Here is a 43,949-nt window from a genome sequence, read left to right on the forward strand (position 1 = left end):
GCGGCACTGGAAGCGGTTGGCATCATCGCCTGGGTCGTCAACGCCCGCCATGTCAAGGCGGTGCCGGGGCGCAAGACCGATGTGGCCGATGCGCAGTGGCTGGCCTCGCTGGCGCGCGCGGGCCTATTGCGGGCCTCCTTCATCGCAGTAGCCGACCTGCGCAGCCTGCGTCACATTGCGCGCCATCGGCAAAAGCTCGGCGGCATGCTCGCCAGCGAGAAGAACCGGCTGCACAAACTCCTCACCGATGCGGGCATCCGTTTGGGCGTGGTGGTGTCGGACTTGCACGGCCAGTCGGCACGCGCCATGGTCAAGGCGCTGATCGAGGGCAAGAGCGTCCCTGAGGTGCTGAACTTGGCCAGCAATCGTCTGCGTGCCAGCCGGGAAGACATCTTTGAGGCGCTGCAGGCCGAGGAAATCACGCCCGCGCATCGTTTTGTTCTGGCCGAGATCATGGCGCATATCGAAGAGCTCGAGGGCCGTATCGCCCGCTTTGACGCGGAGTTGCTGCGCTCCTTGCGGGACGCGGGTTATGGAGTGTCCTTGCGACTGCTGCAAACCTTGCCCGGCATTGACCTGATGGGTGCGGCCATGTTGCTGGTGGAGATTGGCTCGGACATGAGCGTGTTTGGCAGCGCCCAGCGACTGGCCTCTTGGGTAGGCATGTGTCCTGGCAACAACGAATCAGCGGGCAAGCGCAAAAGTGGACGCATCAGCAAGGGCAACGCCTGGGTGCGACGCCTGCTATGCGAGTTTGCGCAGGCCGCCGCGCGCAGCCGCTGCGCCCTTAAAGACAAGTTCCAGGCACTCAACGTGCGCAAGGGGCACAAACGATCCATCGTGGCGCTGGGGCACAAGATGCTGCGCACGATCTACGCCATGTTGAGCAAAAACACCCACTACGTGGATAAAACCGTGGACTACGAGGCCTTGATGGTGGCGCGCAATGCGCCTCGCTGGCTGCAGATGCTGGTCAAGCACGGTTTCGTGCCGAAGCCCGCCTGAGTCACTGACCCATCGCGACTGCCTATTGTGCGCGTGGCCTTGCAGGGGTCAGGAGTCCGTTCGTCTGGAGGTTGGGTTCTTTCACGTTAAATCTGCAGGCAGACAAAAGCTCCAGGCGCAGGGGCGTCGCGCGGCCACTGGCTGGCCGCGCGCAGGGGCGCGCCGCGCGCTGCCAACAGGTATTGCACGGCGCGGATCACGCCGGCGTGTGTAATCCAGACCGCCTGCTGAAGCTGGCCCGATTGCAGCTCCGCCAACGCGGCGCCGACGCGGTCTATCACCTGTTGCGCGCTCTCGACGCCCCCAAAGCGGTGCTGACCGAAATCGGCCAGCCAATCGTCCAGCGCCGCGCGCGGTATCGCACTCCAGGCTTGCAGCTCCCAGCAGCCAAAATTCATTTCATTGAGTCGCGTATCGGCGCGCGGCAAGCCCAAATCGGGGCGCAATCGTTGGATCTCACGCGCCAGTTGCCGCGTTCGCGCCAGACCCGAGACCCAGACCGGCGCCTGCGCTGGCAGCAACTGCGCCAGCGCCTGCGCGGCCCGCCGCGTGTCAAGCGCGTTGGCCGGCAGGTCGCTGGCGCCGTAGCACAAACCATCGGGGCACTCGAGGCGGGCGTGACGCAGCAGCCACAGCTTCATGCGATGCGCAGCCTCAGGACGCCACAGCAGGCAAGGCCAGTGCCAGCCCGAGATAAAACGCCAGCTCGCTGACCTGTTGTGCCGCACCCAGTCCGTCACCGGTAAAACCTTGCAAACGGCGGCGCAGCAAACGCCACGCCCAGAGCAGACCGAGCAACGCACCCAGCACAGCCTGCGGCCAGGGCGCCGCCGGCAGCAGCCACATCACCAGCGCCAACGCCAGCGCCCCCCACAGCAAGGCAACCAGCAAAGCGGCGTTGCCGATGCTGTGCGCCAGCGGCTTGGACTTGGACTGCGGTGTGTCCCCCACGTGCGCCAGCGTGCGAACGATCAACAGCGGCAGCAGGCGCGAAATGACGTGGGCCGCAAACAAGGCCGCCGCAGCCAGCAAGGCACCGGCCTGCGCCAGCAAGGCCAGCAAAGCCACCTTGAGCAGCAGCGCCAGCACCAGCGCCAGCGCGCCAAAGCTGCCGATGCGAGAGTCTTTCATGATCTCCAGCGCGCGTTCGCGCTCGAGCGCGCCGCCCAGGCCGTCGGCCAGGTCGGCCAGACCGTCCTCATGGAAAGCGCCCGTCAGCAGCACACTGAAAACCGTGCTCAGACTGGCCGCCACCCAGGGCGCGGCCGGCAAATCGGGCAGCACCAGCAGCAATGCGTAAAACAGGGCGGCCGTCAAAGCCCCCACCAGCCAGCCCACAGCCGGGAAATGCGCCGCACTGGCGCGCAGCAAGGCCGGGCTAAAGCCCACCCAGCACGCCAGCCGCCCGGTGATCGGAATGCGGGTGAAAAACTGAACCGCGAGCAGAAAATGGCGCACGAAGCGCAGCAGAAAAAACATCTGGTCTGGTCTGCGAAGGGGGTAGGAGACAAGTTTGCCGGGGCAGCGCGTGCGGGTTCAGCTCAGGCCAGACCGCTGCTGAGCCAGCGCGCCCAGTCAGCCGCCCCGTTGCGCTGCGCCTGGGCGGCGGCGGCCTGCCAGTCGTAGGACACGGCAAGCAGCGCCAACGTCCAGCCGCCGGCCGGGTCTGATTCGCACAGCGCGTAGCGCGCGTGCGGACTACCGCTTTGGTGGACGTGATACGCCAGGTGATCGTCGTCGAACGCCGGCAGGCCGACACTGCCGGGGTTGACGCACAAGGTGCGTGCAGCCGTCGGCAGTTGCAGCACGCGCGGCAGGTGGCTGTGGCCACACAGCAACAGCGCAGCACCCTGCCCCGGCGTGCCTGCCAGACGCTGCGCCACTTCGGCGGCACTGGCCGGACGCGAACCGCCGGAATCGACGGTCTCGAGCAGGTATTCGCAGTCCTTGTCGGGTCGGCCATGGCAAACGTACACCTGCTCGTCCAGCCAGAGCTGCGTTGGCAGCGCAGCCAGCCAGGCACGCTGGGCTGCGCTGGTGTGGGCAAAAGCATAGCCGTCGCCGCTGCTGTCAGCGTCGCGGCTGGCGCAACTGAGCAACTGACGCTCGTGGTTGCCGGCCACGGTCGGCAGATCGAGCGCCATCAGCCGCTCGGCGGTTTCAGCGGGCCACAGCGGGCCGCTCAGAATATCGCCGCAGTTGACCACCATGTCGGCCCCGCGCCGGGCAATGTCGGCCCATACGGCATCGAGCGCGGGCAGGTTGCCATGAATGTCGGAGATGACAGCAATACGCATGGCCTTGACCCGGGACGCGGATGTGAACGAATCGATGTGGCCGATTGTAGGCAGCGGGGAAGTATTTTCAACCCCGGCACAAGCGCGTCACAAACGGCAACTAAACTGCTGGAGCAAAATCACTGGTTGGCGCTTGCAGTGACATAAACCGGCGTAAAAACTCGCTTCATGTCACTGAATTTGTTACACCTTCATTCCTACTCCGCCACGGCTGCCCACCGCCGAAGAAAAACCCCAATCGCCATGAACCGACTCGAAGGAAAAGTCTGCATCATCACCGGTGCCGCCCAGGGCATTGGCTTGGCCAGCGCGCTCAAATTTGCCCGCGAGGGCGCAATCGTCGTCGTCTGCGACATCAAAGCAGACGCCGTTGCAGCGGTCGTGCAACAGTGCCAGGCCGTTGGTGCCTCTGCCGTCGGCTTCGATCTGGACGTGACGCAGCGCAGCGCAGTCGACGCCGTGGTGGCGCAGGTCAAGGCGCGTTTTGGCCGCATCGACGTATTGGTCAACAACGCCGGCATCACCCAAGACGCGCGCTTGCAAAAAATGACAGTCGAGCAGTTCGACCGGGTGATAGACGTCAACCTGCGTGGCGCTTTCCATTGCGCGCAGGCGGTGGCCGACACCATGGTCGAACAAGGCAGCGGTGTGATCCTGAATTCGAGTTCGGTGGTTGGCATTTACGGCAACTTCGGCCAGACCAACTATGCCGCCAGCAAATTCGGCGTGATCGGTTTCACCAAGACCTGGAGCCGCGAACTCGGCCCCAAAGGGGTGCGCGTCAACGCGGTGGCGCCGGGCTTCATCGCCACACCGATACTGGCGAGTATTCCAGAAAAAGTGCTGACCGACATGCAGCACCGGGTGCCGCTGCGCCGTCTGGGCCAGCCGGAAGAAGTCGCCAACGTCTACGCCTTTCTCGCCAGCGACGAAGCCAGCTACATCAACGGCGCAGTCATCGAGGTTGCAGGCGGACTGTCTTTGTAGCATCCACTGTTACGCCAACGCTCCCATCGTCAGCTTGGCCCTGGGCTCGGAGTGCGTGGCCGAGCAGCGGGTGCGCGCTCACTCAGCTCAGCGTCGTGCTCGCCTCGGCGCCGGTCATGATCCGCAGAACCGGTTTTGACCGCCTCAACTGCGCTGGCGCAGCGCTTCGTACAGACACACGCCGCTGGCGACCGAGACGTTAAGGCTTTCGACCGCACCGCGCATAGGGATGCGCAGCAGCTCGTCGCAGGTCTTGCGCGTGAGTTGGCGCATGCCGTCACCCTCGGCGCCCAACACCAGCGCGAGCGGGCCTTTGAGGTCCGTCTGGTAGAGCGTCTGGGGTGCGTCGTCGCTGGCGCCCAGCACCCGGATGTGGCGCTCTTTGAGTTCGCCCAGGGTGCGCGCGAGGTTGGTGACCATGAAGTAAGGCATGGTCTCGGCGGCACCGCTGGCGACCTTGGCCACGGTGGCGTTGACGCCGGCGGCGTGATCCTTGGGAGCGATCACGGCATGCGCACCAGCGCCGTCGGCCACGCGCAAACAAGCCCCGAGGTTGTGCGGATCGGTAATGCCGTCTAGCACCAGCAGCAGCGGCGCCGTGCCGGCGGCTTCGATCTGTTCGAGCAGATCGTCGAGCGAATGCAGCGCCGGCAGCGCCTGCACCCGCGCCGCCAGGCCCTGGTGGCCGTGGCTGCCCGCCAACTTGGCGATGCGCAAAGCGTCGGCCTCGATCAGCCGCACCTGGGCCTCCTGGGCCCGCGCCACAAACTGACGCATGCGCGCGTCGCGCCGGCTGGCATCGAAGTAGATTTCGACGATCGATTGCGGCGCGGTTTTCAGACGCACGCCCACGGCGTGAAAGCCGAACAGCACTTTGGAACCAGACATGGCCGCATTATCCGGGATCGCCCGCTGCGGCAGCGCGCCTCAGGCAAGCGCGCCGTCCCACACCGGATCGGGGACGATCTGGCCGGCTTCGATCACGATGCGGCGCTCGCAGCGCCGGGCAATTTCGTCGTCGTGCGTCACCAGCACCAGCGTGGTGCCCAGTTCCCGGTTGAGCTCGAACATCAGCTCCATGACCTTGCCGCCGGTGACAAAATCCAGGCTGCCGGTAGGCTCGTCGGCCAGCAAGACGGCCGGCCTGACGACGAAGGCGCGCGCCAGCGCCACGCGCTGTTGCTCGCCGCCCGACAGCAGCCTGGGATAGTGCGCCAGCCGCTCGCCCAGACCGACGCGGCGCAGCATCTGGGTGGCGCAGGCGCGCGCGTCGCGCCGACCGGCCAGCTCCAGCGGCAGCATCACGTTCTCCAGCGCGCTCAGGTTGCCCAGCAACTGAAAACTCTGAAACACGAAGCCCAGCTTCTGCGCCCGCAGGGCGGCGCGCTGATCTTCGTCGAGGGCGAACAGATCGACGCCGTCGATGCGAACCGTACCGCTGCTGGGCGTATCCAATCCCGCCACGATAGACAGCAGCGTGCTCTTGCCCGAGCCCGAGGCACCGACGATGGCGGTGGTTTGACCCCGTTTCAGGGTGAAATCGACATCGCGCAAAATGCACAGTTCGCCGCTGGAGTCGGCAACCGATTTGCACACCTGCGAAACGACAATCATGGCAATCGTTGCATCGGACATGAAAGGGCTTTGATTTGAAACGACGCGACTTTACCGCACTGGCGCTGCTGGGTCCGGCCGTGGTTCACTCCAAGCCCGTTCCGCCCGGCCCCGAGCGCGTGCTGCTGGTGTTGGGCGACTCGCTGAGCGCCGAATACGGCCTGCGCCGCGGCAGCGGCTGGGTGGCCCTGCTGCAAGAGCGGCTGGCCCGGGACAATCTGGCCGCGCGCGTGGTGAACGCCAGCATCAGCGGCGACACCAGCTCGGGTGGGCGCTCGCGTCTGCCCGCGCTGCTGCGCCGGCACCAGCCCGCCGTGCTGCTGCTGCAACTCGGCAGCAACGACGCCCTGCGCGGCCTGCCGCTGAACATGACGCGCGACAACCTGAGCTTCATGGCGCGCTTGGCCCGCGCGGGCGGCGCGCGCGTGCTGCTGCTGGGCATGGACATGCCGCCCAACTACGGCAGCGCCTTGCGGCAGCAGTTTCGTGCCGTGTTCAGCCAGGTGGCGCAGGCCGAACAGGCCGCGCTGGTGCCGTTCCTGCTCAGTGGCGTGGCGGACCGGGCCGACCCGACCGAACTGTTTCAGGCCGACCGCATTCACCCCAACGAAGCCGCGCAAGCGCTCATGCTGGCCAACGTCTGGCCGGTGCTGCGCGGCTTGCTGCCGCGCTGAGGCCCAGCAAGCAGCGCAACCCCATGCCGATTCATACCCTGAACGCGACCCAAGCCCTGTTGCGGCTGGCTGATTTCGACTGCGTAATCGATGCCCGCAGCGAAGACGAATACGCGCTCGACCACCTGTTTGGCGCCCTCAACTGGCCCACGCTGCACAACGCCGAGCGCGCGCACATAGGCACCCTCTACAAACAGGTCAGCGCGTTTGAAGCCAGGAAGCACGGAGCGGTTGTAGCGGCGCGCAATATTGCCGCCCACATCGAACGTGAAATCATCGGCAAGCCCAAACACTGGCGCGCGCTGCTGTATTGCTGGCGCGGTGGTCAGCGCAGCGGCGCGCTGGCCACCGTACTGGGCGCGATCGGGTTTCAGATCACGCTGATCGAAGGCGGCTACAAAGCCTGGCGCGCCGCCCTGCTGGCCGACCTGCCAGCGCAAGCCGCGCGCCTGCGCTACCGTGTGCTCTGCGGCCCCACCGGCAGCGGCAAAACCCGCTTGCTGCAAGCGCTGGCCGCGCAGGGCGCGCAGGTACTTGACCTGGAAGCCTTGGCCTGCCACCGCAGCTCGGTGCTGGGCCATGTGCCCGGTCGGCCGCAGCCGAGCCAGAAAGCCTTTGACTCGCACATCTGGCACGCCTTGCGCCACTTTGACCCGGCACGGCCGGTTTTTCTGGAGAGCGAAAGCAAGAAAGTCGGCAACCTGCACCTGCCAGACGCCCTGGTCGAGGCGATGCGTGCCAGCCCCTGCACCGACCTGCAATTGGCCACGGCCGAGCGCGTCGAGCTGCTGCTGCAAGACTACGATTATTTCGTGCAGGACCCGGCGTTCTTTTGTCGGCGCCTGCACGCCCTGACGCAAGCCTGCGGCAAGAGCGTGGTCGAGCACTGGATCGAGCTGGTGCAGCGCGGGCAGACGGCAGCGGTGGTGGAGCAATTGCTGCGCCGGCATTACGACCCGCTATACGCGCAATCGATGGCGCGCCACTTCAGCCGGTTCGCACAAACGCGCGACTGCGTCGTGCTGCACGACCGCTCGGCCGCGTCGCTGCAAGCCGCCGCCCGGCGCTTGCTGGAGCAAGCCTGAGCCAGCGCTGAGCCCTGAGCGCTGAGCCCTGAGCGCTGGCGCGCAGCGTCAGCTCGCGCGCAGCGCCTTGACCACGGCGTCACCCATCTCGCGCGTGCCGACCCGGGTGCTACCGGGGCTGAAAATGTCGGCGGTGCGCAAACCCTGGGCCAACACGGCTTGCACCGCGGCCTCGATGCGCTGCGCCGCCGCCGGCTGGTTCAGGCTAAAGCGCAGCATCATGGCCGCGCTCAGAATGGTCGCCAGCGGATTGGCCACGCCCTGGCCGGCAATATCGGGTGCGCTGCCGTGGCTGGGCTCGAACAAACCCTGGTTGCGGGCGTTGAGCGAGGCCGAAGGCAGCATGCCGATAGAGCCCGTCAGCATGGCTGCTTCGTCGCTCAAAATGTCGCCAAACAGGTTGCCGGTGACGATGACGTCAAACTTCTTCGGCGCGCGCACCAGTTGCATGGCGGCGTTGTCTACATACATGTGTTCGAGTTCGACGTCTGGGTACTGCTGGTGCACCTCGGTCAGCACGTCGCGCCAGAACTGAAACGTCTCCAGCACGTTGGCCTTGTCGACGCTGGTGACTTTTTTCTGCCGCTTGCGCGCCGCCTGGAACGCCACATGGGCAATGCGCTCGATCTCGGGCTTGCTGTAGCGCATGGTATCGAAGGCTTCTTCGGCACCGGGAAAGTGGCCATCAGTGGCCACACGGCGTCCGCGTGGTTGACCAAAGTAAATGTCGCCGGTCAGCTCGCGGATGATGAGGATGTCCAGGCCGGCGATCAGCTCGGGCTTGAGACTGGAGGCGGCAACCAGTTGCTGGTAGCAAATGGCGGGGCGCAGGTTGGCAAACAGCTTCAGGTGTTTGCGCAGGCCCAAAATTGCCTGTTCGGGGCGCAAGCTGCGCTCGAGCCGGTCGTATTTCCAGTCGCCCACGGCGCCGAACAAGACCGCGTCGGCCGCCTGGGCCAGACGCAGCGTCGAATCGGGCAGTGGGTGGCCGTGCGCCTCGTAGGCGGCACCGCCGACCAGGGCGTGTTCCAGCTCCAGGCTCAGATCGAGCGCTTGCAACACCTTGAGTGCTTCGGCGACGATTTCGGTGCCTATGCCGTCACCAGGGAGAACTGCGATTTTCATGTTTTGGGTGTGTGAAGGGGAGCCGGCGGCGGCGCAGCTACAGGGTGTTGGCCAGCCAGGGTTTGCTGGCCAGGCGTTGCGCCTCGAAGGCGGCGATCTTGTCCTTGTGGCGCAGGGTCAGGCCAATGTCGTCGAGTCCGTTGAGCAGGCAGTATTTGCGAAATGGCTGCACCTCGAACGCGATTTCCTCGCCCTGCGGCTTGATCACGAGCTGGCGCTCCAGGTCGATCAGCAACTGATAGCCTGGGAAGGCGTGTACCTCGTCGAACAACTGCGCCACCGTCTGCGCCGGCAACGGGATCGGCAGCAGGCCGTTCTTGAAACAGTTGTTGAAAAAAATGTCGGCGAAGCTGGGCGCGATGATGGCACGAAAACCGTACTGCTCAATCGCCCACGGCGCGTGTTCGCGGCTGGAGCCGCAACCAAAATTCTTGCGCGCCAGCAACACGCTGGCGCCGGCGTAACGCGGCTGGTTGAGCACAAAGTCTGGGTTGGGCTGGCGAGATGCCGGGTCTTGGCCCGGTTCGCCTTTGTCCAGGTAGCGCCATTCGTCAAACAGATTCGGGCCAAAGCCGGTCTTGCGGATCGACTTGAGGAACTGCTTGGGGATGATGGCGTCGGTATCGACGTTTTCGCGGTCCATCGGGGCCACCAGGCCCCGATGCAGAGTAAATTTTTTCATGGGCTCAGCGTCTGGCGGCGTCTTGCAGCACCTGGCCGCCGCGTTGCACGTCTTGGCCAATGCCTTGCACCGTGTTGCAGCCCGCCAGCGCCAGCAACAGACTGGCAAGAAACAGGGTAGTGACGAGTTTCATGGGTTTTCCTCTCGGTAAAAACACGCGCTCGAACCGACGCTCAGGCCAGTTGCCGCACGTCAACGAAATGGCCGTGCACGGCCGCTGCTGCCGCCATCGCGGGCGAGACCAGGTGGGTGCGCCCGCCCGCGCCCTGACGGCCTTCGAAGTTGCGGTTGCTGGTGGAGGCGCAGCGTTCGCCTGGCTCCAGCCGGTCGGCGTTCATGGCCAGACACATCGAACAGCCGGGTTCACGCCACTCAAAACCAGCCGCCTTGAAGATATGGTGCAAGCCCTCGCGCTCGGCTTGCTCCTTGACCAGCCCGGAGCCTGGCACCACCAGCGCCTGCTTGATGTTTTTGGCCACTTTTTGCCCTATCCTTTGCACCACCGCAGCGGCTTCGCGCAGGTCTTCGATGCGGCTGTTGGTACATGAACCGATGAACACCTTGTCGACAAAAATATCGTTCATGGGCTTGCCCGGCGTCAGCGCCATGTAGCCGAGCGCGCGCTCGATGGCGGCGCGCTTGTTGGCGTCTTTCTCCTGCTCGGGGTCGGGCACCCGGGCGTCGATGCCGAGCACCATCTCGGGCGATGTGCCCCAACTGACCTGCGGCACGATGCGGCCGGCATCGAGTTCGACCACGGCGTCAAAATGGGCGTCGGCGTCTGAATGCAGGCCGCGCCAATATGCCAGCGCCTGTTCCCACAGCGGGCCGCCGACAAAACGACCGCTTGGGCGGTCAAGACCCGGCGCCAGCGCCCGGCCCTGCAAGTAGGCGATGGTTTTCTCGTCCACCGCCACCAGACCGGCGCGCGCGCCGCCCTCGATGGCCATGTTGCAGACTGTCATGCGGCCCTCGATCGACAGCGCCCGAATCGCACTGCCGGCAAATTCAATCGTGTAGCCGGTGCCGCCGGCGGTGCCGATGTGGCCGATGATGGCCAGCACCATGTCCTTGGCGCTGCAACCGGGCGCCAGCTCGCCGTCGACCCGCACCAGCATGTTTTTGGCTTTTTTGGCCAGCAGGGTCTGCGTCGCCATGACGTGCTCGACCTCGCTGGTGCCAATGCCGTGCGCCAGCGCGCCAAATGCGCCGTGGGTCGAGGTGTGGCTATCGCCGCAGACCACCGTCATGCCCGGCAAGGTGGCGCCGTTTTCCGGCCCGATCACGTGCACGATGCCCTGACGCCGGGACATGAAAGGGAAATACGCGGCCGCGCCAAATTCGGCGATATTGCTATCGAGCGTGCGAATCTGCTCTTTGCTGACCGCGTCGGTGATGCCGTCGTAGCCCAGCTCCCAGCCGGTGGTCGGCGTATTGTGGTCGGCCGTGGCCACCACCGAACTGATGCGCCAGAGCTTGCGGCCGGCCTGACGCAAACCCTCAAAGGCCTGCGGGCTGGTGACTTCGTGCACCAGGTGCCGGTCGATGTAGAGCACGGCGGTGCCGTCGTCCTCGGTGTGGACGACGTGTTCGTCCCATATCTTGTCGTAGAGCGTGCGTCCCATGAAAATCCTTTGGCGCCTGGTTGAACCCGATTTTATTCTTTGCGCCGTCTGTCAGCACGCCCTGCCCTTTGCACGCCATCAGAGTAATTTACCGAGTTGTCGGCAAGGTCGCCGAAATTCCGCGCGTGAAACATGCAGCGCAGAAATGGCCTTGAGAGACTTCAAAGGCTGCGCAGCGCAGCCGCCAGCGCCGGGACGATGCTGACGGAGTTGCTCGGGTGGGCGATGCAATCGGTGCTCCAGATCGCGCCGACACCGGCGGCGCGCACGCGGTCTTCGGCGCCCGGGGCAAACAGCGCATGCGTCAGCGCCACATCGACCGAAGCCACCCCGGCGGCACGCAGCAGCTCGCAGGCGCGCGCCAGCGTGTGCCCTGAGCTGACCACATCGTCGATCAGCACCACCGCCCGCCCGGCCAACGGCAGCGCCGGCAGCTCGATCTCGACCTGATGGTCACCGTGCCGCAGCTTGCGGCAGACGGCATAGTCCCAGCCATGGCCTTGCGCCGCCCGCGCAACCCACTGCAAAGCCTCCTCGTCGGGCCCGAGCAGCAGCACCTCGGCGCGCTGGCGGGCAATGTGATCGGCCAGCAGCGGCGCAGCACTCAGCGCCAGCGCCTGCACCTGCGGCAGCACCTCGGACAGCGAGGCCACGCGGTGCAGGTGCGGATCGACGGTGATGACGGCGTCGAACAAGCCAGCCAGAAAATCGCCGACGATGCGCTGGCTGACCGCCTCGCCCGGATGGAACGCCGTATCCTGCCGCATATAGGCCAGGTAGGGCGCGACCAGGGTCAGGTGGCGCGCGCCCAGCGTGCGGGCGCTGCGCGCGCACAGCAATAATTCGAGCAGCTTTTCGTTCGGCTGCTGCAGGCTGCGCCAGATCACCACGCGCGCGGGCAGTGCCGATGGCAGGCGCAGCCGCAATTCACCATCGGGAAAGCGGTGGCGCTCGACCTGCGCCCAGACAAGCCCGGCGGCATCGGCCGCGGCCTTTGCGATGCCCTGTTCGTCGTCGAAGCACAGCAGGCAGCCTCCTGCGGCGGCAATCGGATCAGCCATCAGAACTCCACGAACACGTGCGGCACCTGCGCCGCGCTGCCGATGCGGTAGCCGCTGGCCTGGGCGCTGGCCTGGCGGGCAAATTCCAGATCGGCCGAGTAACTGGCATAGACGCGGTACAGCAGATCGCCCGCCGCCACCGTCTCGCCCAGTTTGACATTCAGATCGACTCCGGCGCCCTTGACTTTGGGGGCGCCGGCCAGCCGCGCCACGCGCGCGATCTGGCGGTTGTCGATGTCGATCACCGCGCCAGCCTCGGTGGCACGCACCTCCAAGGTCAGCGCACCCAGCGGCGGGTGCTGGTGGTCGAAGTCGCGCGCACCCTGGGCTGCGATGATGGCACGCATCTGCGCTAGGGCGCGGCCCGAGTCGAGAATGTCGCGGGCCAGTTTGTAACCGTCGCCGCCGCGCACATCGGGGCTGCATTCGATGATGCGCCCGGCCAGCCGCAGCGACTTTTGGCGCAGATCATCCGGCGCGCGTGGATCGTTTTCCAGCACCTGCATGACGTCGCGCGCCTCCAGCACCGGCCCGACGCCGCAGCCCACCGGCTGGCGGCCGTCGGTGATGACGACCTCGAGCGAGAGCTGCAGGCGCTGCGCGACGTACTCGAACAAACGGCGCAGACGCTGCGCTTCGGGCATGGAGCGCACCTTGGCGCTGGGGCCAATCGGAATATCGAGCACCAAATGGGTGGCGCCAGCGGCTATTTTTTTCGACAGGATGGAGGCCACCATCTGCCCGGGCGAGTCGATCGACAGCGGCCGCTCGACCGAAATCAGCACGTCGTCGGCCGGCGACAAATCAGCCGTACCGCCCCAGGCCAGACAAGCCCGGTGTTTGCGCACCAAGCCGGTGAGCTGCTCGAACGGCAGTTCGACGTTGGCCAGCACTTCCATGGTGTCGGCAGTACCGGCGGGCGAAGTGATGGCGCGCGACGAGGTCTTGGGAAACACCAGCCCGTAGGCGGAAACGATGGGCACCACCAACATGGAAGTGCGGTTGCCTGGAATGCCGCCGATGCAGTGCTTGTCGACCACCAGCGAGGCGTGCCAGTCGAGCCGACGTCCGCTGGCGACCATTGCATCGCACAGGAAATACACCTCTTCGCGGTCGAGTTCGCTGCGGTTGCAGGCCACCACAAAGGCGGTCAGCTCGATCTTGGAGTAGCGCAGCGCGGCGATGTCGCGCACGATGGCGCCAAAGTCGGCGCGGCTCAGGCGCTCGCCGTTGATTTTGCGAAACAGTGCCGGAATCGATTCGGGCGGCTCGGCCTGCGACACCGCCACCGGGTGGCCGTCGGCCGCCTTGAGCTGGGCAAACGCGTCGCGCGACAAACCCAGCTCCTGGCAGCCAACGATGCTGGCGTCATCGACCACGTTGAGCGTGGCCAGAATGCATTTGCCGTTGGCGCGGATTTCCACTTTCGAGAGGGCCTGAAAACCCTCGGCACGATAGACCGCGCAGTCGCGATGCAAATAGGCCACGTTCTCGTGGTAAGTGTCGATGGCGACGCGGCGCAGCGTCAGACCATGGGCGTGCCATTCGTGGGCTACAGGTTCATGGGCGGCTTGCATGCCCGAACGATACACCGATACCGCTGCCGGCAGGCGGCGCGTTGATGAGACGGCGACCGATCTGGTTTTCCCCCTACACTTTGCGCCATGCAGCGCAGCCCGATCCAACATTGCAAACAATGCGGCAACCGCGTCGTCTACCGCATCCCGGACGACGGCGACACCCGCGCGCGCGCGGTCTGCCCGGCCTGCGGCACCATTCACTATGAAAACCCGCTCAACGTCGTCGGCACCGTGGCGGTGTGGGGCGAGTCGGGCGAGTACGTGCTGCTGTGCCAGCGCAACATCGAGCCGCGCCGCGGCAAGTGGACTTTGCCGGCCGGCTTTTTGGAGCTGGGCGAGACCACCGCCGAAGGCGCGGCGCGCGAAACCACCGAGGAAGCTGGCGCGCAGTTTGAAATCGGCGCCATTTTCACGCTGATGAACGTGGCGCGCGTCGGCCAGGTACACCTGTACTACCGGGCGCGCCTGCTCAACACCCACTTCCAGCCCGGCAGCGAAACGATTCAAGCGCGCCTGTTCAGCGAGGCCGAGATTCCCTGGGACGAGATCGCCTTTCGCACCGTGAAGGAAACGCTGGACTGTTATTTTTCTGACCGCCGCCGCGGCCGCTTCGAGTTTCACACCCGCGACATCGTCTGAGCGGGTCTGTTGCCTATTCGACAATTTTCACTCAATGCCGCGTTTATGAGTCTTAGACGCATCGTTTTGCGCGACTTCGTCATCGTGCAGGAACTCGAGCTGGAGTTGCGCGCGTGCTTTTGCGTGCTGACCGGCGAAACCGGGGCCGGCAAGTCGATCCTGATCGACGCCTTGCAGCTCGCGCTGGGCGCGCGCGCCGATAGCGGCGTGGTGCGCGAAGGCGCTGCGCGCTGCGAGGTCGCGGTCGAATTCGATCTACCCGGCACGCTGCTGCCCTGGCTGGCAGAACAGGGTTTGAGCGCCGAAGACAACAACCTGCTGCTGCGCCGCACGGTCGACGCCGACGGCCGCAGCCGCGCCTGGATCAACGGCAGCGCCGCCACCCTGAACCAACTCAGGGCGCTGGCCGGCGAACTGGTGGACATTCACGGCCAGCACGCCTGGCAAAGCCTGACGCGCCCGGACGCGGTGCGCCAACTGCTCGACGGCTTCGCCGCCCTCGACACAGCAGCCGCGCAGCGCTGCTGGACCCACTGGCGCGTGCAGCGCAAAGCACTGCAGGGCGCGCGCGAGCGCCAGCACAGCCTGCAGCAAGAGCGTGAGCGCCTGAGCTGGCAGATTGGCGAGATCGACCAACTCGCGCCGCAGCCCGGCGAATGGCAGGATCTGAATCAACAACACAGCCGCCTGGCCCATGCGCAGGCGCTGTTGAGCGCAGCACAAACCGCCACCGCCGCACTGGCTGAGGACGACAGCAACGCAACCCGCCTGTTGCACCGCGCCTGCAACGCCTTGGCCGCGCAGGCCCACATCGAACCACGCCTGGGCGCTGCTGCCGAACAACTGCAAGCCGCCCTGGCGCAGGTGGACGACAGCGTGCACAGCCTGCGCCAGTACGCCCGCTCGATCGACCTGGACCCGGCCAGCCTGGACAGCCTGGATCAGCGCTTGGCGCAGTGGATTGCGCTGGCACGCCGGCAGCGCTGCGCGCCCGAAGACCTGGCCACGCTGCACGTGCAGCGCAAAGCCGAACTATCGGCCCTGGAGCAAGCGCTCGACCTGGACGCGCTGCTGCTGGCCGAACGCCAGGCCTGGGACGTGCTGCAGGCTGAAATGCAGGACTTGTCAAACCAGCGCCAGCAAGCCGCACCCCGGCTGGCGCAGGCCGTGACCCAGACCATGCAGACGCTGGGCCTGCAAGGAGGCTGCTTCGAGGTCGAGCTGCTTCGGCTGGATGAGCCGCAGCCGCACGGCTGGGATCAGGTCGAATTCCTGGTCGCCGGCCACAGCGGCGTGACGGCGCGCCCGATCGGAAAAGTCGCCTCGGGGGGCGAGCTCGCGCGCATCGCGCTGGCCATTTCGGTCGTCACCAGCCGCTTGGGACAGGCACCCACGCTGATCTTCGACGAAGTTGACGCCGGCATTGGCGGCATGGTGGGGCACACTGTGGGGCAACTGCTGCGCCAACTCGGCGCCGAGCGCCAGGTGCTGGCCGTGACCCACTTGGCGCAGGTGGCGGCCTGCGCCCAGCAACACCTGCTGGTGAACAAACAGCAAAGCGGCGGGCAAACCGTCAGTACGGTGCAGGAAATCGAGCAGTCGGCACGCGTGCGCGAGCTCGCGCGCATGCTCGGTGGCGGCGAAAGTTCACAAGCCTCGCTGGCGCACGCACGCGAAATGCTCGCCCAACCACAAGACAGACCATGATCTTGCTGCCCACACCTGGTGTGCATCTGATACTCATCACCGGCATGTCCGGCTCGGGCAAGTCGGTCGCGCTCACGGCGCTGGAAGACGTAGGCTTCTACTGTGTCGACAACCTGCCACCCGAGTTGCTGACGGCTTTCATCGAACTCGATCAAAGCCACCGCGCCAACAAGGTTGCGATAGCCATTGACGTGCGCAGCGCCGCTTCTCTGCCGGGACTGCCGCAACGTCTGGCCGAGCTGCCGCACCACCCCGAACGCCCGGTGCAATTGACGACGCTGTTTCTCGACGCCACCACCGACACCTTGGTGCGGCGCTTTTCCGAAACGCGCCGCCTGCACCCGCTCTCGCTCCAGTCCACCCCGCAGGGCAAGCAACAGCACTGCGACCTGAGCGACGCCATCGAGCACGAACGCGAATTGCTCAGCGAGTTGCGCGAACAAGCCCTGGTGCTCGACACCAGCCTGATGCTGCCGGCCCAGTTGCGCAGCCAGATCAAGAGCCTGCTGGGACCGGTGCAAGCGCCGCTGACGCTGGTGTTCGAGTCGTTTGCCTTCAAACGCGGCCTGCCGATGGACGCCAACTTCGTGTTTGACGTGCGCATGCTGCCCAACCCGCATTACGAAGCCGCGCTCAAGGCCATGAACGGACGCGATGCGCCGGTGGCGGCGTTTCTGGCGGCGCAAGCCGAGGTGGTTCAAATGCAACAGCAGATCACGCAATTTCTGCGCCTGTGGCTGCCGCAGATGTTGCGCGACCACCGCAGCTACGTCACGGTGGCGATTGGCTGCACCGGCGGCCAGCACCGATCGGTCTATCTGGTCGAGCAGTTGGCCATGACTTTTTCCAGCGACTGGGCCACACGCGTACGCCACCGCGAAATCGACGGCTGGCCGACGCGGCCAGCGCGGCCGATCGGTGGCGATTTTGCATAGCCAACGGGCATGACTTTGAAAGCCACCCCGGAAAATGAAAGTCATGCCCGTTCTCCCTCACCCCCAACCCCTCTCCCGCACGCGGGAGAGGGGAGCGAAGTGAGTCGCAGCCCGACTTTCACGTTAAGGGCGGCCCGTTCGGCCAAAAGCCTCTCAGCCCAGCACGTGGGCCAACATGCGCCGCACCGGCGCGGGCAGCCCATGGGCCGACAAGGCTGGCGCGCCGACCCATTGGCCGGCGCCGGTCGGCGGCGCACAGGCAGACGCGCCGAGATCGAGCAGCACCGGGTGCAAGGTCAGTTCACGATGGGTCAGGCTGTGCGCCCGTGGCTCGAGCGGGTGCAGACCGTGGTGTAAAACCGGCGCCAGCGCGGCCCGCAGCGCGGCCTCGGAGCCGAACACCGGCGGGCAATACAGGCCGGCCCAGATGCCGGGAGCGGCACGGCGCTCGAGCCAGATGCAAGTCGCCGTCGCCGAGCGCAGGCGCAGCAGCAACAACCACCAGTGTTCGTATCGACGCGGGCGCGGCGCTGCCTTGACCGGATAGCTGGCGGCGTTGCCGTCTGCCTGGGCGCGGCAGCCGTCTTGCACCGGACAAAGCGAACACAGCGGGCGCCGGCGCAGGCAGACGGTAGCGCCCAAGTCCATCAGTCCCTGCGTGTAGGCGATCATGTCGTCGTGCGTCGGCTGCTCGGGCAGCAAGGCCTGCACCAGTTGCCCCAGCAGGCGCTGGTTTGCGGCCTGCGCCAAGTTGGCGTCGAACGCCAGTTGCCGCGCAGCCACGCGGCGCACATTGCCGTCCAGAATGGAAACCCGCTCGCCGTAGCAAAAAGCCGCAATCGCCGCTGCGCTGGACGGCCCTATGCCTGGCAAGGTTTGCAATTGCTGCGCGCTGCGCGGAAACACCCCGCCGTGCTGCGCCAGCACCTGCTGCGCGCAGAGCAGCAGGTGCCGCGCCCGACTGTAGTAACCCAGGCCGCTCCAGAGCGCCAGCACCTCGTCAACACTGGCCTGCGCCAGGGCCTGCAGGCTGGGAAAACGCTGCACAAAGCGCGGGTAGTACGACAGCACGGTGGCGACCTGGGTTTGCTGCAGCATCACCTCGGACAACCAGACCCGGTACGGATCGCGCTCGAGCTGCCAAGGCAGGCCGCGGCGGCCGCAGCGGCGCTGCCAGTCGATCAGTCGACGGGCAAAGTCCGCTGGCCCTGCAAGCGGCGCGGCTGACGCGTCTTCTTTGCTCAAGCCAGCGCAGCGTCGGCCGGCGCCTCTTGCGCGTCGGACATCAGTTGCTCGGTCAATTCGGTCAATTGGGCATCGACCAGATGGAGTTCGGCTTGGTGTTGCTCGAGCTCGCGGATGCGACCGTCGAGGTCACCGGCGGCGTGTTGAATCCGCGCCACCGCCTCGATGCGGCGGCTGAAATGGCGCCGCCGCTCACGCAACTGGGCGTCGATCTGGCTTGATGCCGACTTGTTCCAGATGTCAAGCTCGTTCAGTGCCGTGTCATACACCACCCGCAAGCGGCTCATGAGCGCGCGCGTGAGCCGCTCGGTAAAGTCGGTCCGGGCCAGCCGCAGCGTGTTGCCCAGTCCGAGGTAGTGCACGTGACTGGTTTCGATTTTCTGCAAATCGTGCTGGTATTGCATCAGTTGCGGCGGCGTGGGCACCTGCAACGAAAACCCGTACTCGGCATTGAGCCCCTTGAAACTGCCTTCGAGCATGGACTGAATTTCAATGGCCAGTTCGTTGGCGCGCACCAAGCCTGCGCCCAGGCGCTCGAAGGTTTCAGCGTAGGCGCGTTTGACACCGAACTTGATGCCGGGCTGACGCAGCGCCACAACCAGCTTTTGCGCCTCGGTCTTGAGGTGGGTGGCGCCGAGCAAGACCAGCAACTCATTGAGCAGCCTCAGATGAACCGAGCGCAGCGCCTGTATCTTGGCCGCGCTGGCGTCGAAGTGCGCCTGCTCTTGCTCGATGCGCAAGCGCATCTGCCGGATGGCGCTGGTGTTTTTGCCGCGCAGGCTCTCGAGTTCTTGCACCTGCTCGATCAGGTCGCGGGCCCGGATATGCACCAGACGGCTGATTTCACGCCGCAGCGCATCAATCCCAAGCGCCGTCGAGGAGCGCAAAATTTCTCGCCTATGGCTCAGCAGCCCGACGCCGAGTGCGGCTTCGAGCTCCAGCAAGTGACTGGCAGCGAGCAGCTCGGGGTCATGATTGATCTTGGCCAGCAGACCTTTTTGCGCCGAGACCGCCAACACCTGTGGCGCCGACACGCCCAGCACGGCGGCAACGTCGCTGCGCTGCGCGGCAATCTGCGCCTGCACCTGCGCGGGCGTGCGCAAGTCGTCCCACAAGGTATCGATCTTGTTGAGCACCACCAGCCGCGACTCCCGCACCTGATCTGGCGCCACCAGATGCTGGCGCCAGACCGTCAGGTCGGACTTGGTGACGCCGGTATCGGCGGCCAGGATGAACACCACCGCCTGCGCCTGCGGCAGCAAGCTGATGGTCAGCTCCGGTTCGGCACCAATCGCGTTCAAGCCCGGCGTATCCAGAATCACCAAGCCCTGCTTGAGCAGCGGATGCGCGATGTTGATGAGCGCATGGCGCCACTTGGGCACCTCGATCAGACCGTCCGGACCGGGCAGCGGGTTGTCTTCTGGCTGCTCCTCGTGCCAAAAACCCAGCGCAGCGGCCTGCTGCTGGCTGACCCTGCGCACCTCGGCCACTTTTTGAATGGCCAGCGCCAGTTGCTCGGGGTCATGCACGTCCAGCGTCACCTGCTCCCACTTCTGCGGCACCTGACGCCAGTCCAGCAGCGACTGCGCTTGCAGGCGTGACTCGATCGGCAACAGCCGCAGGCAAGGGGGCTCCTGCGGCTCATAAGCGATCTCGGTCGGGCACATGGTGGTGCGCCCGACGCTGGCAGGCATGATGCGGCGGCCGTAATCGGCAAAAAACATGGCGTTGATCAGCTCAGACTTGCCGCGCGAGAACTCGGCCACGAAGGCCACCATGATCTTGTCGTTCTTGAGTTGGGCTCGCAAGTGGTCGAGCCGCTCGCGCACGCCCACGCCCAGCAGATCGCGGCCGCTCAACCACTCGGCCAGGTTTTGCAAGCGCGCTGCAAAGTCCTTGCGCCAAACGCCATGCCGGTCCAGTTCTTGATTGAAGCTCATACAAACGGGGCTCACTTGTGTTCGGTTCAATATAGCACTGCACCCGGCCGCCAGCGTGCGCTGGCCGACCCAAGCAGGCGGCTTCGCCTCAAAATGTCTGGCACTGCGGGCAAAAAAAACTCGAACGCTGCCCCTGGCGGATCGACTTGATCGTGCGGGTGCATGTGCGGCACGGCAGGCCGGTGCGGCCGTACACCATGGCTTCGAGCTGAAAATAACCTGGTTCGCCCTGCGCGCTGGCAAAGTCGCGCAGCGTGCTCCCACCCAGGCTCAGGGCACGCTGCAACACCGCCACCACCGCCGCGTGCAGGCGCGCAACGCGCGCACGGCTCAGACGCTGGGCGCGCAGCGTCGGCCTGATGCCGGCCAGGAACAAAGCCTCGCAGGCGTAAATGTTGCCCACCCCCACCACCACATCTCCAGCCAGCAAGACCTGTTTGATGGCGGCGCGACGCCCACGCAAGGCCTGGTAAAAGCGCTCGGGCTCAAAGCCAGCGTCCAAGGGCTCGACGCCCAGGCCAGCCAGCAAGCGCTGCGCGCGCGCATCGTCCAGCGACGGCACGTACACCACGGCGCCAAAACGGCGCGGGTCGTGCAGGCGCAAGCAACCGCGGTCGGTTTGCAAATCAAAATGGTCGTGCCGCCCAGGTGGCGCCAGTTCAGAGCCAAAACGCAGACTGCCCGACATGCCCAGGTGCAGCAGCAAGCAGCCGCGATCGAGTTGCAGCAGCAGATACTTGCCGCGCCGCGTCAGGCCCAGCACGCGACGCCCGACCAAGTCGGCCGCCGCACAGCCCAACGGCCAGCGCAGCGGCAGGCCCAGACGCAGCGCGCCGACTTGTGCGCCCATGATCTGATCGGCAAAACTGCGGCGGGTGATTTCGACTTCAGGAAGTTCGGGCATCGCAGGGCAACACGGGTGGGCAGCGCCAATGGGCGCCAGGCTGATAATCCGATTCTCTACCAAGGCCGGTCCAAGCCGCGCGGAACCGAGCGGCTACAGCTCGAAACAGAGCTTGCATCGGCCCCGGCAAAACCCTGCGAAAATGTGCCCCTATGTTTACAGGCATCATCACCGGCATGGGGCGCATCGTCGCCGTCCACGCGCTGGGTCGTTCTCTACAGCACGGCCAGCGCTTACAAATAGAAGCGCCGCCCGGCTACCTAGACGATGTCGGACTGGGCGACAGCATCGCGCTCAACGGCGCGTGCATGACGGTGGCGGCGCTGGACGTGCCCAGGCGGCAGTTCAGCGTAGACGTCTCGGCCGAATCGCTCGCGTGCACCAGCGGGCTGACGCAAGCAGGCGAGCGCATCAATCTGGAAAAAGCCCTGCGCGCCAGCGACCGGCTGGGCGGACACATCGTCTCGGGCCACGTAGACGGCGTCGGCAGCGTCAGCCACTTCGACCGCGTCGGCGAGAGCTGGGAACTGCGCGTGTGCGCTGCGCCCGAACTGGCCAAGTTCCTGGCCGTCAAGGGCTCGGTCAGCGTCAACGGCGTGAGCCTGACCGTCAACCAGCTGCAAGACAGCGCCAGCGGCTGTGAATTCAGCATCAACTTGATTCCGCATACGGTCGAACACACCGCGCTGGGCCAGTTGCACGCAGGCAGCCGCGTCAACCTGGAGATCGACACGGTTGCACGCTACGTGGAGCGCATGCTGGCCTGCGCCCGCCTGCCCACCAGGAACGCCGCATGAACGCCACCCCGACCCCGATTTCACCCGTGGCCGACATCGTGGCCGAGCTGCGCGCTGGGCGCATGGTGATTCTGGTGGACGAAGAAGACCGCGAGAACGAGGGCGACCTGGTGCTGGCGGCCGACCACGTGACGCCGCAGGCCATCAACTTCATGGCACGCTTTGGCCGCGGCCTGATCTGCCTGACGCTGACGCGCCAGCACTGTGAACACCTGCAACTGCCGCCCATGGTGACGCGCAACGGCGACAAAAAAGGCACGGCATTCACGGTATCGATAGAGGCGGCGCAGGGTGTGAGCACCGGCATTTCGGCGGCCGACCGCGCGCGCACGGTGCAAGCTGCCGTCGCCCCGGGCGCACGGCCGCACGATCTGGTGCAGCCCGGCCACATTTTCCCGCTGCAGGCAGTAGACGGCGGCGTGCTGATGCGCGCGGGTCACACTGAAGCCGGCTGCGACCTCGCCGCCATGGCCGGCTGCTCGCCCGCCGCCGTGATCTGCGAGATCATGAACGACGACGGCAGCATGGCCAGGCTGCCCGACCTGCAACGGTTCGCCGTCGAACACGGCCTGAAAATCGGCACCATTGCCGACCTGATCGAGCACCGCAGCCGGGTCGAGAGCCTGGTGCAAAAAATCGGCAGCCGCACACTCAACACCGCTGCGGGCGAATTTCACGTCAGCGCTTTTCGCGACCGACCCAATGGCGCGCTGCACCTGGCGCTGGTCAAGGGCCAGTGGTCGCCCGAACACAGCGTGGCGGTGCGGGTGCACGAGCCGCTGTCGCTGCTCGACGCCCTAGAAGTCGGCCGTGCCATGCACTCCTGGAGCCTGGAGGCCAGTCTGCGCCACATCAGCGAGACCGGTTGCGGCGTCGCCGTGCTGCTCAACTGCGGTGAATCGGCCGAGCAACTGCTGGCGCAGTTCGATGGCACGGCGCGCTCGGCGCAGGCACCCGAGCGTGGCCGCATGGACTTGCGCACCTACGGCGTGGGCGCGCAGATTCTGCGCGAATGTGGCGTACACAAAATGCAGCTCATGGGCACGCCGCGGCGCATGCCCAGCATGGCCGGCTACGGGCTTGAAATCACCGGTTATCTCAACCCTAACGGGCATGACTTTGAAAGCCACCCCAAAAAATGAAAGTCCTGCCCGTTCTCCCTCACCCCCAACCCCTCTCCCGCACGCGGGAGAGGGGAGCGAAGTGAGTCGCAGCCCGACTTTCACGTTAAGGCCACTGGCAGCTCACTTTAAACAGGAAACGGAACTCTTCATGTTCGGCACAGACAAAGGCAGCAGCCCCTTGCTCGACGGCAGCAAGCTCAGCATAGGCATCGTGCAGGCACGCTTCAACGAAGGCGTCACCGACGCGCTCTACCAAGCTTGCCACGCCGAGCTGCTGGCGCTGGGCGTACCAGCCCAACAGATCCGTCACGTCAAGGTGCCGGGTGCGCTGGAAGTGCCACTGGCCTTGCAGGCGATGGCCGAGCACGAGGACTGCGACGCCCTGATCGCGCTGGGCTGCATCATCCGCGGCGAAACCTACCACTTCGAGCTGGTGGCCAACGAGTCGGCTGCGGGCATCACGCGGGTCGCACTCGATTACGAGACGCCGGTCGTCAACGCCGTTTTGACGACCGAAAACCTGCCACAGGCGCAGGCCCGCCAGCTCGAAAAGGGCCGCGACGCGGCGCGCGTGGCGATCGAGATGGCGCAGCTGCTGCAACAGATCGGTCATTCATGAGCACTGCATCGCACAGCGCCCAAAAGCCGCGCAAAGCCACCGACAAATCGGCGCGCACGCGCGCGCGTGAATTCGCGCTGCAAGCGCTCTACCAGCACCTGGTGGGCCGCCATGCGGCCGTCGATATCGACGCCTTCACGCGCGACCTGGCCGGTTTTCACAAGGCTGACGAAGCACACTTCAAGGCCTTGCTGCACGGTTGCGTCGAGCAGGCCGGCGCACTCGATGCACTCATCACACCGCTGCTGGACCGACCGCTGACAGAAATAGCGCCGATCGAGCGCGGCGTGCTGTGGATTGGCGCCTATGAATTTCAACACTGCCCTGACGTGCCCTGGCGCGTGGTGCTCAACGAATGCATAGAACTGGCCAAATCGTTCGGCGGCACCGACGGCCACAAATACGTCAACGGCGTGCTGCACCAGCTCGCCGTGCGCCTGCGCGCGGCCGAGGTGGACGCCGCGCCGGCGCGCGCCGGCGCGCGTTCATCCACCAAGGTGGCGCAACCCGGGTCATGAAAATCACCCAACGCGCCCGGCGCGTCGAACCGTTCTACGTGATGGAACTGGCCAAGGCGGCGCACGAGCTGGCGCAGCACGCACCCCCTGGCGCGCGGCCCATGATCCATCTCAACATCGGAGAGCCCGACTTCACCGCGCCGGCGCTGGTGCAAGCCGCCGCCGAGCGCGCCATTCGCGACGGTCGCAGCCAGTACACGCCGGCCACCGGCCTGCCCGCGCTGCGTGAGGCCATCAGCGGCTGGTACGCCGGGCGCTTCGGACTGGCGATCGAACCGGAGCGCATCGTCGTCACCGCCGGTGCTTCGGCCGCGCTGCAACTGGCCTGCCTGACGCTGATCGAGGCCGGCGACGAGGTGCTGATGCCCGACCCCTGCTACCCCTGCAACCGGCAGTTCGTGCAGGCTGCCGAAGGCCGCGCGGTGCTGATTCCCTGCGGCCCCGAGCAACGCTTCCAGCTCAGCGCGGCGCAGGTGCAAGCAGCCTGGGGTCCGGCCACGCGCGGTGTGCTGCTGGCTTCGCCGTCCAACCCCACCGGCACCAGCATCGCGCCCGAGGTGCTGGCGCAGATCGCGCGCTGGGTGCGCGAGCGCGGCGGCTTCACGCTGGTGGACGAAATTTATCTGGGTCTGAGTTTCGATCGGCGCTACGGCCACAGCGCGCTCGGACTGCGCGACGCCGCCGGCGCGGCACTGGGCGATGAAATCATCAGCATCAACAGCTTTTCCAAATACTTCAGCATGACCGGCTGGCGCCTGGGCTGGCTGGTCTTGCCCCGCGCGCTGGTGCCAGCGGTCGAGCGGCTGGCACAAAACCTCTACATCTGCGCCAGCAGCATTGCGCAGCACGCTGCGCTGGCCTGCTTCGAGCCCGACAGCCTGGCCGAATACGAACACCGCCGCGCCGCCTTCAAGGCGCGGCGCGACGTTTTCATTCCCGCACTCGAACGCCTGGGCCTGAGCGTGCCGGTGTGGCCCGACGGCGCGTTCTACGCCTGGGCCGACGTGCGCCACTGGTGTCGGCGCTGGGGCATAGCGCCAACGGCACAGGGCGACCAGGGAGGCAGTTGGGCGCTGGCGCACGAGCTGCTGCGACGCTGCCAGCTCGTCACCACGCCCGGGCGCGACTTTGGTGTGGCCGAACCGGGGCACTACCTGCGCTTTTCCACCGCCCGCTCGATGGATCAGTTGCAACAAGCCGTGGCCCGGCTGGAGCAAGCGCAGTGAACACCGCCCCACCCCTGCCTTCAGCGTTCGCCTGGCCGGTGCGCATCTACTGGGAGGACACCGATGCCGGCGGCATTGTGTTCTACGCCAACTACCTGAAATTTTTTGAACGTGCGCGCACCGAGTGGCTGCGCCACCTGGGTGTGGAGCAGCAACGCCTGCGCGAACAGGTCGGCGGCATGTTCGTCGTCACCGGCACCCAGTTGCGCTACCTGCGTCCAGCCCGGCTGGATGACGTGCTGCTGGTGAGTGCCCGGGTACAGGAGGCGGGCCGCGCCTCGCTGATGATCGAACAAAGCGCGCGCTTACAAGCTGCCGCGCCCGGCGTCCAGGCGCCGCTGCTGTGCGAAGGCAGCATACGCATAGGCTGGGTAGACGCCACCAGCCTGCGGCCGCAGCGCATTCCGGCCGCCATCTTAGACGCCCTCACCGCCCTGGGCTGAACGGCCAGCGGCGCTTTTTTGCAACCATTTTTCATCCCGCTGCTCCGAAGGCCATGGCACCAGAACTCTCCATCACTCATTTGATGCTCAACGCGACCTGGGTGGTTCAGGCCGTGGTGGCGCTGCTGCTGACGGTTTCCATCCTGAGTTGGGCGGCAATTTTTCGCAAAGTGTTCACCCTCAAGCGGGTGCGCGCCCACAACGACGCCTTCGAACGCGAATTCTGGTCGGGCGCCAACCTCAATGACCTGTACGCCGCCGCCGCCCAGAGCTCGCGCCACGGCGGACCGATGGAGCGCATTTTTGCCAGCGGCATGCGCGAATACCGCAAGCTGTGCGAACGCCAGATCAGCGACAGCACCGCCTTGCTCGACGGCGCCCGGCGCGCCATGCGCGCGAGCTTTCAGCGCGAACTCGACGTGCTGGAAGTCAATCTGTCGTTTCTGGGCACGGTCGGTTCGGTCACGCCCTACGTCGGCCTGTTTGGCACCGTCTGGGGCATCATGCACGCTTTCACCGGCCTGGCCTCGCTGGCGCAGGTCACGCTGGCCTCGGTCGCGCCCGGCATCGCAGAGGCGCTCGTGGCCACCGCTATCAGCCTGTTTGCCGCCATTCCGGCTGTAGTGGCCTACAACCGCTTCGCGCACGACATCGACCGCGTGGCCAACAGCATGGAGACCTTCATGGAAGAGTTTTCCAACATCCTGCACCGCAACCTGGGCACCAAGTCGGCTGCCCTTTAATTGGAATCTGACCCCGTTTTTTGACTAACGAATCCCATGCCCAGCGTTTCTTCTCGCGGCCGCGGCCGACGCACCATGAGCGAGATCAACATGGTGCCGTTCATCGACGTCATGCTGGTGCTGCTGATCATCTTCATGGTCACTGCGCCGCTGATCACACCCAGCCAGATCGAGCTGCCCACGGTTGGCCAGGCGGCGCGCCAGCCGGAGCGCTTCGTCCAGGTGCTGATTGACCGCCAGGGGCAGTTGCAGGTGCGCGAAGGCGCTGCCCATGCGGCTGCAATCAGCGTTGCGCTGGAGCAACTGCCAGCCCGGGTGCGCGAGTTGCAAGGCCCACCGGTCGCGGCCGACGCAGCTCCGGTGCCGGTGATCATCAGCGCCGACCGCGAGGTCAAGTACGAAAGCGTTCTGCAGGTGATGGATGCACTGCAAGGTGCCGGCATTGCGCGCGTGGGTCTGTCGGTGCAGGCGTCGCGCTAAGGCCCTCAACCCGGACTCCAGGGCCGTGCAAAGCAGCGCCGACCACCTCGAACTGGCACCACCCACTGGCGGCCGCTGGCTGGGCCCAGTGATGTTGGCGCTGCTGGCGCATGCCCTGCTGGTGACAGCGCTGACCTGGGGCGTCAACTGGCGGCATGAGCCCGCTCCCGTGGTGTTCGAGGCTGAGCTGTGGTCCAGTTTGCCGCAGACGGCAGCGCCACGTGCGGTCGAACCCGCACCTGTACCCGCACCTGTACCCGCACCAGCACCAGCAACGCCACCAGCGCCTGAGCCTGCAACGCAGCCGGCTGATCTTGCGATCCAGCACGCACGCGCCGAGCAACGGCGCCAACAAGCAGCGGCCGAGCGCCTCGCCCGTGAAGAACAGGCCAGCGCCGAGCGGCAACGCGAACAAGAACGGCAGCGCAGCTTGCAAGAGCAGCGCCAGACCGAGCTGGCAGCTCAGGTGCGGCGCGACGAGCAGATGCGCCGCATCATGGGCCAGGCCGACGCCAGCGGTGCGGCGCAAGCCAGCGGCAGCGCGTTGCGCGCTGGCGGCCCATCGCTGGCCTACGCCGCCCGGGTAGCGGCCAGCATCAAGCCCAACGTAGTCTTCACCGACCCGGTGGCCGGCAACCCACGCGCCGAAGTCGAGGTGCGCACCCTGCCCGACGGCACCATCACCGCCCGTCGGCTACTCAAGAGCAGCGGCAACCCGGCCTGGGACGAGGCGGTGCTGCGCGCCATCGACCGCACCGCCACCCTGCCGCGCGACGTCGACGGGCGCGTACCGTCGGCTCTCATCATCGGCTTGCGTCCGCTGGACTGAACCTGAACACCGCCAACCCAGCTTCAGGTCACCGCCCCTCGCATGTGCAGCACCCGCTGCGGATAGGGTATTTCGATATTGTTCTCGCGCAATGCCTGCAAGATGGCGCAGTTGATCTGCGAGCGCAAATTGAGCTGACCGTTTTCCGGGTCAACCATCCAGTAGCCCACCGTGAACTCCAGCCCGTCGGGACCGAAGGCCGACAGCGCCACCGCCGGCGCCGGGTCTCTGAGCACGCGAGGCTGCGCCAGCGCAGCCTCGCTGAGCAGGCGCATCACCAGATCGACATCACTTTCATAGCCGACCGTCACCACCGTGGACTGCCAGAGCTGGGCGTCGGCCAGCGAGAGGTTTTCGACCCGGTTGATGAGCAGAATTTCATTCGGAACGATCGATTCACGCCCGGCGAGCGAACGAATCACGGTGTAACGGGCGTTGATTTGGGTGATGCGGCCGTCGAAATTGTCCACCCGCACATTGTCGCCAATGCGCATGCTGCGTTCGGCCAAAATGACGAAACCGCTGACGTAATTGGATGCCAACCTTTGCAAGCCAAAGCCAATGCCCACACCAATGGCGCCACCCAGCACCGACAGCGCAGTCAGATCAATGCCGACTGCCGACAGCGCGACCAGCAGACCCACCAAAACCAACAGGGCGCGGGTGGCGTTGCTGACCGCTTTGCGCAGCGACAAATCACCCCCGCTGGCCGAGCGCAACAGCCGCGACTCGATGGCTGACGAAACCCACAGCGCCAAAATCAGCACCACGGCGGCGGTGATGATGCCTTCCAGCAAGGTGCGCAGCGAAAGCTCAGACGCGCCAATGGTCCACTTGATTTGATCCAGCTCGTGCAGCACCAGTGGCAACAGGCCACTGAGCCAGAGCACCACAGCAAACCAGGCCAACCACGAAATGCTGCGCTCCAGAGTGCGCACCCAGGGGGTTTGCACCAACGCGACTTGCAGCACCTTGACGCCAATGCGAATCACCACCAGCGCCAGCAGCACCACAATGACATGCGAGAAGATGGTAACCGGCATCAGCTCGAGCAGCACCGCGCGCGCGCTATAAGCCAGCGTCAACAGCAGCAAGGGAAACAGCACGCCGTCGATCAGGCGTCGGCCAAACAGCACCGAGCTGCGGTTTTCCTGCATGCCCAGTGTCTGGCGCAGCAAGGCGCTCAGGCCCCAGGCCAAGGCGACGCACACCAGCAGCACCCCAAGCTCGATCCAGAGCGCGGGCTGCAAGAAGGCAGCGAACCATTGCTGCAAACCCGCTGGCGCTTGCGTTGCGCTGGCGCTGGCAGCAGGCGCAGCATCGATGGGGATGGCGCTGGGGATGGCGCTGGCACTTTCGCTGGTGACGGTGGCGGTGGCGGTGGTCATGATCCGTAGCGGTTGTTTCAGCACGCGGCGCCTGAACTCAGGCGTCCCAATTCGGAGCGCGTTTGTCGATGAAGGCCTGCACACCTTCTTGCGCCACTTCATGCACCATGTTGCAGGCCATGGTCTGAACGGCGAGCTGGTAAGCCGCTTCGATACCGGTCTCGAGCTGGCGATAAAACAAACCCTTGCCGACCGCAACGGCGTGGCGCGGCTTGGCCAGAATGCGCTCCAGCATGTGTTCGAGCTCGGCGTCGAGCGCCTCATCGGCCACGACGCGATTGACCAGGCCACGCGCCAGCGCCTGCTCGGCCGTGATGAAGTCGCCGGTGAACAGCATCTCGAACGCCTGTTTGGGCAATACGTTGCGCGACAGGGCCACGCTGGGCGTCGAACAAAACAAGCCCAGGTCGATGCCGTTGACACCAAAGCGGGCCGCTTGCGCGGCCAGCGCCAAATCACACTGCGCCACCAACTGACAACCGGCGGCGGTGGCCAACCCCTGCACGCGTGCGATCACTGGCAGCTCCAACTGGCGTATGCCCAGCATCAACCGCGAGCAGCGCGCAAACAGGGCCTGGTAGTAGGCCAGGTCGGGGTTGGCGCGCATTTCCCTGAGATCATGACCGGCACAAAAAGCCCTGCCGTTGGCGGCGATCACCAGCGCGCGCGCGCGCTCGTCGCCGGCCACCGCATCGAGCGCGCGCTGCAGCGCATCCAGCATGGCGGACGACAGCGCGTTGAAGTTGCGCGGCGTATTCAGCGTGAGCGTGTGCACGCCGCGCACGTCGCTCTGATGCAGCAAGACAGCATCGGTTGGGTCGGTACTCATCGCAGGCGTCCCGCTTGACTGGTTGAACTTCGGTCGATTGTCCGATTTTTTTCTGCCTCGTTCGCGCGCCTGGACACAGGCACAATGGCGCGCATGAATATCGTGATTCTTGACGACTATCAGGATGCGGTTCGCAAACTGCGCTGCGCCGAAAAAATCGAACCCTACCAGGCCAAGGTCTTCACCAACACCGTCAAAGGCGTGGGCCAGCTCGCGCTGCGGCTGCGTGAGGCCGACATTCTGGTGCTGATCCGCGAGCGCAGTCACATTTCACGCCCCTTGATCGACAAGCTGCCGCGTCTCAAACTGATCGCGCAGACCGGCCGCGTCGGCGCTCACATCGATCTGGCCGCCTGCACCGAGCGCGGCATCGCCGTTGCCGAAGGGGTGAGTTCGCCGGTTTCAACCGCCGAACTGACCTGGGCACTCACCATGGCGGCCATGCGGCGCCTGCCCCAGTATGTGGCCCATCTGAAACACGCTGCCTGGCAGCAGTCGGGTTTGAAGTCGGCGTCGATGCCGGTCAACTTTGGCATAGGCATGGCACTGCGGGGGAAAACCCTGGGCATCTGGAGCTATGGCCGTATCGGTCAACTGGTGGCCGGCTATGGCCGGGCCTTCGGCATGCGCGTGCTGATCTGGGGCAGCGACGCGGCGCGCGCGCGCGCCAACGCCGACGGCTACGAGCTTGCCGATAGCAAGGCGGCCTTTTTCGCCGACGTCGACGTGCTCTCACTGCATTTGCGGCTCGGTGAGCGCAGCGTCGGCTGCGTGGGGCTGGACGATCTTGCGCGCATGAAGCCCACCGCCTTGCTGGTCAACACCTCGCGCGCTGAAATCATCGCCCCCGATGCGCTGCTGACCAGTCTGAACCGGGGCTGCCCCGGCATGGCGGCAATCGACGTGTTCGAGTCCGAGCCGATTTTGCAGGGCCACGCCCTGCTGCGGCTGGAAAACTGCATCTGCACGCCACACATCGGCTACGTGGAGATGGACAATTACGAGCTCTGTTTTGCCTCGGCGTTCGACAACGTGGTTAACTTTATCCGGGGTACACCCAGCAACATCGTCAACCCGTCTGCGCTGCAAGTGCGGCGCTGAAGCAGCGGCGTGGGTTCAGCCGCTCAGGCCCTGTCGCTCGCTCGTTGCCCTGGCTCTTTCTCCGGCGGGAATTCAAAGTCGAGCAGTTGCGGGTGGGTCGCTTCGCCCTCGAAGAAAGGCGGTTTGCCTTGCTGAGCGGGCTGCGCTGCGCTGGTGCCGGGCGTGAGCACAGCGGATTTGGGCGACACGGGTTCGACGGCCGGCTCTTGCGACCATTCGTTCAGGTCGATGTCCAGCCCCAGACGCGCCGAAGCCGGCGGCAGCAGATCGCGGTCTGGGTCGGCTCGCACGGGCGCGAGCGCGGCGGCTGCGGCCTTGAGGGGTTTGATCCGGGTTTGCTCAAAATCGCTGACAGGCGCGGCCACACCCGCCTCGCGCCTGATGATGTCCTGCGCCAAGGCATGCAACAACAACAGCTCGCGGTACGCATCGAGGTCGAACACCTCGGCCTGTGGATCGTTCGGGTCGCGAAAAATCGATTGCTCGATCACGTCGAGCACGCGGGGCTGGGGCCACAGCGCCTGTATCCGGCTGAACGCCGCCTCATAGGCTTCCAGATTGCGACCCCGGTCGGCGTATTGCTCGAAGCTCGGAACGCCGGCGTTGAACAGCCGGTTGAACTCTACGCGCAAGCGCTCGTAGTCGGATTTTTGTCCGAGCCGGTGGAAAATCTTGAGCAAATCGAGATAGATCAGCGCGCTGGGCTGCTGGCTTTCCAAGACATGGCTGGTCAAAATTTGAATCGCCTGCTCATCCTGACCGATCGACACAAAGAAGTCGGCCTGCTGCTGCACGTCGAACAATTCTTCGGTGGCCAGCGAACGCGAGGCACCGATCAGGCTAGGACCGAAATCACGCCGCTCGCTGGCGCTCCACGCGGGCGCGTTGTCCAGCACCGGCGCTAGCGCTTGTGCATGGCCGAGGCCGAGCGCTTGCGGCCCGGACTCCAATTCGTCGTCTTGCGGCACCCCATCGCGCCGCGCATGCAAGCGCTTTTCGAGTGCCGGGCTCGCCGCCACCGGCTCCTGAATACGCGCCATCTTGCCCGACGCCGGCTCAGCCTGGGCCGCCCACCACGCCGGCCGAGCCGCTGCCACAACCCGCTGCTGCCGACGCCACAGCAGCAGCGCCAGCAACGCCAATGCCAGCAAGGCGCCCAGCAGGTACAGCCATCGATGCATCTGACTGCTGCGCTGGGCCGCCTGCAGTTGGCGCTCCAAGGCGGCCATCTGCGCCCTGTCTTGCGCCTGGGCGTCCAGCAAGGCCCGGGACTGTGCCTCAAGCGCGACGAGTCTGTGCGCCTGTCTGAGTCTGTCTTCAGGCGCCGCGTTGATGGCTTGCCACAACAACGCGGCAGCGCGGCTGGCCTCGGGTGTGCCGGGCTGGCTGTGCAAGGTGCGCGAGAGTTCGAGCCGCGGTGCTGCAGCGCCGTCCAGACTCAGATCGAGCGGATCGAGCTGCAAACGCGGCTCGCTGGCGCGCACGGGTGCGGCCGCACGGCGCAGCACGCTGTTTTCCCGGGGACGCACCGGCGGCCCGGCGGCTGCTGCGCGGGCGGGCAAAGCCGCACGCGCTGGCGCTGCCGGGCCTGGCGCCGCGTCTCCTGCAAGGCCTGTGGCAAGTGCGACAGCATTCGGGGGCGGCACCTGGGGCGCCAGAACCGGCTGGACGCCAACGGGTGCTGCGATCGCCCGGGCTGCAAGCTCGGGCGGCGGGTCTGCCAGCAAGGCATAGCGACGAGAAAAGGGCGCGCCGCAGCCTGCACGCACCTCAAGCGTGACGATGGGCTCGTTGATTGGCTGGAACGACTGGATGCGCAACCAGACCTGATTCGGTTCAGCGCCGTTTTGCGGCGTGAGTCGCAGCCGACCCGGAGCCAGTTGCTCATCGCCGTAAAAGACATAGGCACCCAGGCACAATTGGGACGCGTCTGCGCCGGCGGCCACCGTCACCGGAACGCGAACATCCAGCCCCTGACCTAGCACCGCCTCTCCGCTGAGTTGGCCCAGGGTCGCAGCCGCACTGCTCAGCGCTGTCAAGATCATCACACAAGCGACCCAGATTTGACGCACGTCGGCTACCCTCGGATATAAAGCTAAAGCATTCTGACACAGGGCGCGCCCGATTTAATTTTGAAAATGGCTTGTTTTGTGGCGCAATTCTCGAGTGACGGGCGACGCGGGCGCGGCAAGAGTTGACCCCATTCCTGCACGCTTGCCCCGCAGCGCCGACCTGACCCAATCTCCTCCAACACCGACCGCCCCATGACCGCCAGCCTCGAAAGTCAGCGCCACGGCCAGACCCTGGTTCTGAGCATCAGCAACCCCGAACACCAAAACGCGCTGGAGCCCGGTATTTATGCCGCTGGCATCGAAGTGCTCAACGCGGTCGAGAACAACCCCGAGTTGCGCAGCGTGATCATCACCGGCAAGGGTCCATACTTCTGTTCCGGCGCTCGGCTGCAACGGTTGCTGGAAAACCGGCAGCAGCCACCCGAGCTGCAGGCACAAAGTATCGATGGTTTGCACCACTGGATAGAGACCATTCGCGTTTTTCCCAAGCCGGTGCTGGCGGCGGTCGAAGGGCCCTGCGCCGGCGCCGGGTTTTCTCTCGCGCTGGCCTGTGACCTGGTGGTGGCGGCACAAGACAGCGTGTTCATCATGAGCTACAGCCAGGTCGGCCTCTCACCCGACGGTGGCGCCAGTTGGAGCCTGCTGCGCGCCCTGCCGCGCCAGACGGCGCTGGAATTGCTGCTCAGCGGCGAACGCGTGGGAGCCGATCGCCTGCAGCAGCTCGGCCTGGTCAATCGGGTCAGCGCGCCCGGCCAAGCGCTGGCGGATGCGCTGCACTGGTGTGAAAAGCTCAACGCCCGCGCCCCCAACGCGCTAGCCAGCATCAAGGAACTGGTCAACGAAGCGTCCACGGCGACGCTGCCCGAGCAACTGGGTCGAGAACGAGATCATTTCGTGCGCTGCCTGCACCACGCCAACGCCGGCGAAGGCATCACGGCATTTCTGGACAAGCGCACACCCCATTACCGCTGAACCGACATCTGATTGACTCACCCGCAAGACAGCCCATGAACGAACCGATGCTGACCATGGAGGAACGCAAGGCGATCAACAAGGGGCGCTGGTTCGGCGGCTCTCATCTTCCCTGCGCCACGACATACTCCGATGCGCCTGCGTCAAGGACATTTGTCGACATGCCAGTCACGCGCGGCTGCTGAACTCAGCGCGACGCTCCAGCACAAGTCGGATCAAGAGCACCCAGGTGCAGGCGGCCAAAGCCGACGCAGAACCACCCCCAGGCAAAAAACTGGGGGTCTGACAGGAAAACCGGGTTCAGCAGCGGCTATAATCAACAGCTTAGTCGGAGCGTAGCGCAGCCTGGTAGCGCATCTGCTTTGGGAGCAGAGGGTCGCGAGTTCGAATCCCGCCGCTCCGACCATTCACAACAAAAAGGCCCACGCTGTGGGCCTTTTTTCTGCCAGTCTGCATACCGTCTACCCGTAGCTCAACTGGATAGAGCAGCTGCCTTCTAAGCAGCAGGTCGGGGGTTCGAGTCCCTCCGGGTAGGCCATAGATAAGTTTCAAGAGGCATCAGAAACCCCCGGATTGTCTTACAAGACTTTGATTTCAAAAGTTTATTGACCCCTGCAAAGTAAATCACGACGATTTAGTGCACTGGCACGTTCGTCGCATCAATTGTGGTCCGCGTCAACTAAGCTTCCATCAAAAGTCAACTGACAATGCGCGCCGAATTTCTCAAAAATTGCCTCTGTGGTACCGCCGCGTGCCCATGCACGAGGTCTTGGACGACAGCAGCGTACGCTCTTTCAGCACGCTTTTTCCTCGGGTCGGCGGTGGCTTCCAAGTGGACGTAACCGACCGGGCGTACGGCCGCAGCGCCATTCACGACGGCCTGCCCTGGTTCATCTGCGACATGCGTGTGCCGCTCTTGAGGAGCCGGATGTCGCTGACTTTCATGCCTACTCTCCTGGGTTGATGGCCGCCGCACATAGGACAGATGCAAGCGGCAATTCAGCCCACAATACACCCATCCTTCTGGCCAGCGCCGCCCTCGTGCAGCGGCATTGAACCGCACGAAACCACTGGAGAGTCCATGCCCGGCTATGCCGACCCCGGCTTTGACACCCTGGCGCTACACGCCGCAGCCGCACCCGACCCCGCCAGCGGCGCGCGTGCGCTGCCGATTCACCTGAGCACCTCGTTCGTGTTCGAGTCTTGCGACCATGCCGCCGCGCTGTTCAATCTGGAGCGCGCGGGCCACGTCTACAGCCGCATCAGCAACCCCACCAACGCGGCGTTCGAGCAGCGCGTGGCCGCGCTCGAAGGTGGCATTGGCGCCATTTCATGCGCCAGCGGCCAGGCCGCGCTGCACCTGACGATTGCCACGCTGATGGGCGCTGGCGCGCACATCGTCGCCAGCAGCGCGCTCTACGGTGGCAGCCATAACCTGCTGCACTACACGCTGCGCCGCTTCGGCATCGAGACCACATTCGTCAAACCCGGCGACATCGACGGCTGGAAGGCTGCGGTGCGCCCGAACACCAAGCTGTTCTTTGGTGAAACGCTGGGCAACCCCGGCCTGGACGTGCTGGACATCCCGACCGTGGCGCAGATCGCGCACGAAGCGCGCGTGCCACTGCTGATGGACAGCACGCTGACCACGCCCTACCTCATCCAGCCCTTCCAACACGGCGCCGACTTGGTCTACCACTCGGCCACCAAGTTCCTGAGCGGCCACGGCACGGTGATCGGTGGCGTGGTGGTCGATGGCGGCAGCTTCGACTGGGAGGCCTCGGGCCAATACCCCGAACTGACCGAACCTTACGACGGTTTCCACGGCATGATTTTCAGCGAAGAAAGCACGGTCGGTGCTTTCTTGCTGCGCGCGCGCCGCGAGGGCCTGCGCGACTTCGGCGCCTGCCTGAGCCCACACAGCGCCTGGCTGATTTTGCAAGGCATAGAAACCCTGCCGCTGCGCATGGAGCGCCACATCGCCAACACCGAAAAAGTGGTGGCCTTCCTGGTCAAGCAAACGCTGGTGAGCCGCGTTGGCCACCCGCTGCTCGAATCGCATCCCAGTCACGCACTGGCCGAGCGGCTGCTGCGTCATGGTGCCAAGGGTGCAGGCTCGGTGTTCAGCTTCGACATCAAGGGCTCGCGCGAACAGGGCAAGACCTTCATCGAAACACTCAAAATCTTCAGCCACCTGGCCAATGTGGGCGACTGCCGCTCGCTGGTGATCCATCCGGCCAGCACGACACACTTTCGCATGAGCGACTCGGCGCTGACCAGCGCCGGTATCGGCCCCGGCACTATTCGCCTGTCCATCGGGCTGGAAGACCCGGATGACCTGATAGAGGATTTGAAACGTGCCCTCAAGGCTGCAGAAAAGGCCGCTTGATCCGTTCGGCAGGCTCATCAGAACAGGCCAAGCGCCGGGCGAACGAATGGGGGACTTCTGATGCATCTCACTGTCAACGACGCCAATACCTACTGCTACAGCGGAGGCAAGGCCTTTGACCCGTCCAAGCCCACCGCCGTCTTCATCCACGGCGTGCTGGGCGACCACAGCGTCTGGATCCTGCAGTCGCGCTACCTGGCGCACCACGGCTACAACGTGCTGGCGGTCGACCTGCCTGGCCACTGCAAGAGCGCCGGCCAAGCACCCTCATCGGTCGAAGAAGCAGCCGACTTCATCGGTGCGCTGCTCGACGCCGCAGACGTACGAAAGGCTGCGCTGATCGGTCATAGCTGGGGCTCGCTGATCGCGCTGGAAGCGGCGGCGCGGCTGCAAGACCGCGTCACACACCTGGTTCTGGTAGGCACCGCACACCCGATGAAGGTCTCGCCCGCGCTGCTTGATGCCTCGCTCAAGCAGCCCGAAAAGGCGCTGACTCAGATCAATGTGTTCTCGCGCAGCACGCTGGCCGCACCGCCCTCGACGCTGGGCCCAGGCACCTGGGTCTATGGCGCGAGCCTGGCGCTGGGGCGGCGCGTGCTGGCCAGCAACCCGACGGTCAACCTGTTTCACCGCGGCTTTGTGGCCTGCGACAGCTACCGCGGCGGCGAAGCGGCCATGGCGGCCTTGACTTGCCCGGTGTTGTTCCTGCTGGGTGAGCAGGACCAGATGACGCCGCCCAAAGCGGCGCAGGGCTTGATCAAGGCGGGCAAGGCCGCTGCCAAGGCTGTGCAGGTGCTCAGCCTGCCGGTGGGCCACCACCAGATGACCGAAGCGCCCGACGACACCCTGTTCGCCATCCGCGACTTCCTGCGGAATTGAGTCCATGCTCACGTGTGTGCGACGCTGCGCGAAAACGACCCGATGCGGCGGCGCATGCCCAGGCAAGCTTTCTCCTGATGCGCCGCCCCGAACTGATGACGCTTTACCGCGACGCCCAGGTGTTCAGCTCCGTCAAGCAGGAGGTAGTTTTGCAGAATTGCCCAAGCATCCCAAAAAAGTAGAAATCGGATCAAAAACACCTGACCGAGCAACAGCCTATCAGCGCAGAATAGCAAGGGCTGCGGCTTGCGCACGCTGCCGGTATCGCCCCAGCCCACACAGCAACTTCCAGAGCACCCACCCCATGCCCCATTCACGCAACGCAAACGCCGTCCGCCTGGAGTTTGCACCCAACTCCCTGGTTCAGACCAACCTGTCGGGCGCGGCCTTCACCGGCGACTGGCTCTGGGTGGCTGGCGACGAAGCCTGTGGCCTGGATCGCCTGCGTCGGCTCGACCCCATGGGGTCCGACGTTTTGCGTTTTGGCGAGGTGCGCGACTTCCCTCTGGCCGATTTGCTAGACCTGCCAGGCTCAGCCGACGAAGAGGCCGACCTGGAAGGCATGGCGGTGGCCGATGGCTACCTCTGGGTGGTCGGCTCGCATGGCCTCAAGCGCAAGAACGCCAAGCCAGACCGGGCCCACGCCGACAACGCCAGACGGCTGGCGAAGCTGGCGCTGGACGGCAACCGGCGCCTGCTGGCCTGTCTGCCCATCGAGCCCGACGCCCAGGGCGCGCCCGGCCTGGTGCGACAGGCCCGAGACGGGCGCCGGGCCCTGCGGCTCAAGGGCGATGCGCAGGCGAACCTGCTCACCCGCGCCCTGGCCGACGACCCCCACTTCGGGCCCTACATGGCGATTCCAGGCAAGGACAACGGCTTCGACATCGAAGGCCTGGCGGTGGACGGACGCCGGCTGCTGCTTGGCCTGCGCGGCCCGGTGCTGCGCGGCTGGTCGGCGCTGCTCGAGATCGAGGTCGAGGCGCGCGGGGATCATCTGCGCCTGGCGCCGCTGGACGACAGCGGCACGCTGCTGCGCAAGCACTTCCTGCAGCTCGACGGCCTGGGCATTCGCGACCTGCATTTTTCTGGTGACGACCTGTACATCTTGGCCGGTCCGACGATGGTGCTCAACGGCGATATCCGTGTCTTCAAGTGGCCGCTGGCCCGGACTGCGATGGCTGCCAACCGCGAGCCTGTGTGTTTTGAAGATGAACTGACAGAATCGGTTGCGCTGCCGCACGGGCGCGGCACAAACCGCGCGGAGGCAATTTGTGACCTGCCCCCAGAACTGGCCAACGGGCAGCCGCGCTGGCTGGTGCTGTACGACGCGCCGGGCGCCGATCGCCGGGACGGCGAGCACACCGTCTTCGGCGATCTGCTGCAGCACGACTGATGGCCTCCAGCGCCTTTGCCCCGGCCCTGGACCCCGAGTCGGCGCTGCTGTTCGTGGTCAACGCCGCTGCAGGAGGCTTTGGCATCGATGTCAAGCGGGCCGTGATCGAATCGGCCCTGGCCGCGCGTGGACGCAAAGGCGAACTGCTGATTTGCAGGCCCGCCGAGCTGGCGCAGGTGGCCGCCCAGGCCGCAGCGGCGGCGCTGGCGCGCGGCACAGCGGTGGTCGCTGTGGGCGGCGATGGCAGTCTGAACACGGTGGCTCAGGCCGCGCACAAAACCGGTTGCGCCATGGGCGTCGTTCCCTACGGCACCTTCAACTACTTTGCCCGGACGCACGGCATCCCCACCGACCCGGCCGCTGCCGCGCGGCTGCTGCTGGACGCGCGCCCGTTGCCGGTTCAGGTGGCCGCCATCAACGACCGGGTGTTCCTGGTCAACGCCAGCCTGGGCGTCTACCCCGAGCTGTTACGGGATCGAGAGGCCTACAAGGCCCGTTTTGGCCGCAGCCGCTGGGTGGCGTTCGTGGCGGCCTGTGCCACCTTGCTGCGCGCGCAACGCCGGCTGCGCCTGCACATCGAGCTGGGCAACACAGTCCGCGATGTGCAGACCCTGACGCTCTTCGTAAGCAACAACCGGCTGCAACTCGAGCATTTCGGTGCAAACCCGCCAGACACCGTGGTCGGCACGCCCGGACACGGCAGCATGGCCGCGCTGATGCTGCGTCCCATCGGCACGCTGTCCATGATCGGGCTGCTGCTGCATGGAGCCATGGGCAATCTGGACGAAGCCGCTGGCGTGGAAAGCTTCGAGTTTCAACACATGGTGGTCAGGCCCACCCTGCTCCCCGGCCGCCAAGAGGTGGTGGTGGCGTTCGACGGCGAGGTGGCACGGATGCGCGCACCGATCGACTTTCGCGTGCTCGAAAAGCCCCTGTACCTGCTCCAGGCCCCTGACTCACCGGGCTCGGTTGAGGCGACAGAAGCTGCCGCATGAGCGTGCTGCTGCAAATCTCTGACACCCATTTCGGCACCGAACAACCCCAGGTGGTCGAGGCGCTGGTGGCCCTGGCAGCGCAGCAGCGGCCGGACCTGGTGGCGCTCACAGGCGACATCACGCAGCGCGCACGGCCGGCCCAGTTTCGCGCGGCCAAGGCCTTCGTCGACCGACTCGGTGCGCCGGTCCTGGCCATCCCCGGCAACCACGACATTGCGCTGTTTGACCTCTGGGCCCGTCTGAGCCGCCCTTACGCGCGCTACGCCGCCGCATTCGGGGCCGATCTTGAGCCCGTGCACTCATCGCCAGAATGGCTGGTCATCGGCGTCAACACCACGCGCGCCTGGCGCCATAAAAACGGCGAGGTGTCCACGGCGCAGATCGATAGGGTGGCCAAGCGGCTGAGCGCGGCCAGCCCGGGGCAATTGCGCGTGGTGTTGGTGCACCAGCCGGTTGCCGTGACCGAGGCGCGCGACCGGACCAACCTGCTGCGCGGGCGCAGCGATGCCCTGCGGGTCTGGGCAGCGGCCGGGGTCGACCTGCTGCTGGGCGGCCACATTCACCTGCCGTACACGCTGGCGCTGCACGGGTTGGAGCGGCCGCTGTGGGTGGTGCAGGCGGGCACCGCCGTCTCGCGGCGCACCCGCGCTGGGCTGCCCAACTCGGTGAACATCCTGCGCTGGGGCGATGCGCCTGACGTGCAGAATGACGTGCAGAATGACCTAGGCTGGTCTGAGGTGCAGCGCAGTTGCCGCATCGAGCAATGGGACTTTGCACGCGACGAACAGCGCTTCGTCCGAACGGCGGTGACAGCCGTGCAACCCGAGCGTCAAACCGCCCGGGCCTGAGACGCCATCTCTGCCTTGGGACCGGGAGCACTCGATAGCGCGCGCCGGCTTATCATGTCGGGTTGCCCTGCTGCTGCCAGAACCCTGCCCTGGCGCCCCTGCCTTGAACCAGAACCTCCCCCCGCTGCCAGCCCTGGACAGCGCCCCGGACACGCCGCCCGCCCCATCTGTTGCGGCCCAAACGGCAGCCCAGGCCGCGGCATGGCGCAGCGCGGCCGTTCTCTCGGTGCGCGGGGCGCGCACGCACAACCTGAAGAACATCGATCTCGACATCCCCAAGCACGCGCTGGTGGTCATCACCGGGCTGTCGGGCTCGGGCAAGTCGAGTCTGGCGTTTGACACGCTGTACGCCGAAGGTCAGCGCCGCTACGTGGAAAGCCTGTCGGCCTACGCGCGGCAGTTTTTGCAGTTGATGGACAAGCCCGAGGTGGACCTGATCGAAGGCCTCTCGCCAGCGATTGCGATCGAGCAGAAAGCAACCTCCCACAATCCGCGCTCCACCGTCGGCACGGTGACCGAGATCCACGACTACCTGCGCCTGTTGTACGCGCGCGTCGGCACGCCGCACTGCCCGGAGCACGGCCAAGCACTGGCTGCGCAGAGCGTGGCGCAGATGGTGGACGCGGTGCTGGCCCGGCCCGAAGGCACGCGGCTGATGATTCTGGCACCGCTGGTGCGCGAGAAAAAGGGCGAGTTCGCCGAGCTGTTCGCCGCCATGCAGGCCCAGGGTTTTGTCCGCTTTCGGGTCGACGGCGCTCTGCTGGAGTTCGACGCCCTGCCGGCGTTGAAAAAAAACGAGAAGCACAACATCGACGTGGTGATCGACCGCGTCAAGGTGCGCTCAGAGGCCAACGCAGACGGTTCCCACCCCTTGCGCCAGCGCCTGGCCGAGAGCTTCGAGGCTGCGCTGCGCCTGGCCGACGGCAAGGCACTGGCGCTGGAGATGGACGAAGCGACTGAACACCGCTTTTCCGCACGCTTTGCCTGTCCGGCGTGCGCACACACCGTGGGCGAGCTTGAACCGCGCCTGTTTTCCTTCAATTCGCCCATGGGCGCCTGCCCGAGCTGCGACGGCCTGGGCCACACCGATTTTTTCGACCCCGAGCGCGTCGTCGCCTTCCCTTCGCTGAGCCTGGCCAGCGGCGCCGTCAAGGGCTGGGATCGGCGCAACAGCTACACCTTCGCCCTGATCGAGAGCCTGGCGACGCACTACGGCTTTGACGTCGAAGCGCCGTGGGAGAGCTTGCGCGAAACCGTGCGGCAAGCGCTGCTCTACGGCTCGGGCACGCAAGACGTGCAGTTTGACTACGGCATGGAGTCGGGCCAGCGTGTGAGCAAAAAACACCCGTTCGAAGGCATCATCCGCAACTTCGAGCGCCGCTACCGGGAAACCGAATCGGCCGCCGTGCGTGAAGAGCTGGCGCGTTACCGCTCCACCCAACCCTGCCCCGACTGCCATGGCACGCGGCTCAAGCGCGAAGCACGTCATGTGTTCGTGGGCGAGGGCGAGCACAAGCAGCCGATCTACCAGATCAGTCGCGTCACGCTGGGCGAGGCGCTGGCCTATTTCCAGACGCTGGAACTCAAGGGCGCACGCGGCGACATCGCAGCGCGCGTGATCAACGAAATCCGCCAGCGCCTGAAATTCCTCAACGACGTCGGGCTGAATTACCTCAGCCTGGACCGCAGCGCCGAAACCCTGTCGGGCGGCGAAGCCCAGCGCATCCGCCTGGCGAGCCAGATCGGCAGCGGCCTGACCGGCGTGATGTACGTGCTCGACGAGCCCAGCATAGGCCTGCACCAGCGCGACAACGACCGCCTGATTGCCACTCTGCGCCATTTGCGCGACCTGGGCAACACAGTGCTGGTGGTCGAGCACGACGAGGACATGATTCGCGCCGCCGACCATGTGATAGACATGGGGCCGGGCGCGGGTCTGCACGGCGGGCGCGTGATGGCGCAGGGCACGTGTGCCCAGGTGATGGACGCGCCTCATTCATTGACCGGCCAATACCTCAGCGGCGCGCGCGCCATTGCCCTGCCAGAGCGGCGCACGCCCTGGCTGCCGGTGCACCAGGCCGCCGCCGCAGCCAAGGCCGCGCCCATCAAGTCGCGTTTTCCGCTCAGCCCGGCCGCCGAGCGCCGCAGCGCACGCGAAGCACGGCACCTGGCCACGCTGGGCGAGCTGCAGGAGATCCGCGTGGTCAACGCCAGCGGCCACAACCTCAAAGGCGTGAGTGTGGCCTTCCCCGTGGGCCTGCTCACCTGCGTGACCGGTGTCTCCGGCTCGGGCAAGTCGACCTTGGTCAACGACACGCTCTACGCCGCCGTCTCGCGCACCTTGTACCGCTCGCACGACGAACCGGCCGCGCACCAGGCGATTGAAGGCATAGAGCATTTCGACAAGGTCATCAACGTGGACCAGTCGCCGATCGGCCGCACGCCGCGCAGCAACCCGGCCACTTATACCGGGCTGTTCACCGGCATCCGCGAACTCATGGCCGAGGTGCCGAGCGCACGCGAGCGCGGCTACGGACCGGGGCGTTTTTCATTCAACGTCAGCGCAGCAGCCGGTGGTGGCCGCTGTGAAGCCTGCCAGGGCGACGGCGTGGTGAAGGTGGAGATGCATTTTCTGCCCGACGTCTACGTGCTGTGCGAGGTCTGTAACGGTCAACGCTACAACCGCGAGACGCTCGACGTGCAATACAAGGGCAAGAACATCGCGCAGATTCTGGAGCTGACGGTCGAGCAGGCGCACGCCTTCTTCCATGCCGTGCCCACACTGCACCGCAAGCTGCAAACCCTGCTGGACGTGGGCCTGTCCTACATTCAGCTTGGCCAAAGCGCGACCACGCTCTCGGGCGGCGAGGCGCAGCGCGTCAAGCTCGCGCTGGAGCTGAGCAAGCGCGACACCGGCCGCACGCTCTACATCCTGGACGAACCCACCACCGGCCTGCACTTTGCCGACATCGAGCTGCTGCTCAAGGTGCTGCACCAGTTGCGCGACGCCGGCAACACCATCGTCGTGATCGAACACAACCTCGACGTCATCAAGACCGCCGACTGGGTCATAGACATGGGCCCCGAAGGCGGCTCAGGCGGTGGCAGCGTGGTGGGCGTGGGAACGCCGGAAGACATCGCGGCCAACCCGGCCAGCCACACCGGGCGCTACCTGAAGCGTTTGTTGTGAGCCGATGCC

43 protein-coding genes and 2 tRNA genes (1 of these 45 only partly in view) are annotated in these 43,949 nt (G+C 65.6%); 27 read left to right on the plus strand and 18 right to left on the minus strand.

Features of this window, described 5'->3' with window-relative positions; translation table 11 throughout:
- Nucleotides 1-1,005, plus strand: partial view of an IS110 family transposase gene (locus tag EST26_RS07470; protein ID WP_291066655.1) — the 3' portion only. It extends 225 nt beyond the left edge of the window; 1,005 of the gene's 1,230 nt are visible here — the last part of the coding sequence; the start codon falls outside the window, past its left edge; it ends in the stop codon at nucleotides 1,003-1,005.
- Between the two features lie 86 nt (nucleotides 1,006-1,091).
- Here EST26_RS07470 and EST26_RS07475 read toward each other — a convergent pair whose 3' ends face one another.
- The 3 genes from EST26_RS07475 to EST26_RS07485 form a co-directional block, all read right to left on the minus strand.
- Complete coding sequence (locus tag EST26_RS07475; protein ID WP_291066657.1) at nucleotides 1,092-1,646, minus strand: histidine phosphatase family protein; 555 nt, start codon at nucleotides 1,644-1,646, stop codon at nucleotides 1,092-1,094.
- A gap of 13 nt (nucleotides 1,647-1,659) precedes the next feature.
- Nucleotides 1,660-2,484, minus strand: coding sequence for an adenosylcobinamide-GDP ribazoletransferase (locus EST26_RS07480; RefSeq protein ID WP_291066659.1), 825 nt, complete (start codon nucleotides 2,482-2,484; stop codon nucleotides 1,660-1,662).
- 62 nt (nucleotides 2,485-2,546) lie between these two features.
- Nucleotides 2,547-3,302: a metallophosphoesterase family protein gene (locus tag EST26_RS07485; protein ID WP_291066661.1), complete on the minus strand. Its 756-nt coding sequence runs from the start codon at nucleotides 3,300-3,302 to the stop codon at nucleotides 2,547-2,549.
- A 243-nt stretch (nucleotides 3,303-3,545) separates the two neighbouring features.
- Between EST26_RS07485 and fabG the strand changes: the two genes are divergently transcribed.
- Nucleotides 3,546-4,289: a 3-oxoacyl-ACP reductase FabG gene (gene fabG, locus EST26_RS07490; RefSeq protein WP_291066663.1), complete on the plus strand. Its 744-nt coding sequence runs from the start codon at nucleotides 3,546-3,548 to the stop codon at nucleotides 4,287-4,289.
- 144 nt (nucleotides 4,290-4,433) lie between these two features.
- Here fabG and rlmB read toward each other — a convergent pair whose 3' ends face one another.
- The gene (gene rlmB / locus EST26_RS07495; RefSeq protein ID WP_291066665.1) at nucleotides 4,434-5,177 is read right to left on the minus strand and encodes a 23S rRNA (guanosine(2251)-2'-O)-methyltransferase RlmB; all 744 of its coding nucleotides are present in this window, start codon (nucleotides 5,175-5,177) and stop codon (nucleotides 4,434-4,436) included.
- A 39-nt stretch (nucleotides 5,178-5,216) separates the two neighbouring features.
- Entirely contained in the window at nucleotides 5,217-5,924 is a 708-nt protein-coding gene (locus EST26_RS07500; protein WP_291066667.1) for an ABC transporter ATP-binding protein, read from the minus strand.
- A 44-nt stretch (nucleotides 5,925-5,968) separates the two neighbouring features.
- Here EST26_RS07500 and EST26_RS07505 point away from each other — a divergent pair, with 44 nt between their 5' ends.
- On the plus strand, nucleotides 5,969-6,577 hold the full coding sequence (locus tag EST26_RS07505; protein WP_291066733.1) for an arylesterase: 609 nt from the start codon (nucleotides 5,969-5,971) through the stop codon (nucleotides 6,575-6,577).
- A 23-nt stretch (nucleotides 6,578-6,600) separates the two neighbouring features.
- Nucleotides 6,601-7,662: a tRNA 2-selenouridine(34) synthase MnmH gene (gene mnmH / locus EST26_RS07510; RefSeq protein WP_291066669.1), complete on the plus strand. Its 1,062-nt coding sequence runs from the start codon at nucleotides 6,601-6,603 to the stop codon at nucleotides 7,660-7,662.
- 48 nt (nucleotides 7,663-7,710) lie between these two features.
- Here mnmH and leuB read toward each other — a convergent pair whose 3' ends face one another.
- From leuB to EST26_RS07540, 6 genes are all read right to left on the minus strand, one after another.
- Nucleotides 7,711-8,787, minus strand: coding sequence for a 3-isopropylmalate dehydrogenase (gene leuB / locus EST26_RS07515; RefSeq protein ID WP_291066671.1), 1,077 nt, complete (start codon nucleotides 8,785-8,787; stop codon nucleotides 7,711-7,713).
- A gap of 37 nt (nucleotides 8,788-8,824) precedes the next feature.
- A complete protein-coding gene (leuD, locus tag EST26_RS07520) occupies nucleotides 8,825-9,469 on the minus strand; it encodes a 3-isopropylmalate dehydratase small subunit (RefSeq protein WP_291066673.1) in 645 nt (214 codons plus the stop codon).
- Between the two features lie 4 nt (nucleotides 9,470-9,473).
- Entirely contained in the window at nucleotides 9,474-9,602 is a 129-nt protein-coding gene (locus tag EST26_RS07525; protein WP_291066675.1) for an entericidin A/B family lipoprotein, read from the minus strand.
- A gap of 40 nt (nucleotides 9,603-9,642) precedes the next feature.
- Complete coding sequence (gene leuC, locus EST26_RS07530) at nucleotides 9,643-11,094, minus strand: 3-isopropylmalate dehydratase large subunit (protein ID WP_291066676.1); 1,452 nt, start codon at nucleotides 11,092-11,094, stop codon at nucleotides 9,643-9,645.
- A gap of 161 nt (nucleotides 11,095-11,255) precedes the next feature.
- Complete coding sequence (locus tag EST26_RS07535; protein WP_291066678.1) at nucleotides 11,256-12,155, minus strand: ribose-phosphate diphosphokinase; 900 nt, start codon at nucleotides 12,153-12,155, stop codon at nucleotides 11,256-11,258.
- The gene (locus EST26_RS07540; protein WP_291066680.1) at nucleotides 12,155-13,732 is read right to left on the minus strand and encodes a thymidine phosphorylase family protein; all 1,578 of its coding nucleotides are present in this window, start codon (nucleotides 13,730-13,732) and stop codon (nucleotides 12,155-12,157) included. Before EST26_RS07540 ends, EST26_RS07535 begins: the two co-directional genes overlap by 1 nt.
- An 87-nt stretch (nucleotides 13,733-13,819) precedes the next feature.
- Here EST26_RS07540 and EST26_RS07545 point away from each other — a divergent pair, with 87 nt between their 5' ends.
- From EST26_RS07545 to rapZ, 3 genes are read left to right on the plus strand one after another with little or no spacing between them, the layout of a single operon-like run.
- Nucleotides 13,820-14,374 carry an NUDIX hydrolase gene (locus EST26_RS07545; RefSeq protein WP_291066682.1) on the plus strand — a complete coding sequence of 185 codons (555 nt, stop codon included), beginning with the start codon at nucleotides 13,820-13,822 and terminating at the stop codon, nucleotides 14,372-14,374.
- A gap of 45 nt (nucleotides 14,375-14,419) precedes the next feature.
- The gene (gene recN / locus EST26_RS07550; RefSeq protein WP_291066684.1) at nucleotides 14,420-16,081 is read left to right on the plus strand and encodes a DNA repair protein RecN; all 1,662 of its coding nucleotides are present in this window, start codon (nucleotides 14,420-14,422) and stop codon (nucleotides 16,079-16,081) included.
- Complete coding sequence (gene rapZ, locus EST26_RS07555) at nucleotides 16,078-17,016, plus strand: RNase adapter RapZ (RefSeq protein ID WP_291066686.1); 939 nt, start codon at nucleotides 16,078-16,080, stop codon at nucleotides 17,014-17,016. The genes recN and rapZ overlap by 4 nt, the downstream gene beginning before the upstream one ends.
- Nucleotides 17,017-17,169: 153 nt before the next feature.
- On the opposite strand, the gene mutY is transcribed toward rapZ, so the two are convergent.
- The 3 genes from mutY to mutM form a co-directional block, all read right to left on the minus strand.
- Nucleotides 17,170-18,261 (minus strand): A/G-specific adenine glycosylase, encoded by a 1,092-nt coding sequence (gene mutY, locus EST26_RS07560; protein ID WP_291066688.1) that lies wholly within the window; start codon nucleotides 18,259-18,261, stop codon nucleotides 17,170-17,172.
- Nucleotides 18,258-20,201: a dynamin family protein gene (locus tag EST26_RS07565; protein ID WP_291066689.1), complete on the minus strand. Its 1,944-nt coding sequence runs from the start codon at nucleotides 20,199-20,201 to the stop codon at nucleotides 18,258-18,260. Before EST26_RS07565 ends, mutY begins: the two co-directional genes overlap by 4 nt.
- 88 nt (nucleotides 20,202-20,289) lie before the next feature.
- Complete coding sequence (mutM, locus tag EST26_RS07570) at nucleotides 20,290-21,105, minus strand: bifunctional DNA-formamidopyrimidine glycosylase/DNA-(apurinic or apyrimidinic site) lyase (protein WP_291066690.1); 816 nt, start codon at nucleotides 21,103-21,105, stop codon at nucleotides 20,290-20,292.
- Between the two features lie 152 nt (nucleotides 21,106-21,257).
- On the opposite strand from mutM, the gene EST26_RS07575 reads away from it, so the two are divergent.
- The 9 genes from EST26_RS07575 (at nucleotide 21,258) to EST26_RS07615 (ending at nucleotide 27,884) form a co-directional block, all read left to right on the plus strand.
- A complete protein-coding gene (locus EST26_RS07575) occupies nucleotides 21,258-21,902 on the plus strand; it encodes a riboflavin synthase (RefSeq protein ID WP_291066692.1) in 645 nt (214 codons plus the stop codon).
- Nucleotides 21,899-23,044, plus strand: a complete 1,146-nt coding sequence (ribBA, locus tag EST26_RS07580; protein ID WP_291066694.1) for a bifunctional 3,4-dihydroxy-2-butanone-4-phosphate synthase/GTP cyclohydrolase II — start codon at nucleotides 21,899-21,901, stop codon at nucleotides 23,042-23,044. Before EST26_RS07575 ends, ribBA begins: the two co-directional genes overlap by 4 nt.
- Nucleotides 23,045-23,174: 130 nt before the next feature.
- Nucleotides 23,175-23,645, plus strand: a complete 471-nt coding sequence (gene ribH, locus EST26_RS07585) for a 6,7-dimethyl-8-ribityllumazine synthase (RefSeq protein ID WP_291066696.1) — start codon at nucleotides 23,175-23,177, stop codon at nucleotides 23,643-23,645.
- Entirely contained in the window at nucleotides 23,642-24,163 is a 522-nt protein-coding gene (nusB, locus tag EST26_RS07590) for a transcription antitermination factor NusB (RefSeq protein ID WP_291066698.1), read from the plus strand. The genes ribH and nusB overlap by 4 nt, the downstream gene beginning before the upstream one ends.
- Nucleotides 24,160-25,389, plus strand: coding sequence for a pyridoxal phosphate-dependent aminotransferase (locus EST26_RS07595; RefSeq protein ID WP_291066700.1), 1,230 nt, complete (start codon nucleotides 24,160-24,162; stop codon nucleotides 25,387-25,389). The genes nusB and EST26_RS07595 overlap by 4 nt, the downstream gene beginning before the upstream one ends.
- The gene (gene ybgC, locus EST26_RS07600; RefSeq protein WP_291066702.1) at nucleotides 25,386-25,832 is read left to right on the plus strand and encodes a tol-pal system-associated acyl-CoA thioesterase; all 447 of its coding nucleotides are present in this window, start codon (nucleotides 25,386-25,388) and stop codon (nucleotides 25,830-25,832) included. Before EST26_RS07595 ends, ybgC begins: the two co-directional genes overlap by 4 nt.
- A gap of 53 nt (nucleotides 25,833-25,885) precedes the next feature.
- On the plus strand, nucleotides 25,886-26,575 hold the full coding sequence (gene tolQ / locus EST26_RS07605; RefSeq protein ID WP_291066704.1) for a protein TolQ: 690 nt from the start codon (nucleotides 25,886-25,888) through the stop codon (nucleotides 26,573-26,575).
- A 36-nt stretch (nucleotides 26,576-26,611) separates the two neighbouring features.
- Nucleotides 26,612-27,055: a biopolymer transporter ExbD gene (locus EST26_RS07610; protein WP_291066706.1), complete on the plus strand. Its 444-nt coding sequence runs from the start codon at nucleotides 26,612-26,614 to the stop codon at nucleotides 27,053-27,055.
- A 25-nt stretch (nucleotides 27,056-27,080) separates the two neighbouring features.
- Nucleotides 27,081-27,884 carry a cell envelope integrity protein TolA gene (locus EST26_RS07615; protein ID WP_291066708.1) on the plus strand — a complete coding sequence of 268 codons (804 nt, stop codon included), beginning with the start codon at nucleotides 27,081-27,083 and terminating at the stop codon, nucleotides 27,882-27,884.
- A gap of 23 nt (nucleotides 27,885-27,907) precedes the next feature.
- On the opposite strand, the gene EST26_RS07620 is transcribed toward EST26_RS07615, so the two are convergent.
- Nucleotides 27,908-29,272 (minus strand): mechanosensitive ion channel domain-containing protein, encoded by a 1,365-nt coding sequence (locus EST26_RS07620; RefSeq protein WP_291066709.1) that lies wholly within the window; start codon nucleotides 29,270-29,272, stop codon nucleotides 27,908-27,910.
- 37 nt (nucleotides 29,273-29,309) lie between these two features.
- Nucleotides 29,310-30,101, minus strand: coding sequence for an enoyl-CoA hydratase (locus EST26_RS07625; protein ID WP_291066710.1), 792 nt, complete (start codon nucleotides 30,099-30,101; stop codon nucleotides 29,310-29,312).
- Between the two features lie 93 nt (nucleotides 30,102-30,194).
- Here EST26_RS07625 and EST26_RS07630 point away from each other — a divergent pair, with 93 nt between their 5' ends.
- Nucleotides 30,195-31,202, plus strand: a complete 1,008-nt coding sequence (locus tag EST26_RS07630; protein WP_291066711.1) for a D-2-hydroxyacid dehydrogenase family protein — start codon at nucleotides 30,195-30,197, stop codon at nucleotides 31,200-31,202.
- A gap of 23 nt (nucleotides 31,203-31,225) precedes the next feature.
- Here EST26_RS07630 and EST26_RS07635 read toward each other — a convergent pair whose 3' ends face one another.
- A complete protein-coding gene (locus EST26_RS07635) occupies nucleotides 31,226-33,250 on the minus strand; it encodes a hypothetical protein (protein WP_291066713.1) in 2,025 nt (674 codons plus the stop codon).
- A 216-nt stretch (nucleotides 33,251-33,466) separates the two neighbouring features.
- On the opposite strand from EST26_RS07635, the gene EST26_RS07640 reads away from it, so the two are divergent.
- The 6 genes from EST26_RS07640 to EST26_RS07665 all read left to right on the plus strand — a co-directional run bounded on the left by EST26_RS07640 (nucleotide 33,467) and on the right by EST26_RS07665 (nucleotide 37,514).
- Nucleotides 33,467-34,246, plus strand: a complete 780-nt coding sequence (locus EST26_RS07640; RefSeq protein WP_291066714.1) for an oxepin-CoA hydrolase, alternative type — start codon at nucleotides 33,467-33,469, stop codon at nucleotides 34,244-34,246.
- Nucleotides 34,247-34,281: 35 nt separating this feature from the next.
- The gene (locus EST26_RS07645; protein ID WP_291066715.1) at nucleotides 34,282-34,431 is read left to right on the plus strand and encodes a hypothetical protein; all 150 of its coding nucleotides are present in this window, start codon (nucleotides 34,282-34,284) and stop codon (nucleotides 34,429-34,431) included.
- A gap of 144 nt (nucleotides 34,432-34,575) precedes the next feature.
- Nucleotides 34,576-34,652, plus strand: a tRNA-Pro gene (locus EST26_RS07650).
- A gap of 55 nt (nucleotides 34,653-34,707) precedes the next feature.
- Nucleotides 34,708-34,784: transfer RNA gene (locus EST26_RS07655), tRNA-Arg, on the plus strand.
- Between the two features lie 543 nt (nucleotides 34,785-35,327).
- Nucleotides 35,328-36,635, plus strand: coding sequence for an O-acetylhomoserine aminocarboxypropyltransferase (locus EST26_RS07660; RefSeq protein WP_291066716.1), 1,308 nt, complete (start codon nucleotides 35,328-35,330; stop codon nucleotides 36,633-36,635).
- 60 nt (nucleotides 36,636-36,695) lie between these two features.
- Complete coding sequence (locus EST26_RS07665) at nucleotides 36,696-37,514, plus strand: alpha/beta hydrolase (protein WP_291066717.1); 819 nt, start codon at nucleotides 36,696-36,698, stop codon at nucleotides 37,512-37,514.
- A gap of 8 nt (nucleotides 37,515-37,522) precedes the next feature.
- On the opposite strand, the gene EST26_RS07670 is transcribed toward EST26_RS07665, so the two are convergent.
- Nucleotides 37,523-37,792, minus strand: coding sequence for a hypothetical protein (locus EST26_RS07670; protein ID WP_291066719.1), 270 nt, complete (start codon nucleotides 37,790-37,792; stop codon nucleotides 37,523-37,525).
- Between the two features lie 26 nt (nucleotides 37,793-37,818).
- Here EST26_RS07670 and EST26_RS07675 point away from each other — a divergent pair, with 26 nt between their 5' ends.
- The 4 genes from EST26_RS07675 to uvrA all read left to right on the plus strand — a co-directional run bounded on the left by EST26_RS07675 (nucleotide 37,819) and on the right by uvrA (nucleotide 43,940).
- Complete coding sequence (locus tag EST26_RS07675) at nucleotides 37,819-38,907, plus strand: DUF3616 domain-containing protein (protein ID WP_291066721.1); 1,089 nt, start codon at nucleotides 37,819-37,821, stop codon at nucleotides 38,905-38,907.
- Nucleotides 38,907-39,902 (plus strand): diacylglycerol kinase family protein, encoded by a 996-nt coding sequence (locus EST26_RS07680; RefSeq protein WP_291066722.1) that lies wholly within the window; start codon nucleotides 38,907-38,909, stop codon nucleotides 39,900-39,902. Before EST26_RS07675 ends, EST26_RS07680 begins: the two co-directional genes overlap by 1 nt.
- Nucleotides 39,899-40,750: a metallophosphoesterase family protein gene (locus EST26_RS07685; RefSeq protein WP_291066724.1), complete on the plus strand. Its 852-nt coding sequence runs from the start codon at nucleotides 39,899-39,901 to the stop codon at nucleotides 40,748-40,750. The genes EST26_RS07680 and EST26_RS07685 overlap by 4 nt, the downstream gene beginning before the upstream one ends.
- Nucleotides 40,751-40,976: 226 nt before the next feature.
- Nucleotides 40,977-43,940: an excinuclease ABC subunit UvrA gene (gene uvrA / locus EST26_RS07690; protein ID WP_291066735.1), complete on the plus strand. Its 2,964-nt coding sequence runs from the start codon at nucleotides 40,977-40,979 to the stop codon at nucleotides 43,938-43,940.
- The last annotated feature ends 9 nt before the right edge of the window (nucleotides 43,941-43,949 follow it).

The sequence above is a fragment of the Hydrogenophaga sp. genome, assembly GCF_014773545.1.
Classification (GTDB): Bacteria; Pseudomonadota; Gammaproteobacteria; order Burkholderiales; family Burkholderiaceae_C; genus Hydrogenophaga.

Bases quoted from the DNA above. Each gene is read 5' to 3' on its own strand.
- EST26_RS07475 (WP_291066657.1), bottom strand. From the start codon at position 1,646: ATGAAGCTGTGGCTGCTGCGTCACGCCCGCCTCGAGTGCCCCGATGGT.
- EST26_RS07480 (WP_291066659.1), bottom strand. From the start codon at position 2,484: ATGTTTTTTCTGCTGCGCTTCGTGCGCCATTTTCTGCTCGCGGTTCAG.
- EST26_RS07485 (WP_291066661.1), bottom strand. From the start codon at position 3,302: ATGCGTATTGCTGTCATCTCCGACATTCATGGCAACCTGCCCGCGCTC.
- fabG (WP_291066663.1), top strand. From the start codon at position 3,546: ATGAACCGACTCGAAGGAAAAGTCTGCATCATCACCGGTGCCGCCCAG.
- rlmB (WP_291066665.1), bottom strand. From the start codon at position 5,177: ATGTCTGGTTCCAAAGTGCTGTTCGGCTTTCACGCCGTGGGCGTGCGT.
- EST26_RS07500 (WP_291066667.1), bottom strand. From the start codon at position 5,924: ATGTCCGATGCAACGATTGCCATGATTGTCGTTTCGCAGGTGTGCAAA.
- mnmH (WP_291066669.1), top strand. From the start codon at position 6,601: ATGCCGATTCATACCCTGAACGCGACCCAAGCCCTGTTGCGGCTGGCT.
- leuB (WP_291066671.1), bottom strand. From the start codon at position 8,787: ATGAAAATCGCAGTTCTCCCTGGTGACGGCATAGGCACCGAAATCGTC.
- leuD (WP_291066673.1), bottom strand. From the start codon at position 9,469: ATGAAAAAATTTACTCTGCATCGGGGCCTGGTGGCCCCGATGGACCGC.
- EST26_RS07525 (WP_291066675.1), bottom strand. From the start codon at position 9,602: ATGAAACTCGTCACTACCCTGTTTCTTGCCAGTCTGTTGCTGGCGCTG.
- leuC (WP_291066676.1), bottom strand. From the start codon at position 11,094: ATGGGACGCACGCTCTACGACAAGATATGGGACGAACACGTCGTCCAC.
- EST26_RS07535 (WP_291066678.1), bottom strand. From the start codon at position 12,155: ATGGCTGATCCGATTGCCGCCGCAGGAGGCTGCCTGCTGTGCTTCGAC.
- EST26_RS07540 (WP_291066680.1), bottom strand. From the start codon at position 13,732: ATGCAAGCCGCCCATGAACCTGTAGCCCACGAATGGCACGCCCATGGT.
- EST26_RS07545 (WP_291066682.1), top strand. From the start codon at position 13,820: ATGCAGCGCAGCCCGATCCAACATTGCAAACAATGCGGCAACCGCGTC.
- recN (WP_291066684.1), top strand. From the start codon at position 14,420: ATGAGTCTTAGACGCATCGTTTTGCGCGACTTCGTCATCGTGCAGGAA.
- rapZ (WP_291066686.1), top strand. From the start codon at position 16,078: ATGATCTTGCTGCCCACACCTGGTGTGCATCTGATACTCATCACCGGC.
- EST26_RS07565 (WP_291066689.1), bottom strand. From the start codon at position 20,201: ATGAGCTTCAATCAAGAACTGGACCGGCATGGCGTTTGGCGCAAGGAC.
- mutM (WP_291066690.1), bottom strand. From the start codon at position 21,105: ATGCCCGAACTTCCTGAAGTCGAAATCACCCGCCGCAGTTTTGCCGAT.
- EST26_RS07575 (WP_291066692.1), top strand. From the start codon at position 21,258: ATGTTTACAGGCATCATCACCGGCATGGGGCGCATCGTCGCCGTCCAC.
- ribBA (WP_291066694.1), top strand. From the start codon at position 21,899: ATGAACGCCACCCCGACCCCGATTTCACCCGTGGCCGACATCGTGGCC.
- ribH (WP_291066696.1), top strand. From the start codon at position 23,175: ATGTTCGGCACAGACAAAGGCAGCAGCCCCTTGCTCGACGGCAGCAAG.
- nusB (WP_291066698.1), top strand. From the start codon at position 23,642: ATGAGCACTGCATCGCACAGCGCCCAAAAGCCGCGCAAAGCCACCGAC.
- EST26_RS07595 (WP_291066700.1), top strand. From the start codon at position 24,160: ATGAAAATCACCCAACGCGCCCGGCGCGTCGAACCGTTCTACGTGATG.
- tolQ (WP_291066704.1), top strand. From the start codon at position 25,886: ATGGCACCAGAACTCTCCATCACTCATTTGATGCTCAACGCGACCTGG.
- EST26_RS07610 (WP_291066706.1), top strand. From the start codon at position 26,612: ATGCCCAGCGTTTCTTCTCGCGGCCGCGGCCGACGCACCATGAGCGAG.
- EST26_RS07620 (WP_291066709.1), bottom strand. From the start codon at position 29,272: ATGACCACCGCCACCGCCACCGTCACCAGCGAAAGTGCCAGCGCCATC.
- EST26_RS07625 (WP_291066710.1), bottom strand. From the start codon at position 30,101: ATGAGTACCGACCCAACCGATGCTGTCTTGCTGCATCAGAGCGACGTG.
- EST26_RS07630 (WP_291066711.1), top strand. From the start codon at position 30,195: ATGAATATCGTGATTCTTGACGACTATCAGGATGCGGTTCGCAAACTG.
- EST26_RS07640 (WP_291066714.1), top strand. From the start codon at position 33,467: ATGACCGCCAGCCTCGAAAGTCAGCGCCACGGCCAGACCCTGGTTCTG.
- EST26_RS07645 (WP_291066715.1), top strand. From the start codon at position 34,282: ATGAACGAACCGATGCTGACCATGGAGGAACGCAAGGCGATCAACAAG.
- EST26_RS07660 (WP_291066716.1), top strand. From the start codon at position 35,328: ATGCCCGGCTATGCCGACCCCGGCTTTGACACCCTGGCGCTACACGCC.
- EST26_RS07665 (WP_291066717.1), top strand. From the start codon at position 36,696: ATGCATCTCACTGTCAACGACGCCAATACCTACTGCTACAGCGGAGGC.
- EST26_RS07675 (WP_291066721.1), top strand. From the start codon at position 37,819: ATGCCCCATTCACGCAACGCAAACGCCGTCCGCCTGGAGTTTGCACCC.
- EST26_RS07680 (WP_291066722.1), top strand. From the start codon at position 38,907: ATGGCCTCCAGCGCCTTTGCCCCGGCCCTGGACCCCGAGTCGGCGCTG.
- EST26_RS07685 (WP_291066724.1), top strand. From the start codon at position 39,899: ATGAGCGTGCTGCTGCAAATCTCTGACACCCATTTCGGCACCGAACAA.